General features: G+C 72.4%; 56 protein-coding genes, 2 tRNA genes, 1 other RNA gene and 1 riboswitch (2 of these 60 cut by a window edge). Of the genes, 29 read left to right on the top strand and 30 right to left on the bottom strand.

The annotated features are described in order from the left end of the window. A protein-coding gene (locus CFP66_RS10030) for an ABC transporter ATP-binding protein (RefSeq protein WP_094922505.1) crosses the window boundary here: on the bottom strand, positions 1-927 show its 5' portion. It extends 159 nt beyond the left edge of the window; only the first 927 of its 1,086 coding nucleotides appear in the window; it begins with the start codon at positions 925-927; its stop codon lies off the left edge, out of view. Between the two features lie 252 nt (positions 928-1,179). Between CFP66_RS10030 and CFP66_RS10035 the strand changes: the two genes are divergently transcribed. The 5 genes from CFP66_RS10035 to CFP66_RS47860 all read left to right on the top strand — a co-directional run bounded on the left by CFP66_RS10035 (position 1,180) and on the right by CFP66_RS47860 (position 7,553). Then, entirely contained in the window at positions 1,180-2,586 is a 1,407-nt protein-coding gene (locus tag CFP66_RS10035; RefSeq protein WP_094922506.1) for an ABC transporter substrate-binding protein, read from the top strand. Between the two features lie 4 nt (positions 2,587-2,590). Continuing rightward, complete coding sequence (locus tag CFP66_RS10040) at positions 2,591-3,559, top strand: carbohydrate ABC transporter permease (RefSeq protein WP_198961358.1); 969 nt, start codon at positions 2,591-2,593, stop codon at positions 3,557-3,559. After that, the gene (locus tag CFP66_RS10045; protein ID WP_094922508.1) at positions 3,556-4,473 is read left to right on the top strand and encodes a carbohydrate ABC transporter permease; all 918 of its coding nucleotides are present in this window, start codon (positions 3,556-3,558) and stop codon (positions 4,471-4,473) included. Before CFP66_RS10040 ends, CFP66_RS10045 begins: the two co-directional genes overlap by 4 nt. Before the next feature lie 69 nt (positions 4,474-4,542). Next, positions 4,543-6,132 (top strand): glycoside hydrolase family 38 C-terminal domain-containing protein, encoded by a 1,590-nt coding sequence (locus CFP66_RS10050; protein ID WP_094922509.1) that lies wholly within the window; start codon positions 4,543-4,545, stop codon positions 6,130-6,132. Beyond that, positions 6,129-7,553, top strand: a complete 1,425-nt coding sequence (locus CFP66_RS47860; RefSeq protein WP_094922511.1) for a hypothetical protein — start codon at positions 6,129-6,131, stop codon at positions 7,551-7,553. Before CFP66_RS10050 ends, CFP66_RS47860 begins: the two co-directional genes overlap by 4 nt. A 56-nt stretch (positions 7,554-7,609) precedes the next feature. On the opposite strand, the gene CFP66_RS10060 is transcribed toward CFP66_RS47860, so the two are convergent. Together CFP66_RS10060 and CFP66_RS10065 are read right to left on the bottom strand one after the other, a co-directional pair. After that, positions 7,610-9,106 (bottom strand): catalase, encoded by a 1,497-nt coding sequence (locus CFP66_RS10060; RefSeq protein ID WP_094922512.1) that lies wholly within the window; start codon positions 9,104-9,106, stop codon positions 7,610-7,612. After that, the gene (locus tag CFP66_RS10065; RefSeq protein WP_094923054.1) at positions 9,103-9,549 is read right to left on the bottom strand and encodes a Fur family transcriptional regulator; all 447 of its coding nucleotides are present in this window, start codon (positions 9,547-9,549) and stop codon (positions 9,103-9,105) included. Before CFP66_RS10065 ends, CFP66_RS10060 begins: the two co-directional genes overlap by 4 nt. A gap of 86 nt (positions 9,550-9,635) precedes the next feature. Between CFP66_RS10065 and CFP66_RS10070 the strand changes: the two genes are divergently transcribed. The 4 genes from CFP66_RS10070 (at position 9,636) to CFP66_RS10085 (ending at position 13,394) form a co-directional block, all read left to right on the top strand. Beyond that, on the top strand, positions 9,636-10,829 hold the full coding sequence (locus tag CFP66_RS10070; protein WP_158228058.1) for an MFS transporter: 1,194 nt from the start codon (positions 9,636-9,638) through the stop codon (positions 10,827-10,829). Between the two features lie 79 nt (positions 10,830-10,908). Next, the gene (locus CFP66_RS10075; RefSeq protein WP_094922515.1) at positions 10,909-11,940 is read left to right on the top strand and encodes an endonuclease/exonuclease/phosphatase family protein; all 1,032 of its coding nucleotides are present in this window, start codon (positions 10,909-10,911) and stop codon (positions 11,938-11,940) included. Between the two features lie 82 nt (positions 11,941-12,022). Further along, positions 12,023-12,364, top strand: a complete 342-nt coding sequence (locus CFP66_RS10080) for a helix-turn-helix transcriptional regulator (protein WP_094922517.1) — start codon at positions 12,023-12,025, stop codon at positions 12,362-12,364. Between the two features lie 130 nt (positions 12,365-12,494). Then, on the top strand, positions 12,495-13,394 hold the full coding sequence (locus CFP66_RS10085) for a TIGR03620 family F420-dependent LLM class oxidoreductase (protein ID WP_094923056.1): 900 nt from the start codon (positions 12,495-12,497) through the stop codon (positions 13,392-13,394). 26 nt (positions 13,395-13,420) lie between these two features. On the opposite strand, the gene CFP66_RS10090 is transcribed toward CFP66_RS10085, so the two are convergent. Both CFP66_RS10090 and CFP66_RS10095 read right to left on the bottom strand, forming a co-directional pair. Further along, positions 13,421-14,539, bottom strand: a complete 1,119-nt coding sequence (locus tag CFP66_RS10090; RefSeq protein ID WP_094923058.1) for an aspartate-semialdehyde dehydrogenase — start codon at positions 14,537-14,539, stop codon at positions 13,421-13,423. A 5-nt stretch (positions 14,540-14,544) separates the two neighbouring features. Continuing rightward, complete coding sequence (locus CFP66_RS10095) at positions 14,545-15,810, bottom strand: aspartate kinase (RefSeq protein WP_094922518.1); 1,266 nt, start codon at positions 15,808-15,810, stop codon at positions 14,545-14,547. 313 nt (positions 15,811-16,123) lie between these two features. On the opposite strand from CFP66_RS10095, the gene CFP66_RS10100 reads away from it, so the two are divergent. Then, complete coding sequence (locus CFP66_RS10100; protein ID WP_094922520.1) at positions 16,124-18,328, top strand: helicase-associated domain-containing protein; 2,205 nt, start codon at positions 16,124-16,126, stop codon at positions 18,326-18,328. Between the two features lie 18 nt (positions 18,329-18,346). On the opposite strand, the gene CFP66_RS10105 is transcribed toward CFP66_RS10100, so the two are convergent. Then, on the bottom strand, positions 18,347-18,574 hold the full coding sequence (locus CFP66_RS10105) for a hypothetical protein (protein ID WP_233159290.1): 228 nt from the start codon (positions 18,572-18,574) through the stop codon (positions 18,347-18,349). A 349-nt stretch (positions 18,575-18,923) separates the two neighbouring features. Between CFP66_RS10105 and leuA the strand changes: the two genes are divergently transcribed. After that, positions 18,924-20,720 (top strand): 2-isopropylmalate synthase, encoded by a 1,797-nt coding sequence (gene leuA, locus CFP66_RS10110; protein WP_094922523.1) that lies wholly within the window; start codon positions 18,924-18,926, stop codon positions 20,718-20,720. A 53-nt stretch (positions 20,721-20,773) separates the two neighbouring features. Here leuA and CFP66_RS10115 read toward each other — a convergent pair whose 3' ends face one another. From CFP66_RS10115 to CFP66_RS10145, 7 genes are all read right to left on the bottom strand, one after another. Beyond that, the gene (locus CFP66_RS10115) at positions 20,774-21,931 is read right to left on the bottom strand and encodes an ABC transporter ATP-binding protein (protein ID WP_094922525.1); all 1,158 of its coding nucleotides are present in this window, start codon (positions 21,929-21,931) and stop codon (positions 20,774-20,776) included. Between the two features lie 6 nt (positions 21,932-21,937). Continuing rightward, the gene (locus CFP66_RS10120) at positions 21,938-22,966 is read right to left on the bottom strand and encodes an ABC transporter ATP-binding protein (protein ID WP_094922526.1); all 1,029 of its coding nucleotides are present in this window, start codon (positions 22,964-22,966) and stop codon (positions 21,938-21,940) included. Further along, a complete protein-coding gene (locus CFP66_RS10125) occupies positions 22,963-23,886 on the bottom strand; it encodes an ABC transporter permease (protein ID WP_094922528.1) in 924 nt (307 codons plus the stop codon). Before CFP66_RS10125 ends, CFP66_RS10120 begins: the two co-directional genes overlap by 4 nt. Then, positions 23,883-24,884: an ABC transporter permease gene (locus tag CFP66_RS10130; protein WP_094922529.1), complete on the bottom strand. Its 1,002-nt coding sequence runs from the start codon at positions 24,882-24,884 to the stop codon at positions 23,883-23,885. The genes CFP66_RS10125 and CFP66_RS10130 overlap by 4 nt, the downstream gene beginning before the upstream one ends. A 72-nt stretch (positions 24,885-24,956) precedes the next feature. Beyond that, complete coding sequence (locus tag CFP66_RS10135; RefSeq protein ID WP_094922531.1) at positions 24,957-26,636, bottom strand: ABC transporter substrate-binding protein; 1,680 nt, start codon at positions 26,634-26,636, stop codon at positions 24,957-24,959. Positions 26,637-26,756: 120 nt separating this feature from the next. Then, on the bottom strand, positions 26,757-26,966 hold the full coding sequence (locus CFP66_RS10140; RefSeq protein WP_233159291.1) for a DUF397 domain-containing protein: 210 nt from the start codon (positions 26,964-26,966) through the stop codon (positions 26,757-26,759). Between the two features lie 110 nt (positions 26,967-27,076). Continuing rightward, on the bottom strand, positions 27,077-27,967 hold the full coding sequence (locus CFP66_RS10145; protein WP_094922534.1) for a helix-turn-helix transcriptional regulator: 891 nt from the start codon (positions 27,965-27,967) through the stop codon (positions 27,077-27,079). A gap of 383 nt (positions 27,968-28,350) precedes the next feature. Between CFP66_RS10145 and CFP66_RS10150 the strand changes: the two genes are divergently transcribed. Beyond that, a complete protein-coding gene (locus tag CFP66_RS10150; protein ID WP_143517200.1) occupies positions 28,351-28,548 on the top strand; it encodes a hypothetical protein in 198 nt (65 codons plus the stop codon). Between the two features lie 10 nt (positions 28,549-28,558). On the opposite strand, the gene CFP66_RS10155 is transcribed toward CFP66_RS10150, so the two are convergent. Both CFP66_RS10155 and CFP66_RS47110 read right to left on the bottom strand, forming a co-directional pair. Beyond that, complete coding sequence (locus CFP66_RS10155) at positions 28,559-28,759, bottom strand: DUF397 domain-containing protein (protein ID WP_233159293.1); 201 nt, start codon at positions 28,757-28,759, stop codon at positions 28,559-28,561. Beyond that, the gene (locus CFP66_RS47110; RefSeq protein WP_143517201.1) at positions 28,746-29,639 is read right to left on the bottom strand and encodes a helix-turn-helix transcriptional regulator; all 894 of its coding nucleotides are present in this window, start codon (positions 29,637-29,639) and stop codon (positions 28,746-28,748) included. Before CFP66_RS47110 ends, CFP66_RS10155 begins: the two co-directional genes overlap by 14 nt. A 411-nt stretch (positions 29,640-30,050) precedes the next feature. Between CFP66_RS47110 and CFP66_RS47115 the strand changes: the two genes are divergently transcribed. Further along, complete coding sequence (locus CFP66_RS47115) at positions 30,051-30,245, top strand: hypothetical protein (RefSeq protein ID WP_143517202.1); 195 nt, start codon at positions 30,051-30,053, stop codon at positions 30,243-30,245. Between the two features lie 28 nt (positions 30,246-30,273). Here the strand turns inward: CFP66_RS47115 and recR are convergent, their stop codons facing one another. Continuing rightward, the gene (gene recR / locus CFP66_RS10165; RefSeq protein WP_094922540.1) at positions 30,274-30,891 is read right to left on the bottom strand and encodes a recombination mediator RecR; all 618 of its coding nucleotides are present in this window, start codon (positions 30,889-30,891) and stop codon (positions 30,274-30,276) included. A 15-nt stretch (positions 30,892-30,906) separates the two neighbouring features. Further along, entirely contained in the window at positions 30,907-31,251 is a 345-nt protein-coding gene (locus CFP66_RS10170; protein ID WP_233159295.1) for a YbaB/EbfC family nucleoid-associated protein, read from the bottom strand. 134 nt (positions 31,252-31,385) lie between these two features. Here CFP66_RS10170 and CFP66_RS10175 point away from each other — a divergent pair, with 134 nt between their 5' ends. Next, entirely contained in the window at positions 31,386-32,165 is a 780-nt protein-coding gene (locus CFP66_RS10175) for an N-acetylmuramoyl-L-alanine amidase (RefSeq protein WP_094923059.1), read from the top strand. Positions 32,166-32,728: 563 nt separating this feature from the next. On the opposite strand, the gene CFP66_RS10180 is transcribed toward CFP66_RS10175, so the two are convergent. The 3 genes from CFP66_RS10180 to ffs form a co-directional block, all read right to left on the bottom strand. Continuing rightward, a complete protein-coding gene (locus tag CFP66_RS10180) occupies positions 32,729-35,035 on the bottom strand; it encodes a DNA polymerase III subunit gamma and tau (protein ID WP_094923061.1) in 2,307 nt (768 codons plus the stop codon). Positions 35,036-35,111: 76 nt separating this feature from the next. Then, positions 35,112-35,909, bottom strand: coding sequence for a DUF899 family protein (locus tag CFP66_RS10185; RefSeq protein ID WP_094922543.1), 798 nt, complete (start codon positions 35,907-35,909; stop codon positions 35,112-35,114). Positions 35,910-36,060: 151 nt separating this feature from the next. Next, an RNA gene (gene ffs, locus CFP66_RS10190) (signal recognition particle sRNA small type) lies at positions 36,061-36,155 on the bottom strand. A gap of 54 nt (positions 36,156-36,209) precedes the next feature. Between ffs and CFP66_RS10195 the strand changes: the two genes are divergently transcribed. After that, positions 36,210-36,294: transfer RNA gene (locus CFP66_RS10195), tRNA-Ser, on the top strand. A 416-nt stretch (positions 36,295-36,710) separates the two neighbouring features. Here CFP66_RS10195 and CFP66_RS10205 read toward each other — a convergent pair. The 4 genes from CFP66_RS10205 to CFP66_RS10220 form a co-directional block, all read right to left on the bottom strand. Further along, complete coding sequence (locus CFP66_RS10205) at positions 36,711-37,457, bottom strand: NADPH-dependent F420 reductase (RefSeq protein ID WP_094922545.1); 747 nt, start codon at positions 37,455-37,457, stop codon at positions 36,711-36,713. A 105-nt stretch (positions 37,458-37,562) separates the two neighbouring features. Then, positions 37,563-38,192: a TetR/AcrR family transcriptional regulator gene (locus CFP66_RS10210; RefSeq protein ID WP_094922546.1), complete on the bottom strand. Its 630-nt coding sequence runs from the start codon at positions 38,190-38,192 to the stop codon at positions 37,563-37,565. A 261-nt stretch (positions 38,193-38,453) separates the two neighbouring features. Beyond that, complete coding sequence (locus CFP66_RS10215) at positions 38,454-38,753, bottom strand: putative quinol monooxygenase (protein ID WP_369805004.1); 300 nt, start codon at positions 38,751-38,753, stop codon at positions 38,454-38,456. Positions 38,754-38,832: 79 nt separating this feature from the next. Then, on the bottom strand, positions 38,833-39,492 hold the full coding sequence (locus CFP66_RS10220; protein ID WP_233159297.1) for a MarR family transcriptional regulator: 660 nt from the start codon (positions 39,490-39,492) through the stop codon (positions 38,833-38,835). A 227-nt stretch (positions 39,493-39,719) separates the two neighbouring features. On the opposite strand from CFP66_RS10220, the gene CFP66_RS10225 reads away from it, so the two are divergent. After that, positions 39,720-40,898: a cytochrome P450 gene (locus CFP66_RS10225; RefSeq protein WP_198961360.1), complete on the top strand. Its 1,179-nt coding sequence runs from the start codon at positions 39,720-39,722 to the stop codon at positions 40,896-40,898. A 16-nt stretch (positions 40,899-40,914) separates the two neighbouring features. On the opposite strand, the gene CFP66_RS10230 is transcribed toward CFP66_RS10225, so the two are convergent. Together CFP66_RS10230 and CFP66_RS47865 are read right to left on the bottom strand one after the other, a co-directional pair. Further along, positions 40,915-41,733, bottom strand: coding sequence for an alpha/beta hydrolase (locus tag CFP66_RS10230; RefSeq protein WP_094922551.1), 819 nt, complete (start codon positions 41,731-41,733; stop codon positions 40,915-40,917). Positions 41,734-41,800: 67 nt separating this feature from the next. Beyond that, complete coding sequence (locus CFP66_RS47865; protein ID WP_158228059.1) at positions 41,801-41,950, bottom strand: hypothetical protein; 150 nt, start codon at positions 41,948-41,950, stop codon at positions 41,801-41,803. A gap of 83 nt (positions 41,951-42,033) precedes the next feature. Then, a riboswitch (guanidine-III (ykkC-III) riboswitch) is annotated at positions 42,034-42,098 on the top strand. A 34-nt stretch (positions 42,099-42,132) separates the two neighbouring features. Between CFP66_RS47865 and CFP66_RS10235 the strand changes: the two genes are divergently transcribed. The 4 genes from CFP66_RS10235 to CFP66_RS10250 all read left to right on the top strand — a co-directional run bounded on the left by CFP66_RS10235 (position 42,133) and on the right by CFP66_RS10250 (position 44,493). Then, positions 42,133-42,447 (top strand): multidrug efflux SMR transporter, encoded by a 315-nt coding sequence (locus tag CFP66_RS10235; protein ID WP_094922553.1) that lies wholly within the window; start codon positions 42,133-42,135, stop codon positions 42,445-42,447. Positions 42,448-42,574: 127 nt separating this feature from the next. Further along, a complete protein-coding gene (locus tag CFP66_RS10240) occupies positions 42,575-42,847 on the top strand; it encodes a GlsB/YeaQ/YmgE family stress response membrane protein (RefSeq protein ID WP_094922555.1) in 273 nt (90 codons plus the stop codon). Between the two features lie 120 nt (positions 42,848-42,967). Next, a complete protein-coding gene (locus tag CFP66_RS10245) occupies positions 42,968-43,930 on the top strand; it encodes a threo-3-hydroxy-L-aspartate ammonia-lyase (protein WP_094922557.1) in 963 nt (320 codons plus the stop codon). Positions 43,931-44,049: 119 nt separating this feature from the next. Beyond that, positions 44,050-44,493, top strand: a complete 444-nt coding sequence (locus CFP66_RS10250) for a hypothetical protein (RefSeq protein WP_143517203.1) — start codon at positions 44,050-44,052, stop codon at positions 44,491-44,493. A 4-nt stretch (positions 44,494-44,497) separates the two neighbouring features. On the opposite strand, the gene CFP66_RS10255 is transcribed toward CFP66_RS10250, so the two are convergent. After that, positions 44,498-45,781 carry a cytochrome P450 gene (locus CFP66_RS10255; protein WP_094922560.1) on the bottom strand — a complete coding sequence of 428 codons (1,284 nt, stop codon included), beginning with the start codon at positions 45,779-45,781 and terminating at the stop codon, positions 44,498-44,500. A gap of 173 nt (positions 45,782-45,954) precedes the next feature. On the opposite strand from CFP66_RS10255, the gene CFP66_RS10260 reads away from it, so the two are divergent. Next, positions 45,955-46,602: a class I SAM-dependent methyltransferase gene (locus CFP66_RS10260; protein ID WP_094922561.1), complete on the top strand. Its 648-nt coding sequence runs from the start codon at positions 45,955-45,957 to the stop codon at positions 46,600-46,602. Between the two features lie 31 nt (positions 46,603-46,633). Continuing rightward, positions 46,634-47,308, top strand: coding sequence for a class I SAM-dependent methyltransferase (locus CFP66_RS10265; protein ID WP_233159299.1), 675 nt, complete (start codon positions 46,634-46,636; stop codon positions 47,306-47,308). 72 nt (positions 47,309-47,380) lie between these two features. On the opposite strand, the gene CFP66_RS10270 is transcribed toward CFP66_RS10265, so the two are convergent. Further along, positions 47,381-47,468: transfer RNA gene (locus CFP66_RS10270), tRNA-Ser, on the bottom strand. A 106-nt stretch (positions 47,469-47,574) separates the two neighbouring features. Between CFP66_RS10270 and CFP66_RS10275 the strand changes: the two genes are divergently transcribed. From CFP66_RS10275 to CFP66_RS10290, 4 genes are all read left to right on the top strand, one after another. Further along, positions 47,575-48,432, top strand: a complete 858-nt coding sequence (locus tag CFP66_RS10275; RefSeq protein ID WP_094922563.1) for an ABC transporter substrate-binding protein — start codon at positions 47,575-47,577, stop codon at positions 48,430-48,432. Then, positions 48,429-49,289 (top strand): amino acid ABC transporter permease, encoded by an 861-nt coding sequence (locus tag CFP66_RS10280; protein WP_198961361.1) that lies wholly within the window; start codon positions 48,429-48,431, stop codon positions 49,287-49,289. Before CFP66_RS10275 ends, CFP66_RS10280 begins: the two co-directional genes overlap by 4 nt. After that, positions 49,286-50,038 (top strand): amino acid ABC transporter ATP-binding protein, encoded by a 753-nt coding sequence (locus tag CFP66_RS10285; RefSeq protein WP_094922565.1) that lies wholly within the window; start codon positions 49,286-49,288, stop codon positions 50,036-50,038. The genes CFP66_RS10280 and CFP66_RS10285 overlap by 4 nt, the downstream gene beginning before the upstream one ends. Positions 50,039-50,143: 105 nt before the next feature. Then, entirely contained in the window at positions 50,144-51,595 is a 1,452-nt protein-coding gene (locus tag CFP66_RS10290; protein WP_094923067.1) for a S9 family peptidase, read from the top strand. An 84-nt stretch (positions 51,596-51,679) separates the two neighbouring features. Here the strand turns inward: CFP66_RS10290 and CFP66_RS10295 are convergent, their stop codons facing one another. Then, a complete protein-coding gene (locus tag CFP66_RS10295; RefSeq protein ID WP_094922566.1) occupies positions 51,680-52,156 on the bottom strand; it encodes a nucleoside deaminase in 477 nt (158 codons plus the stop codon). After that, entirely contained in the window at positions 52,153-52,698 is a 546-nt protein-coding gene (locus CFP66_RS10300; RefSeq protein ID WP_094922568.1) for a tRNA adenosine deaminase-associated protein, read from the bottom strand. Before CFP66_RS10300 ends, CFP66_RS10295 begins: the two co-directional genes overlap by 4 nt. A 92-nt stretch (positions 52,699-52,790) precedes the next feature. On the opposite strand from CFP66_RS10300, the gene CFP66_RS10305 reads away from it, so the two are divergent. The 3 genes from CFP66_RS10305 to CFP66_RS10315 form a co-directional block, all read left to right on the top strand. Next, on the top strand, positions 52,791-54,002 hold the full coding sequence (locus tag CFP66_RS10305; protein ID WP_094922569.1) for a M20 family metallopeptidase: 1,212 nt from the start codon (positions 52,791-52,793) through the stop codon (positions 54,000-54,002). A 32-nt stretch (positions 54,003-54,034) separates the two neighbouring features. Continuing rightward, positions 54,035-55,363 (top strand): amidase, encoded by a 1,329-nt coding sequence (locus CFP66_RS10310; RefSeq protein WP_094922571.1) that lies wholly within the window; start codon positions 54,035-54,037, stop codon positions 55,361-55,363. 467 nt (positions 55,364-55,830) lie between these two features. Then, on the top strand, positions 55,831-55,901 hold the beginning of the coding sequence (locus tag CFP66_RS10315; RefSeq protein WP_094922573.1) for a prephenate dehydrogenase. It continues 871 nt past the right edge of the window; the window shows 71 of its 942 coding nt (coding positions 1-71); it begins with the start codon at positions 55,831-55,833; its stop codon lies beyond the right edge, outside the window.

The raw sequence follows: 55,901 nt of genomic DNA on the forward strand, positions 1-55,901 counted from the left end.
GTAGGCGTCCGCGCCGAGCTCCTCGACGACGTCGACCTCCGTGGGCAGCCCGCGGCCGGCGTCGACCAGCTGCATGTCCTCCGGACGAACACCGACGGTGACCGACCGGGTGGCACCGACGGCATCGGCGGCCTGGCGCGGGATGTTCACGTCGGCGCCGCCGAAGTGCAGCGTGTCGCCGTCGACCTCGACCGGGAGCAGGTTCATCGCGGGCGAGCCGATGAACCCGGCGACGAAGACGTTGGCGGGCTTGTCGTACATCGCCCGCGGGGTGTCGACCTGCTGGAGGAGACCGTCCTTGAGCACCGCCACGCGGTCGCCCATCGTCATGGCCTCGACCTGGTCGTGGGTGACGTAGACGGTGGTGATGCCCAGCCGGCGCTGCAGCGAGGCGATCTGCGTGCGGGTGGAGACGCGCAGCTTGGCGTCCAGGTTGGACAGCGGCTCGTCCATGCAGAACACCTGCGGCTGGCGCACGATCGCGCGGCCCATGGCGACGCGCTGGCGCTGGCCACCGGAGAGCGCCTTCGGGCGGCGCTCGAGGTAGTCCTCGAGGTCGAGGATCTTCGCCGCTTCCTGCACCCGCTGCTGGATCTCCGACTTCGGCTTGCCCGCGATCTTGAGTGCGAAGCCCATGTTCTCGGCGACGGTCATGTGCGGGTACAGCGCGTAGTTCTGGAAGACCATCGCGATGTCGCGGTCCTTCGGGGGGACCCGGGTGACGTCACGGCCGCCGATGTAGATGGAGCCTTGGTCGATGTCCTCGAGACCGGCGAGCATCCGCAGCGAGGTGGACTTCCCGCACCCGGAGGGGCCTACCAGGACGAGGAACTCCCCGTCGGCCACCTCGAGGTCGAGCGAGTCGACCGCGGGCTTGGTGGAGCCGGGGTAGATCCGGCTCGCCTTTTCGTAAGTCACAGCAGCCATGCTGTGCTCCTTCCACCGGCAGGAACGTGCCGGACGATCCGAGTGAGAGGGAGTAAAGCGCTTGCAGCCTGCCATGGCGCAGTGCTGTTCGGCCAGACCCACCACGAACAGTGCGTGAGCAACTACCGTAAGTTGGAGTTACGGGATCGTTACAGATCGGAGTTGCCGAGGCCGCTGCGGCAACGCTTCCATGACGCGAGTCTCTGGAGCGGGTGGTCCGCGCGCTCCGGCACGTCGACGCGGAGGGGCGCCATGCCTGCCCGGAAGTCCGGATCGCCCCTGCGGAGGCCGTCACGGGGCACGAGCGCGCTCGGCGCGGCCCTCAGCCTCGGCCTCGTCCTCGCCGGATGCGGAGGCAGCAACGTCGCCGCCGGCACCGACGGCGCGGACGCACCGAGCGAGGACTGCGCCGCCTTCACCCAGTACGGCGACCTCTCCGGAACCCGGGTCACGATCTACACCTCGATCGTGGCCCCCGAGGACCAGCCGCACATCGACTCGTACCGGCAGTTCGAGCAGTGCACCGGCACCCAGATCGTGTACGAGGGGTCGAAGGAGTTCGAGGCCCAGCTGCCGGTACGCGTCCAGGCCGGGGCTCCGCCGGACCTCGCCTACATCCCCCAGCCCGGCCTGCTCACCACGCTGGTCAGCCAGAACCCGGGTGCCGTGCGGCCCGCCCCGCAGGCGGTGGCCGCCAACGTCGACCAGCACTACTCGGAGACCTTCAAGTCCGCGGGCAGCGTCGACGGCACGCTCTACGGAGCCCCGCTCGGCTCGAACGTCAAGTCCTACGTCTGGTACTCGCCCCAGGCGTTCGCGGCGAAGGGCTACGCCGTGCCCACCACCTGGGACGAGATGATCGCGCTGTCCGACCGGATCGTCGCGGAGGACGGAAAGCCGTGGTGTGCCGGCATCGGCTCCGGGGACGCCACCGGCTGGCCGCTCACCGACTGGCTCGAGGACGTGGTGCTGCGCGAGAGCGGCGCCGAGGTCTACGACCAGTGGGTGTCGCACGCCATCCCGTTCAACGACCCGCGGATCGAGGCCGCGCTCGACCGGGTCGGCTCGATCCTGAAGAACCCCGACTTCGTCAACGGCGGTCTCGGCGACGTCTCCTCGATCGCCACCACGACCTTCCAGGACGGCGGCCAGCCGATCCTCGACGAGACCTGCTACATGCACCGCCAGGCCAACTTCTACGCGGCCAACTTCCCCGAGGACACCGACATCTCCGAGAACGGTCAGGTCTTCGCGTTCGAGCTGCCGCCGATCGACCCGGCCGCGCCGCAGACGATCCTCGTCGGCTCGGAGTTCGTGGTCGCGTTCTCCGACCGGCCCGAGGTGCAGGCGTTCCAGGCCTACCTCTCCTCCCCGGAATGGGCCAACGCGAAGGCGCTGGCCGGCGGCGAGCTCGGGCAGAGCGGCTGGATCAGTGCCAACGCCGGCCTCGACCCCGCCAACCTGTCCAACCCGATCGACCGCAAGTCGGCCGAGATCCTGCTGGACGAGAGCAACACGTTCCGGTTCGACGGGTCCGACCTGATGCCGGCGGCCGTGGGCTCCGCGACGTTCTGGCGGGCCATGACGGACTGGATCACCGGTCAGAGCACCCAGGAGTCGCTGGAGTTCATCGAGCAGTCCTGGCCCGCGTCGTCGTAGTGGCGTGACCCCGCTCGACAAGCTCCTCCAACTGCTCGTCGCGGTGGCCGTCTTCGCGGCCGTGATGGGCGTGGTCCTGCTCGTCGCGGGCCGCGCCCGCGGCCGGCGCACCGACCTGGTGTCCGGCCTCGCGTTCACCGCTCCCGCCGTCCTGCTGCTCCTGGTCGGCCTGCTCTACCCGGCGGGACGCACCGCCGTGCAGTCCGTGCTCGACGCGCGCAGCGCGGGCTTCGTCGGCCTCGACAACTACATCCGGATCTTCACCCAGCCCGACCTGGTGGTCGTGCTGCGCAACACCCTGCTCTGGGTGGTGATCACCCCGGTCCTCGCCACGGCGATCGGCCTGGTCTACGCGGTGCTGGTGGACCGCACGCGGTTCGAGTCGCTCGCGAAGGCGCTGATCTTCCTGCCGATGGCGATCTCCTTCGTCGGCGCGGCCATCATCTGGAAGTTCGTCTACGCCTACCGGCCGGACCAGCAGGACATCCAGCAGATCGGCCTGGCGAACCAGGCGCTCGTGTGGCTGGGCCTGGAACCGATCGACTTCATGCTGCAGCGGCCGTGGAACAACCTGCTGCTGATCGTCGTGATGATCTGGGTCCAGGCCGGCTTCGCGATGACGGTGCTGTCTGCCGCGATCAAGGCCATCCCCGGCGACATCATCGAGGCCGCCCGGCTCGACGGCGTCGGCGGCGTGCGGCTGTTCGTCCACATCACGCTGCCGAGCATCCGGCCCGCCGTCGTCGTCGTGGTCACCGCGATCAGCATCGCGGTGCTGAAGGTCTTCGACATCGTCCGCACGATGACCGGCGGCCAGTTCGGCACCAGCGTCGTGGCCAACGAGTTCTACCTGCAGAGCTTCCGGCTCTCGGAGCTGGGAATGGGCTCGGCGCTGGCCATGGTGCTCTTCTTCCTCGTGGTGCCGATCGTGATCTACAACGTGCGGCAGATGCGGAGGGCGGACGCGCGATGACCGTCGTCGACAGCGCACCCGGGCCGCCGACGCCCGGCCTCGCCGGCCCGCCGTCCACCCGCTCGGCCGCGGCGCGGAAGGGCCTCAGCTCACCGTGGGCGTCGATCGCCGCCCTCGTCATCGCCGTGCTCTGGACGCTCCCGACCTTCGGGCTGTTCCTGTCGTCGTTCCGCCCGGAGCGCGACGTGCGGCGCACCGGCTGGTGGACGTTCTTCGCGAACCCGGACCTGACGTTCGACAACTACGCCGACGTGCTGCTGGGCGGCAGCCAGCCACTCGGTGGCTTCTTCGTCAACTCGATCCTGATCACGATCCCGTCGGTGGCGATCCCGATCATCCTGGCCACGATGGCGGCGTACGGCTTCGCGTGGATCCGGTTCCCGCTGCGCGACACGCTGTTCGTGGCGATCTTCGCGCTGCAGATCGTGCCGCTGCAGGTCGCGCTGCTGCCGCTGCTGGAGATCTTCGTCGGCACCGGGCTGAACGGCACCTTCTGGACCGTCTGGATCGCGCACTCGACGTTCGCGCTGCCGCTGGCGATCTTCCTGCTGCACAATTCGATGCGCGAGATCCCGTCGGAGCTCGTGGAGGCCGCGCGGGTGGACGGCGCCGGCCACGTCCGGATCTTCACCACCATCATGCTGCCCCTGATGAAGCCCGCCATCGCGGCGTTCGCGGTGTTCCAGTTCCTGTGGGTGTGGAACGACCTGCTCGTCGCACTGGTCTTCGCCGGGGGGACGCTCGACGTCGCCCCGTTGACCGTCCGCCTCGCCAACCTCGCGGGCAGCCGCGGCTCCGACTGGCACCTGCTCGCGCCCGGCGCATTCGTCGCGATCATCGTCCCGCTGGTCGTCTTCCTCGCCCTGCAGCGCTACTTCGTGCGCGGCCTGCTCGCCGGCAGCGTCAAGGGCTGAGCCGTGCCGTGAGCACGATCGAGGGCCGAGGTCCTGCGACTACCACGGTTACCGTCGACGACAATCTGCGTGAAGAAGGGCTCACCAGAGCCGCCCGGCTCGGGAACCGCGGGACGCCGAGCCACCGCCGAGGCCGAGGCGCAGTACGCGCAGGCGCCGGTCTGGAAGGGCGAGCTCTACCTCGAGCTGCACCGGGGGACGCTCACCAGCCAGGCCGAGGTGAAGCGGGGCAACCGGACCTGCGAGCGGCTGTTCCACGAGGCGGAGGCCTGGGCCGCGGCCGCCGCGGCGCGCGGGCTCGCCGACTACCCCTACGACGAGCTCGACGCGCAGTGGCGCATGCTCCTGCTCCACCAGTTCCACGACCTGCTCCCCGGCACCGGCATCGCCTGGGTGCACCAGGAGACCCGGGAGAAGCACCGGGAGATCGCCGCCGCGCTCGAGACGATCATCACCCGGTCCCTGGCCGCCCTCGCCGGCCGCGGGGACACCGAGCTCGTCGCCAACGCCTCGCCCTTCGCCCGCCGCGACGTGGCGGCCTACGCCCTCGCCCCGGTCGACGCCCCCGGCCGCGCCGAGGAGCCGAGCCGGGTGGAGCGCCGCGACGACGGCGGGTGGGAGCTGTCGAACGCCCACCTGCGGGTGCGACTCGCGCCCGACGGCACGATCGTCTCCGCGGTCGTCGGCGGCCGGGAGTGCATCCCACCCGGCGCTCGCGGCAACCTCCTGCAGTTGCACCCCGACTTCCCCGTGGAGTGGGACGCCTGGGACGTCGACGAGTACTACCGCAACACGGTGCGCGACATCGACGCCGTCGACCGCATCGAGCCGGTCACGCTCGACGACGGCCGGCCCGGCGTCCGCGTCTTCCGGTCCTTCGGGCACGGCTCGTCGGCGGTGCAGCAGGTGTCCCTCGCCGCGGACACGGCGCGGGTCGACCTGGTCACCGAGGTCGACTGGCACGAGCAGGAGCACATCCTCAAGGTCGCCTTCCCCGTCGACGTCCACACCGACACGGCCGCCTACGAGACGCAGTTCGGCCACCTGGTGCGTCCCACGCACGAGAACACCAGCTGGGAGGCCGCCCGCTTCGAGGTCGTGGCCCACCGCTGGGTGCACGTGGGCGAGCCCGACTTCGGCGCCGCGGTGGTCAACGACGCCACCTACGGCCACGACGTCACGCGGCACCCGCACCCCGACGGGGGCACCTTCACGACGGTGCGGCTGTCGCTGCTGCGCGGCCCGGTGTTCCCCGACCCCGAGACCGACCAGGGACGCCACACCACCCGGTACTCCCTCGTGCCCGGCGCCGCCGTCTCCGACGCGGTCCGCGAGGGGTACGCCCTCGGGACCCCCGAACGCCGGGTCACCGGCGCCGGCGCGGTCCGCCCGCTCGCCGCGGTCGAGGGGCCGGTGGTGCTGGAGACGGTGAAGCCGGCCGACGACCGGTCCGGCGACCTCGTCCTGCGCCTCTACGAGCCGCTCGGGGTCCGGGCCCGCGCCGCCGTGCGGCTGGACGTCCCGGTGACCGGTGTCCGGGAGGTGGACCTGCTCGAGGACGACCGGCAGGGCAGCGCCCTGGACACCGTGGACGGTCAGGCGATCTCGCTGCGGCTGCGCCCGTTCGAGATCGTCACGTTGCGGATGAGCGCCCGGTGACCGGCGCCGACGCCCGTGCGGGAGTCCTCCCCCGCCCGTCCTGGTCGCCGCGGGTCTCGGCGAGCGGAGCGGTCGAACTGGCCGACACCTACGACCTCGCGGCGGCGACCCTGGCCGCCAACATCGTGCCCGGCCGGGACGCGACGGACCCGCCGCAGTACGTGCGCGCCGGGGCCGGCTACCCCGACCCGTGGACCCGGGACGCCGCGCTCAACGCCTGGGACGCGGTGTCGCTGCTGGCACCCGACGTCGCGGCCGCCACCCTGCGGATGGTGTGCGAGGACGGCCCCGCCGGCCGGCTCGTCGCCCAGGACGCGCAGTGGTGGGACCAGATCGTGTGGGTCGTGGCGGCCGAGCGCCACGTCCGGGCGACCGGGGACCGGGAGTTCCTGCGGGAGGCCTACGGGATCGGCATCCGCACCCTGGCGGTCCTCGACGCCACCCGCTTCGACGCGACCTCCGAGCTCTACCGCGGGCCGGCCCTGATGCAGGACGGCATCTCCGGCTTCCCCGCACCACCTGCGCGGGTCCCCGAGGGGTCGTCGTTCGTGCTGGACCATCCCGGGACCGACATCATCGCCTGCCTGTCCACCAACGCGGTCTACGTCGGCGCCCTGCGGGCACTGGCCGCGATGGCCGGGGCGCTGGGCGAGCCCGAGGCCCCGCGCTTCGACGAGCGCGCCGGCGCGCTCGCCACCGCGATCGACACCGGGCTCCGGGACGACGCGCGCGGCGCCTACGGCTATCTCCGCCACTCCGACGGCACCCTGGACCACTCCGAGGAGGCCGCCGGTGTGGGCCTGCTCGCGGCGTTCGGAGTGGTTCCGCCCGCTCGTGCCGCCGCGCTGCTCCGCGGGTTGCACCGTGAACCGTGGGGGCACGTCAACGTCTGGCCGTCCTTCCCGCGCTACGACGAGCGGCGGCCGGGCCGGCACAACGTGATGTGCTGGCCGATGGTGATGGGCCTGGTCGGGCTCGGCGCCCTCGAGCCGGCACCCGAGGTCGCCCGCCAGGTGCTGGACGACCTGGCTGCCCTCACCGTCCGCGGGGACCGGCGCTTCTGGGAGATCCACGACGCCCGCACCGGCGCGCCCTCCGGCGGATGGCAGGTGGATCACGAGTGGCCCCCGCTGGTCGACCAGACGTGGTCGGCGACCGCCTACCTCCGGCTCGTCCACCGCGGGGTACTGGGCCTCGACCCCGCGATCGACGGGCTCCGCATCGCCGACACCGTCCTGCCCGGACTCGGTCGCGTGACCGCCGACGGCGTGCCCTGGCGGGGCGCGACGCTCGACGTGGTCGTGGACGGCGAGGGGCCGCTCGCGCAGGTGCGGCTGGACGGCGACGACGTGACCGGGGACCGCCACCACGTCCCGGCGGACCTGTCCGGACACCACGTCCTGACGATCTCGCGCAGCTAGAACGCACGACGGCCCCCGGGGCGAACCCGGGGGCCGTCGTCACGTGCGGGGCGGGGTCAGTCGAAGCGGGCTCCGCCCTTCTCGCTCTCGCCCTCGGCCAGCTTCGCCTTGATCGCGGCCTCGATCTTGTCGCCGATGGCCTTGTCGATGTTCTTCCAGTACTGGTAGACGCGCTCGCGGATGTCCTCGGACTGCACGCCGGACGCGGCGCCGGCGACGTTGTCGACGAGCCGCGCCCGCTGCTCCTCGGTGAACACCTTGTTGACGAGCGTGTTGGCCTGGCCGTAGTCGTCGTCCTCGGCGCGCAGCGTGTAGGCCTGGCGCACCATGTCGCCGTCGACGGCGAAGTGGTTCGAGTAGACGGCCCGTGCCGGGTCGGCCTTCGGGCCGCCCATCGAGTTCGGCGCGTACACCGGGTCGCTCACGTTGTCCATCCGCATCGCGCCGTCCTTGGAGTAGCTGTGGACGGGAACCTGCGGGCGGTTGACCGGGATCTGCTGGTAGTTCGTGCCCAGGCGGGCGCGGTGCGCGTCCGCGTAGGAGAAGCCCCGGGCCAGCAGCATCTTGTCCGGGGACAGGCCGGTGCCGGGCACCAGGTTGTTCGGCTGGAACGCGGCCTGCTCCATCTCCGCGTGGTAGTCGCTGACGTTGCGGTTGAGCGTCAGCCTGCCGACGTCGATGAGCGGGTAGTCGCCGTGCGGCCAGACCTTCGTGAGGTCGAACGGGTTGAACCGGTAGGTCTTGGCGTCCTCGAACGGCATGATCTGCATCTTCAGCGTCCAGCTCGGGAACTCCCCGCGCTCGATCGAGTCGTACAGGTCACGCTGGTGGTGGTCGCCGTCCTCGCCCGCGATCCGGTCGGCGTCGGCCTGGGTGAGGCACTCCACGCCCTGGTCGCTCTTGAAGTGGTACTTCACCCAGAACTGCTCGCCCGCGGCGTTGATCCACGAGTACGTGTGGCTGGAGTACCCGTTCATGTGCCGCCAGGTGCGCGGGATGCCGCGGTCGCCCATCAGCCACGCCACCTGGTGGGCCGACTCCGGCGACAGCGTCCAGAAGTCCCACTGCATGTCGGCGTCGCGCAGGTTGTTGCGCGCCAGCCGCTTCTGCGAGCGGATGAAGTGTTGGAACTTCATCGGGTCGCGCAGGAAGAAGACCGGGGTGTTGTTGCCGACGATGTCGAGGTTGCCCTCGGTCGTGTAGAGCTTCAGGGAGAAGCCGCGCGGGTCGCGCCAGGTGTCGGGGCTGCCGCGCTCGCCCGCCACCGTGGAGAACCGGATGACGACGTCGGTCTCGGCGCCCGGCTGGAACACCGCGGCGCGCGTGTAGGCGCTGACGTCGTTCGTCACCTCGAACTTCCCGAACGCCCCGCCGCCCTTCGCGTGCGGCTGGCGCTCCGGGATGCGCTCCCGGTTGAACTGGGCCATCTGCTCGATCAGGTAGTGGTCCTGGAGCAGGATCGGGCCGTCGGGCCCGATCGTCAGCGAGTGCTCGTCGCTCGCGACGGGCGCCCCGCTGTCCGTCGTCGTCGGACGTGATTCGGCTGCGGTCACGGGGACTCCTTCACTACTCGTGGTGGGATGCGCTGGCAGTCGGGGCAAAGCCCCCAGAAGACGACTTCGGCCTCGTCGACCAGGTACCCCGCTGTGTTCCCGGGAACCAGGCACGGTGGGCTCCCGACGACGCAGTCGACATCGGTGGTGCGGCCACACAGACGGCATACCAGGTGGTGGTGGTTGTCACCGGTGCGTGTCTCATATCGAGCCGCCGACCCCGCGGGTTCGATCCGGCGCAGCATCCCGGCCGTCGTGCACGCGGCGAGGACGTCGTACACGGCCTGGGTCGAGACGCGACCGTGGGTCGCCCGCACCAAGGAGGCCACGGTGTCGGCCGTGGAGTGCGGGTTCTCCGCCAACACGTCGAGCACCGCGAGCCGGGGTGCGGTGACGCGGAGTCCCGCGTCCCGCAGCCGGAGCGCCACATCTTCTGCTGCCATCGGGACCCACTCGACCACCTTCTCTGGAATCAGTCAAGTTTAAGGCGCCGAACCTCCCCCGACCGGGGGTCGTGCACGATGGGAACGTGAAGGCCCGCGTGGACGACGATGCCGCAGCCGTCCGTGGTCTCGCCGGCTACCGCACCGTGCTGTCCCTGCCCGGCGTCGGCGCGCTGACCGCGGTCTCGTTCCTCGCGCGCCTCCCGGCGTCCGCCGCGCCCATCACGCTCACGCTGCACGTCGTCCTCACCCTCGGCCACGGGTACGCGGCCGCGGGGCTCGCAGGCGCCGCGGCGACGGTCGGCATGGCCATCGGGGCACCGTTGCTCGGACGGCTCGTCGACCGGCGCGGCCTGCGCACGATGCTCGTGCTCACGCTGAGCGCCCAGGCCGTGTTCTGGAGCGCGGCCCCGTTCCTCTCCTACCCGGCGCTGCTGGCCGGCGCCCTGCTCGGTGGCCTGCTCGGGGTTCCCGTCTACTCCATCACACGCCAGTCGATCGGGGCGATGGTCCCGCAGGCGCGCCGACGCCCGGCGTTCGCGCTCGACTCCATGTCGGTCGAGATGTCCTACATGGTCGGACCCGCCGTCGGCACCCTGCTCGCCCTCCAGGCATCGACCACGACCGCGATGTGGACGGTCGGGGCCGGATGGCTGGTGGCGGGCGGAGCCCTGATGCTGCTCAACCCACCCACCCGAGCCCCGCAGGACGCGGCCGGCGCACCCCCGCCGCCGGTGCGGCAGTGGCTCGACCGGCGCCTGCTCGCCGCGCTGCTGGCCACCACGGCCGCGGTGATGGTGGTCTTCGGCACCGAGCTCTCGATGATCGCCGGGCTCGAACGCAGCGGGCAGGCCGCCTGGATCCCGCTGGTCAACGCCGTCTGGTGCCTGGCCTCGCTCGTCGGCGGTTTCCTCTACGGGGCGGCACGGCGCTCCCGCCCGTTGCCGATGCTGGTCGCATGCCTCGGCGTCGCCACCCTGCCGGTGGCGCTGGCCGGGCCGTGGTGGTCCTGGGCCCTCCTGCTCGTGCCTGCCGGCCTGCTGATGGCCCCCTCCGTGGCCGCGAGCTCCGAGACCGTCAGCGCGCTCGCACCCGAGCACGTCCGCGGGCTCGTCACCGGGCTGCACGGCTCGGCCATCACGCTCGGCGCCGCGATCGCCACGCCGCTCGCCGGCCTCGTCGTGGATCGCGCCTCGCCGGCCACGGCGGTCGTCGTCCTGGGGACCACGGGGCTGGCCGTCGCGCTGCTCGTGGCCCTGCTCTCCCGGGCCCGAACCTGAGCCGCACGCCCACCGTGCGCGAGCCGTCACACACGTTCCTCAGCCTGCTCTCAATCGACCTGGGGCAGACTTCCCTGCGATGACCGCACCGCCGGATCGCCTCTCCCCCGCCGCCTCGCCGCCCCCGCCGCCGCGGGGTCGCCGGCGTCGCCGTGGGGTCGCCCGCTACCTCGTGGCGGTCGTGTTCTCGCTGGTCGTCGCCGTGCCGGCGGTGCCGGACCTGCTGTTCGGGCTCGACCGGCGCAGCCCTTTCGTGCAGCTCGTGTCCTTCCGGCCGTGGATCCTGTGCGGGGTGGCGGCGCTGCTCGTGCTGCTGCTCGTGGTGATGGTCTTCGAACGGCGGGTGCTGCCGTTCGTGGCGGGCGTGCTCGCCGTGCTGCTGGTCGGCGCGGGGATGCTGCTGCCGCGCGTCCTGCCGGACCCGGTGCCCACGGGCGGCACCCCCCTGAAGGTGATGGCGTTCAACACCTTCGAGGGCGACGCCGACGCCGCCGCGGTGGCGCAGCTGATCGAGGCGGACCGGCCGGACGCGGTGGCGCTCGTCGAGGCAGGTAACGACTTCGCCGACCAGATCGCCCCCCTGGTGGAGCCCCTGGGCTACGAACTGCACTCCACCGACTCCCGCCGCGACGTCCAAGGTGTCACGGCCGTCGTGTCGCAACGCCTCGGCGACGTCGACGTGCGGATCGGCGAGGAGACCTCCTCCTTCCCCTACGTCGAGGTCACCGGGGGTGCGCTCGGCGAGCTGCGCTTCGTCGCCTTCCACTCGGTGGCGCCGGTGCCCGGCTCCGTGCCCGAGTGGAACGCCGATCTGGCGCTGCTGTCCCAGTGGTGCTCCGGGCCCACGCCCGCGGTGGTGGCGGGTGACTTCAACGCCACCCTCGACCACTCGGCGCTGCGGGCGAGCACGTCCGGTTGCGGCGACGCGGCCGACCAACGCGGCGCCGGGCTCGTCCCGACCTGGGGCCCGAGCCCCCGGTTCCGCATCCTGGGCCCGCAGATCGACCACGTGTTCGCCACGGGAGGCATCGCCGCCGAGTCGTTCGACGTGCACGACGTCGCCGGCAGCGACCACCGCGCCGTCGTCACCACGCTGCGGCTGCCCGGCTGAGGTCGTCCTGCAGGCAGAGCGTCGGCTGTAGCATCGGAACTTCCCGATTCACCGGTTCCGCCTCCACGTCCCTCGAGGGCACATGACGACGCACGCCGCGCCCGCGGCCGACGACACCGGCCAGTTGGTCGAGGTCTTCAAGGCCCTCGCCAACCCCGTCCGGCTCCAGGTCCTGCAGTGGCTGCGCGAACCGGAGCTGCACTTCCCGGAGGAGTCGGCCATCACCGACCCGTACCGGATCGGCGTGTGCGTGAGCCACATCCAGGCCAAGGCCGGGCTCGCGCAGTCCACCGTCTCCGCCTACATGGCCGCGCTGCAGCGCGCCGGGCTGGTCCGCTCCACCCGCATCGGGAAGTGGACGCACTACCGGCGCGACGAGGAGCGCATCGCCCAGCTCGTCGTTGCGCTCGGACGCGCGCTCTAGCCACAGCTCGACCGGTGATCCCACAGCGTCTCGACACGTTGACACAGATCGTAATTCTGCGATACTTCGATCTATCGCGGCCGCGAGGGCCGCCGTGGCGCGAGGGGAAGACGTGGGCGCGATCGACGGGATGGATCTGGGGCGCTTCGGGATCTGGACGTTCGACTTCGAGGGCAGGCCTGCGGGGGCGGTGCGCGATTCGGTCCAGGAGCTCGAGGAGCTCGGGTGGAGGGCGATCTGGATCCCGGAGCTGCACGGACGGGAGGCGTTGACGCACGCCGCGTACCTCCTGTCCTGCACGCAACGCATCAGCGTGGTGAACGGCATCGCGCAGATCTGGGCCCGGGAGCCCCGGTGGACCCACGGCGCCGCGGCCCTGCTGGCCGACGCCTACCCGGACCGGCACGTGCTCGGCCTCGGCGTCGGCGGCGCGCGTCCGGGCATCAAGCCGTTGCAGGCGATGCACGAATACCTCGACAGCCTGGACGACGCCCTGGCCACGACGACGAGCGTCGATCCCGCGCCGCAGGCACCGATACGCCGCCTGCTTGCGGCCTACGGCCCGAAGATGCTCGCGATGGCCCGGGACCGGGCGAGCGGCGCGCACACCTACCACGTCACGCATGCCCACACGGCGCAGGCGCGGGAGGTACTGGGCGCGCACCCTTTCCTCGGCGTCGAGCACGCGGTGCTCTTCGAGAGCGACCCGAGCCGGGCCCGTGAGATCGCACGCGAGCACCTGCACCCGTACTTCACCCAGACGTACAACATCGCGAAGTTCCTGCGGCTGGGCTACACGGACGCGGACATCGACGGTGGCCGCGGCAGCGACCGGCTCGTCGACGACCTGGTGTTCTGGGGTGACCTCGACACCATCGTCGGCAAGCTGCACCAGCACCTCGACGCCGGCGCCGACCACGTCGGCATCCAGGTCATCGGAGTCGAACCCGGCGAAACGGCGATGCCCCGGTGGCGCCGGCTGGCTGAGGCGCTGTCCCCGACGACGAACGGCACTCCCGTCGGCACCTAGCCGACGAAAGTGCCGTTCGTCAGGGATCAGCGGTTGTTCGCGACCGTCTCCGCGATCTCGTAGGTGTTCAGGGCCGCGCCCTTGCGCAGGTTGTCGCCGCACACGAACAGCTCGAGGGTGTTCGGGAAGTCCAGCGCCTGCCGGATCCGGCCCACCCAGGTGGGGTCGCCGCCCACTGCGGCGGCGGGGGTGGGCCACTCGCCGGCCGCGGGGTCGTCGCGCAGCACGATCGAGGGCTGCTCCGCGAGCACCTTGCGGGCCGCCTCCACCGACACCTCACGCGAGAACGTGGCGTGCACCGAGAGGGAGTGCGTGGTGACCACCGGGACGCGCACGCAGGTGGCCGAGACCTTCAGGTCCGGGATCCCGAGGATCTTGCGGGCCTCGTTGCGGACCTTGAGCTCCTCCGAGGACCACCCGTCGTCCTTGAGCGACCCCGCCCACGGCACCACGTTCAGCGCGAGCGGCGCCGGGAACGGCGAGGCGGCCGGGTCGAGCCCGGCGGCCTCCAGCGCCTCGGCGACGTCACCGCCGCGCACCCCGACATCCCGGCCCGACACCGCGGCGAGCTCGGCGTAGAGCCGGTCGATGCCGCCCTGCCCCGCCCCCGACGCGGCCTGGTAGGACGCCACGACCAGCGCCTCCAACCCGAACTCGCGGTGCAGGGCGCCCATCGCGGCCATCATCGACAGCGTGGTGCAGTTGGGGTTGGAGACGATCCCCTTCGGGCGCTCGGCGGCCTTCTCGGCGTTCACCTCCGGCACCACCAGCGGCACCTCGGGATCCATCCGGAACGCACCCGAGTTGTCGACGGCGACCGCGCCGCGCTCCACCGCGATCGGCGCCCACTGCGCGCTGACCTCGTCGGGCACGTCGAACAGCGCCACGTCGACACCGTCGAAGACCTCCGGTGCGAGCGCCTGCACGGTGACATCCGCGCCGCGCACCCGCAGCACCTTGCCGGCCGAGCGGGGGGACGCGACGAGCCGGATCTCCGACCACGGCACGTCCGGCCGCCCGTCGATGATCCCGATCATCGTGGAGCCCACGGCACCCGTGGCACCGACGATCGCGAGCACCGGGCCGCGCTCGTGGCGGCCCAGCTCGTGACGGCCGTGCTGCTCATGTGCGAAGTCGTCCGACATCCCGCTCACCGTCCCGTTCCCGCGTGCACCACGGCCTGCTCGTCGCCGCCGAGATCGAACGCGGCGTGCAGCGCGCTCACCGCCGTGTCGAGCTCCTCGGGGCGGCACACCACGGAGATCCGGATCTCCGAGGTGTTCATGGTCTCGATGTTGATCCCGGCGTTGGAGAGCGCCTCGCAGAAGGTGGCGGTGACGCCCGGGTGGGAGCGCATGCCGGCACCGACCAGCGAGACCTTCCCGACCTCCTCGTCGTGCAGCACCTCGCCGAAACCGATCTCCGGCTGCGCCGCCGTGAGGGCGGCGACCGCACGGGGGCCGTCGCTGCGCGGGAGCGTGAAGGTGATGTCCGTGCGGTTCGCGGAGGTGCGACCCACGTTCTGCAGGACCATGTCGATGTTGATCTCGGCGTCCGCGACCGTGCGGAAGATGCGAGCCGCCATCCCGGGGGTGTCCGGCACGTCGGTGATCGTGATCTTGGCCTCGGACCGGTCGTGCGCGACCCCGGTGAGGATGGCCTTTTCCACGGGAATCTCCTCGATCGAGCCGGTGACGAGCGATCCCGGCCTGTCGTTGTACGAGCTGCGCACCCGCAGCGGGACGTTGTAGCGCCGCGCGTACTCGACGGCGCGCAGATGCAGGATCTTGGCGCCGCAGGCGGCCATCTCCAGCATCTCCTCGTAGGTGATCGTCTCGCGGCGCTGCGCGTCCGGCACGATCCGCGGGTCGGCCGTGTAGATGCCGTCCACGTCGGAGTAGATCTCGCAGACGTCGGCCTCCAGCGCGGCGGCCAGCGCCACCGCCGTGGTGTCCGAGCCCCCGCGGCCGAGCGTGGTGACGTCCTTGGAATCCTGGCTCATGCCCTGGAACCCGGCGACGAGCACGATCGAGCCCTCGTCGAGCGCGTCACGCAGCCGCTGCGGGTTGACCTGGACGATCCGCGCGTCGCCGTGCTTGGACGTGGTGATCATCCCGGCCTGCGAGCCGGTGAACGAGCGGGCCTGCGCGCCCAGGGAGTGGATGGCCATCGCCACGAGCGCGTTGGACATGCGCTCACCCGCGGTGAGCAGCATGTCCAACTCACGGGGCGGCGGAGCCGGGGACACCTGGTCGGCGAGCTCGAGCAGCTCGTCGGTGGTGTCACCCATCGCCGAGCACACGACGACGACGTCGTTGCCCTCTTTGTGCGTACGGACGATCCGTTCGGCGACCTTCTTGATCCGGTCAGCGTCCTGGACGGATGATCCGCCGTACTTCTGCACGACGAGGGCCACCGCCGACCTCCTGTCCTGGCCGCGCGGAACGTGCCGCGCAACCTCACGGGCTCATCACTCGGTGGCTCGCACGCCGGCGACGTGCACCACCGGGTGCTGGTCGGAAAACCACCCTACCGGTCGGAGACACCCTCGCCGACCGGAATGGCCCAGGCCACAAGCGGCGTGGCGGGATCCATCCACAGGCCCGACTGCCGCCGTGGTCCCCGGAACCGCCGCGTGAGCTGCACGGATGCCGCTGCCGTTCCGGCGCCTCCCGGTGCGGGCATCGCGAGCGGGCGATTCCGTCACCGGTCCGGCATACGCTGCGCACATGGGCCGATCGGCGGGGCTGGGTGTGTGGCTCGCCACGTTCACCGCCGGGGAGCTGGCGGCGGTGATGCGGGCCCGTCCCGACGTGCTGCGCCATCCCCTACCCGCGGACCTCGGGTCGCTCGCCGAACGGCTCTGCACCCAACAGTCGATCAACCAGGCACAGCTGCTGCTGGACCGGCCCGCGCTGCAGGTCGCCGAGGCGCTGCTCGCGCTCGGTGGATGCGCCTCGCGAGAGGAGCTGCTGCACCTGCTGGGCGTCGGCCACGAGGCCGCCGTGGCGCGCGCCGAGGCGGCGCTGGAGGAGCTGCGCGCCCTGGCGCTCGTGTGGCCTGCGCACGACCGGCTGCGGCTGGTGGGTGGCTGGAGCGCGGTCAGCCGCGATCCGCTCGGCCTCGGCCGGCCCGCCCGGGAGCTCCTCGCACTGCTCACGCCGGAGCAGCTCGCCCGCATCGGCGCCGGCCTCGGGCTCGATGGCCAGGAGCACGGTGGCCAGGCGCACGGTGGTCGGGAACGTGGCGGTCGGGAACGGAGGGGCCCGTCGCTCGAGGCCGTCGCCGCAGCGGTCACCGACCCGGCCACGGTGCAGGCCCGGCTGGCGCGCGCCGACACGCGGGTCGCGGAGGCCGTGCACCGGATCGCCTGGCACGGGCCCCGCACGTCGGGCAGCGAGTTCCCCGCCCCCGGCGAGCCGGTGGGCGAGCAGGTCGGCCGCCTGCTGGCGGTGCAGGGCTGGGTCGTGCCCACGGAATGGGGCATCGCCGAGATGCCGCGGGAGGTCGCGCTCGCCGTGCGCGGGCCGGAGTACCGCGCGCCGTTCGACCTGCACCTGCCCCGGGTCGCCACCGCCCCCGTCGACCCCGAACAGGTACGGGGCGCGGGCGAGCGGGCCGCGCTCGCCGCGCTGGAGTCGGTCCGGAGGCTCGTCTCGCTGCTCGACCACACGCCGCTCACCACCGTGCAAGGAGGCGGTGTCGGCGTCCGCGAGCTGCGGCGGGCGGCGAAACAGCTGGCCACCGACATCACCGGGGCGCGGCTCTGGCTGGAGACCGCCGCGGCCGCCGGCCTGGTGGCGCTCGCGCGCGAGTCGCGGTCCCCCGAGCCGGCGGCGGGGCTGCGGCGGGGATTCAGCACGCCGGTCGGCAAGGCGCTGGCCACCGCCACCGCCGACGAGTGGCTCGAGGCCGATCCTGCTGACGCCTTCGCCCAGCTCCTGCTCGCCTGGTGGAGCCTGCCCCTCGTCCCGAGCCTGCGGGTCGACGAGTCCGGCAGGCCCGCGGCGGCGCTCGTGCGCGCGTTCGGCCACCCGGAGCATCCCCGGATGCGCGACCGCACGCTGCGCGCCCTCGACGCCCTCGACCACCAGCACGGCGCCCACCAGCACGGCATCATCGCGCCCGAGGCGTTGCTCGAGTGGCTGGCCCACTCGGCGCCGATCGAGCACGGCAGCCAGGACGACGCCGCACGGTTGCGCGCCACGATGGCCGAGGCCGAGCTGCTCGGCCTCGTCGCCACGGGCGCGCTCACCCCACTCGGACGCCACCTGCTCGCGGCCGTGCGCACCGACGAACCGCGCGCCGCCCTGCGCGCCGCGCTTTCCGGCACGCTCCCGCCGCCCCACCGCACGGCCACCTTCCTGCCCGACCTCACCGCGCTGGTCGCCGGAACGGCCGAGCCCTCGCTGGTCCGGCTGCTCGACGCCGCCGCCGACGCCGAGAGCCGCGACACGGCCTCGGTCTGGCGGTTCACCGCTCAGAGCGTGCGCAGGGCCCTCGACCACGGGCACAGCGCCGACGCACTGCTCGCCGAGCTCACCGAGGCCGCCGAGAACCCGCTCCCGCAACCGCTCGAGTACCTCGTGCGCGACGTCGCCCGCCGACACGGACGCGTCCAGGTCCACACCATCACCACGTGCATCCTGGTGGCCGACGCCGGGCTGGGCGCGGAGCTGGCCGCCGAGCGCGCGCTCGCGCCGCTGCGGCTACGCCGCTTGGCCGACACCGTGCTCGCCTGCGCGCTGCCCGCCGAGGAGGTCGTGGCCGCGCTCCGGTCCGCCGGTCACGCACCCGTGGAGCACGACGTCGACGGCGCGCTGGTCGTGCCGCGGCGCGCCGCACGCCGCGCGGCCGCCCCGGCACCGTCCGCAGGCGAGCGCGGACCGGGGATCGATATCACCGCGCTCGCCGAGCGGTTGAGCGGCGGCTGAGGCGCCCCGGGCACGTGCTCAGGGGACGCGGCGCACCAGGCGGACCACCACTGTGGTGATCGCGAACCAGATCAGGGCCGCCGTGCCGTAGTTCAGCACGACCCCGAGGCGCGGATCCTCGGGCAGGAACAGATCGCTCAGACCCAGGTTGAACGTGTCAGCCGCATCGCGGATCAGCTGCGTCAGACCGTTCTCAGGGTTCGCGCCGAGCAGCGTGAGCACGATGTGCACCACGAGCACGGTCACGATGAGCATGCCGACGATCCGCAGGACGTTGCCGAGGGCGTCGATCCCTCGTCGCGCCGTGCTCCCCACCGCCACTGGAGACCTCCCGGAGCTCGTTGGCCGCCATGCTCCCACGGGAGGTCCCACCCCGCGCTACTGGCCGGTACCACCCGATCGGGTGACACCTGGAACGGGGGCCGGTCACTGATCGGTCAGGGTGGGGTTGCGGGCTGCCCCCGTCCCGGGGTTAGTCTCAGGGACGTGGCACAGCTGCTCCTTGGTCGCCGCGGCGGGGTCTGACCGACCGGCCCCTCGTCGCGGGTCGAGGCGTGCGCCGGTCTTCCCACCGATCGGCATAGGAGCACACCTGATGACCACTTCTCCCGACGCGTACACCTCGTCCTCGGCCAGCGTGCTGCGCACTCCGGACCTGCCGGCGCCCGCCGGGCAGGCGCCGTGGAACCCCCAGCGCGGTTCGCATCTGCCCGTACACCGCTACCGGCCGTTCCACGAGATGGTGGAGCCGGTATCCCTGCCCGACCGGACGTGGCCGGACACGAGGATCACGAAGGCCCCGCTGTGGTGCGCGGTCGACCTGCGCGACGGCAACCAGGCGCTGATCGACCCGATGAGCCCGGCACGCAAGCACCGCATGTTCGAGCTGCTGGTCCGGATGGGCTACAAGGAGATCGAGGTCGGCTTCCCTGCCGCCAGCCAGACCGACTTCGACTTCGTCCGCGAGATCATCGAGCAGGACCTCATCCCGGACGACGTCACGATCCAGGTGCTGACGCAGGCCCGCCCCGAGCTCATCGAGCGCACGTACGAGGCGTGCGAGGGCGCGGCCCGCGCGATCGTCCACCTCTACAACTCCACCTCGGTGCTGCAGCGCCGGGTCGTCTTCCGGTCCGACCGCACGGGGATCTCGAAGATCGCCACCGACGGCGCGGAGGAGGTGCTGCGGTGGGCCGAGAAGTACCCGTCGACCGACTGGCGCTTCGAGTACTCCCCCGAGTCCTACACGGGCACGGAGCTGCAGTACGCGGTGGACGTGTGCAACGCCGTGAGCGCGATCTGGCAGCCCACGCCCGAGTCCCCGATGATCGTCAACCTGCCGGCGACCGTCGAGATGGCCACGCCGAACGTGTACGCCGACTCCATCGAGTGGATGCACCGCCACCTGGACCGCCGCGACGGCGTGGTGCTCTCCCTGCACCCGCACAACGACCGCGGCACCGGCGTGGCCGCCGCCGAGCTGGGCTACCAGGCCGGTGCCGACCGGATCGAGGGCTGCCTGTTCGGCAACGGCGAGCGCACGGGCAACGTCGACCTGGTGACCCTGGGGATGAACCTGTTCACCCAGGGCATCGACCCCCAGATCGACTTCTCCGACATCGACGAGATCCGGCGCACCGTCGAGTACTGCAACCAGCTGCCGGTGCACGAACGGCACCCGTGGGGCGGCGACCTGGTCTACACCGCGTTCTCCGGCAGCCACCAGGACGCGATCAACAAGGGCTTCCAGTCGATGCAGTCCGATGCCGCCGAGGCGGGTGTCGAGGTCGACGACTTCCGCTGGGAGGTGCCCTACCTGCCGGTGGACCCGAAGGACATCGGGCGCAGCTACGAGGCCGTGATCCGGGTGAACTCGCAGTCCGGCAAGGGCGGCGTGGCATACGTGATGAAGGCCGAGCACCAGCTGGACCTGCCGCGGCGGCTGCAGATGGAGTTCTCGCGGGTGGTCCAGGAGTTCACCGACTCCGAAGGTGGCGAGGTGTCGCCGAAGGCGATGCGCGACGCCTTCGAGTCCGAGTACCTCGACCGGGTCACGCCGCTCAAGCTGATCCGCCACCGCGTGACCAGCGACGGTGAGGGCACCGACGAGATCGTCGCCACCGTCCGCGTCGAGAACGACCTGCACGAGATCAGCGGCAGCGGCAACGGGCCGATCGCGGCGTTCGTGGACGCGCTCGCCGGCATCGGCTTCGACGTACGGGTGCTCGACTACCACGAGCACGCGATGTCGGCCGGTGACGACGCCCGCGCCGCCGCCTACGTGGAGTGCGCGGTGGAGGACAACGTCCTGTGGGGCGTCGGCGTCGACAGCTCGATCGTGAGCGCCTCGCTGAAGGCCGTCGTGTCGGCCGTCAACCGCGCGCTGCGCTGACGCGCCCGTGAGTGGATACGAGTGAGCACTCGTATCCACTCACGGCGGGGTGGTCAGCGGCCGAGGATCTCGGTGACGGAGCCGGGGTGTTCGGGGGCGATCCCGCCGGCCAGCACGTCGTCGGCCGCCGCAGGCTCCACGCGGTGCGGCTGCAGCTCGCCACTGCGGATCTGCTCGGCCCAATGGCACGCCACCCGGTGTCCGCGCGGCGCACCCCTGATCACCCGCAGCTCGGGGCGCTCCGTGTCGCAGCGGGACGGCTGGCGCCAGGGGCAGCGGGTATGGAAGCGGCACCCCGCAGGCGGCGCCGCCGGCGACGGGAGGTCACCGGTGAGCAGGATGCGCTCGCGGCGGTCCTCCAGCTCCGGGTCCGGCATCGGGATCGCCGACAGCAACGCCTTCGTGTACGGGTGTTGCGGATCGTCGTAGAGCGCCTGCGACGGCGCCTCCTCGACGATGCCGCCGAGGTACATCACGCCGATCCGATCGCTGACGTGCCGGACGACGGCCAGGTCGTGGGCGATCACGAGGTAGGTCAGCCCGAGGTCGCGCTGCAGCCTGCCGAGCAGGTTGAGCACCTGGGCCTGCACCGACACGTCCAGTGCCGACACCGGCTCGTCGGCCACGATCAGGTCCGGCTCCACGGACAGGGCGCGGGCGATGCCGATGCGCTGGCGCTGGCCGCCGGAGAACTCGTGCGGGTAGCGGCGCAGCGACGCGGCCGGCAGCCCGACGGAGTCGACCAGCTCGCGCAGGCGCGTGCCGTCCGCCTCCGCGCCGTGGGAGAGCCCGTGCGCGCGCATCCCCTCACGCAACAACGACTCCACGGACTGGCGCGGGTCGAGGCTCGACATCGGGTCCTGGAACACCATCTGGAAGCGGCGGCGCATGGTCCGCAACCGCTCACCGGTCAGCTGCGCGACGTCGACCCCGTCGAACGAGACCTGGCCGGCGGTCGGGTCGACGAGACGCAGGATCGCCCGGCCGAGGGTGGTCTTGCCGCAGCCGGACTCGCCGACCAACCCGTAGGTCTCCCCTCGCTCGATCTGCAGGGACACCCCGTCCACCGCGTAGACGTGTCCCACCGTGCGGTCCAGGATCATTCCGCGCTTGATCGGGAAGTGCACCGCGAGGTCGCGCACGTCCAGCAGGGGCGCGTTCACCGACCCGGTCGCCGGCCCGGTCGCCGACCCGGGAATCGAATCAGACATCTGCCGTCACTCCGCACTCGCCGGAACCGGGTTGTGGCACCGCAGCAGCCGCCCGCCGGTCGTCTCGCCCAGCGGCGTGACCTCCGCGCAGGTGTCGAGCGCGCGCGGGCACCGGGGCGCGAACGCGCAGGCGTGCTCCCACGGCAGGTTGTCGACCACGGAACCGCGGATCGCCTCGAGCTCCTCGCCCTGCGGGGCGTCCAGGCGCGGGATGGAGCGCAGGAGCCCGTGGGTGTACGGGTGGCGCGGGGTGCTGAACAGTCGGTGCCGCTGCGCGCGCTCCACGATGCGGCCCGCGTAGAGCACGTTGACCGTCTCGCACAGCCCGGCGACCACGCCGAGGTCGTGCGTGATCATGATCAGTGCCGCGCCGGTCTCGCGCACCAGCTCGCGCAGCAGCTCGAGGATCTGCGCCTGGATCGTGACGTCCAGCGCGGTGGTCGGCTCGTCCGCGATGAGCAGCCGCGGGCTGCACGCCAGCGCGATCGCGATCAGCGCGCGCTGCCGCATGCCGCCGGAGAGCTGGTGCGGGTAGGAGTCGAGCCGCCGGCGCGGATCCGGGATGCCCACCCGGTCCAGCAACTCGACGGCCGCCTTCCGCGCCGCCTCCTTGTTCATCCCGCGGTGGCGCCGGAGCACCTCGGTGACCTGCAGGCCGATCGGGATCACCGGGTTGAGCGAGGTCAGCGGGTCCTGGAACACCATCGACATGTCCCGCCCGCGACGCTCCCGCATCTGCGAGGAGGGCAACGTGAGCAGGTCGGTGCCGTCCATCATGACGCTGCCGCTGACCCGCACACCCCGCTCCGGGAGCAGCCGCATGATGGCCATCGACGTCACCGACTTGCCGCAGCCGGACTCGCCGACCAGGCCCACGACCTGGCCGGGCGCGACGTCGAAGCTCACACCGTCGACGGCCACGGTCTCCGGCTCACCCTTGCGTGGGAACGAGACCCGCAGGTCCCGCACCGAGAGCAGCGGCTCGGCGCCGACGCGGGCGCCGTCGGTGCGCGTCTCTCCTGCCGCGGTCGTCATCGGCGCCCCTTCGGGTCGATGGCCTCACGCAGCGACTCGCCGAGCAGCGTGAAGCCGAGAGCGACCAGGATGATCGCGATCGCCGGGTAGAACGCGAGCGCCGGGCGCACGTCGAGGTAGGTCTGGGCCTGCGCCAGCATGAGCCCCCATTCCGCGCGGCCGGGGTCGGCGTCGCCGAGCCCGAGGAACGACAGCGCCGCCGCGTCCAGGATCGCGGTGGCCAGGGTCAGCGTGGCCTGCACGATCACCGGTCCGATCGCGTTCGGCAACATGTGCCGCAGCACCACGGCGGGCCGCTTGACGCCCAGCGCCGTGGCCGCCACCACGTGGTCGCTGTGGCGCTGCGACAGCATCGAGCCGCGCAGCAGGCGCGCGAAGATCGGCACGCTCACGATCGAGACCGCGATGATCACACTGGTCTGCGACGGGCTCGCGGCGAGCGCCGCCACGGAGATCGCCAGCAGCAGGCTCGGGATCGCCAGCAGCACATCGGTGACGCGCATCAGCACCGTGTCGACCCACCCACCGAGCGCGCCCGCGATCGTGCCGATGACGAGGCCGACGGCGAGCCCGATGAGCGTGGCCAGCACGCCGACGAGCAGGGTCTGCTGCGATGCGAGGAGCATCCGGGAGAAGAAGTCGCGCCCGAGCTGGTCGCTGCCCAGCGGGAAACCCTCCTGCGGGCCCGGGATCTGCCCCGGGCGCAGGTTCTCCTGCAACTGCGGGAAGGCCTCGGTGGCGCTGTGCGGGGCGATCAGCGGCGCGAGCGCGGCGACCACGACGAACAGACCGATGATGATGCCGCCCGCGATCGCGGCGGGCTCACGGCGCAGGCGCCGCAACGCCTCGGCACCCAGGCTCCGACCGCCTGCGATGTCGTCGATACGCGAGCGGCGTCGCTCCAGCCATGTGGTCGTCACAGGCGCACCCGGGGATCGATGATCGCGTAGGAAAGATCTACGAGCAGGTTCACCAGCACGTAGATCAGCGCTCCGAGCATCAGCACGGCCTGCAGCCGGGGGTAGTCCCGCAGGGTGATCGCGTCGGCGAGCAGCGTGCCGACGCCACCCCACACGAACACCCGCTCGGTGAGCACCGCACCTGCGAGCAGCAGCCCGGTCTGGAGGCCGATGGTGGTGGACACCGGCAGCAGCGCGTTGCGCAGGACGTGCCGGCCGCGGACGGTGCCCGGCGCGAGCCCCTTCGAGTTCGCCGTGCGGACGAAGTCGGAGCCGAGCACGTCGAGCACCGACGCGCGGGTGATCCGGACGATCACCGCGAGCGGGATCGTGGCCAGCGTGATCGCGGGCAGGACGAGGTGGCGCAGTGCGTCGAGGCTCGCGTCGAACTCGCGGGTGAGGAGCCCGTCGAGCACCGCGAACCCGGTGACGCTGGTGGCGTCGACCGCCACCGACTGCCGACCCGACGGCGGGAACAGGCCGAGGTCGACCGCGAACACGTCCTTCAGCACGTAGCCGAGGAAGAACACCGGCACGGCGACGCCGACGAGCGTGCCGATCACCGTGATGATATCGAGCGGCCGGCCGCGGTAGTTCGCGGCGAGGTAGCCGAGCGGGATGCCCAGCACCACCGCGATCAGCAGAGCGACCACGGACAGCTCGATCGTGGCCGGCAGGGCCCTGGCGATCTCGGTGAGCACCGGCTGGCCGGTGATCGTCGAGGTGCCGAAATCACCCGTGGCCGCACGGCCCAGGAACAAGCCGTACTGCACCCAGACCGGCTGGTCGAGGCCCAGCACCCGGTTCAGCTCCGCGATCCCCTCGGGCGTGGCGCGGTCACCGAGGAACGCCGACGCGGGCCCGCCCGGCAGGCTGCGCAACCAGGCGAAGACGAGCACCGACAGCAGCAGGAGCGTCGGGATCACCTGGAGCAGGCGCCGCAGCACGAAGCGCAGCATCGTCCCCCCTCCGATAAGTACGAACGCCGAGAGTGGCACCGCCCCGTGGGGCGGTGCCACTCGGAGTCCCCCTCAGTCGACGCTGACCGTGAGGAACCGCTCATCGGTGAGGGGCGACGGGATCAGCCCTTCGACGCCGTCCCTCACCACGATCGCGGGCGGGGAGTGGGAGAGCGGCACACCGGGCAGCTGCTCCATGATCACGCGGTTCACCTGCTCGTAGGCGGCGGCGTGGGCCGCCGGGTCCACGGTGGCGTCGGCATCCACGATGCCCTGGATGATCGACGCGTCCTCGGGGAGCGTGAGCCCGAACTCGGGGCCGGGGGTGCCGAAGAAGCTCTCCAGGAAGTTGCCGGCGTCGTTGTAGTCACCGGTCCACCCGAGCAGGTGCAGGTCGTGGACACCACTGACCTGCACGGAGTCGAGGTAACCACCGTTCCACGGCTGCGCGACCGGGTTGACCGTGATCCCCACCTGCCGCAGGTTCTCGGCGACTGCGGTGAAGATGTTGGTCGGGTTGGGCATGTAGGGCCGCGTGACCTCGGTCGGGTAGTAGAAGTTGACCGTCAGGTTCGACGCGCCCGCCTCGGCGAGCAGCGCCCGCGCCCGCTCCGGGTCGTACGGGATCGGCTGCAGCTCGGCGTTGTACCCGTCCACTGTGTCGGGCATGAACTGCGAGGCGACGCTCGCGCCCTCCGGCATCTGGTTGCGCACCAGCGACTCCCGGTCGACGGCGTGCGCGATGGCCTGCCGCACCCGCACGTCGGCGAGCGCCGGGTTGTTGGCCTGGTTGATGCCGAGGTAGAGGATGTTGAACGGCGGCCGGACGAGAACGTTGAAGCCGGCGTCCTCCAGCGACTGCCAGTCGGCGGGCGAGGGGTAGTCGTAGCCGTCGATCGTGCCCGCCTGCAGCTCCTGGCGCCGCGCGTTCTCGTCGGCGATGACGCGGAAGATGAGCCGCTCGAGCTTGGCGGGCTCGCCCCAGTACTCGTCGTTGCGCACCAGCGTGATCGTGCCGTTCGCGCGGTCGTAGCTCTCGAAGCGGAACGGGCCGGTGCCGGTGGGGTGCTCGGTGGCGTACGGGCTGTAGGTGAACGCCTCGCCGCTCTGCTCGATCTGATCGGCGTTGTACTGCTGCAGCGCGGTGGGGCTGGAGATCGACAGCGACGTGAGGCCGAAGGCAGCGGGGAACGCGCCCTTCGCCCGGTTCAGCCGGACGACGGCCGTGGTCGGGCTCGGGGCCTCACAGGAGTTGTAGACGGGGTCCTGGCCGCCCGCGAGGTTGTTGGCGTAGCCGCCGAACGTCTCGGTGTAGTAGATGGCCTGGCTCTGCGCTGCCGCGTTGGGCAGGTTGTACCAGCGGTTGAAGTTGAAGCAGACCGCCTCGGCGTTGAACGGGGTGCCGTCGTGGAACGTCACGCCCTCGCGGAGGGTGAACGTCCACTCCGTGCCCTCGGGGTTGGACGCCCACTCGGTGGCCAGGCCGGGCTCGAGGTCCGAGGTGCCCTGCTTGTAGGTGATCAGCGTGTCGTACATCTGGCGCGCCGGCCGGAAGGTCTCACCGTCCTGCGCGAACAGCGGGTCGAAGTTGTCCGGCGCACCCGGGGCCCCGAACACCATCGTGCCGCCGGCGGCGGCCTCGCCTCCCCCGTCTGCTCCCGGGTCGCGCTCGGACTCTGCGCACGCTGCAAGGGTGACGGCGAGCACTCCGGCCGCGCAGACGGCCGAGAGCCGTCGGACAGCTGATCTCATGCGGGTAACACCTCTTCGTAGGAGACCCGCAGAACCTAGTGCGGGCGCGGCGTACACCGGAAGTTCATGAAGTCACGGTTCCGCTACGGCAGCTAACGATCAGGTGACGCCAGGCGTCGATCAGGCAGGATCGAACTCACCGTTCTTCACCCCGGCCACGAACGCCACCCACTCCTCCCCGGTGAACACCAGGCTCCCCGCGGTGGCCGACCGGCTGTGGCGCACCACGACCGAGCTGTCCTCGAGCCGGGCCACCTCGACGCAGTTCTCACCGCCGGAGAACGAACTGATCCGGAAACGCGGCCCGGCTCCCCGTGCTGACTCCTCCACGCTCTCCCCCTCCGGAGCACCTGGGGCACGGAGTGTAGACGGTTGAGCGCGCAGCATCACCCGAACGAGCGGCCCGCGGCACCGTCGGAACCGGCCCGGACCCCGTGGCGTCAGGTCGGGAGCAGCTCCGCGGCACGCTCCACGATCGCGACGGACCCGGCTCGGTCCGGGCAGGCCTCGATGAGCGCGGCGAACGTCTCCGCGTACCGCCGCACCTGCTCCTCCGCCTCCAGGTAGGTGGCGCCGTCGCGACCTTCGAGGTAGACCACGTCCTGGTCCTGCTCCTCGGCGAACCGCAGCACCGCGAACGGCCCGCCGAGGACCCCGGCGTGCACGAGGTCCAGCGGCGCGACCCGGAAATCCACCTCGGACAGCCCGTCGCGCAGCTGGCCGACGAGGTGCTCGAGCTGCTTGCGCATCACGGCCGGGCCACCAATGGGCCGCCGCAGGGCCTGCTCGGCGATCACCACGGCGAACCGCAGCCGGCCCTTTCCGGGGCGCCGCAGCACCTCCTGGCGCTGCATGCGCAGGTCGACCAGCCGGCGGCGCTCCTCGCGCGAGCGCTCCGGGTAGAAGAACCCGACCACCGCCTCGGCGAACTCGGCGGTCTGCAGGAGGCCGGGCACGAGGAACGGCTCGAACGCCGAGATGGCCGTGGCGTCCTGCTCCAGCGCCAGGTACCGGCTGACCTCGTTCGACACCACCGCGCCTTCGAACACGTCGCGGAAATCGGTGACGAGCCCCTCGCCTGCGCTCAGGCTGTCGATGACGAGGCGCATCAGCTCGTCCTCGCGCTCGCGCGCCGAGGCGCCGAAGAGCTCGATCAGGTCGCGGACATCCCGGTGCCGTGGCACGCCCTTGCCGTTCTCGAGCCGGGAGACCTTGGACATCGAGCAGTCGAGGGTGCGGGCGGCGTCCTCGAGCCTGAGGCCCGCGGTGGTGCGCAGCTCCCGGAGGGCGGCGCCGAGCCGTCGCCGCGCGACAACGGGGCTGCGAGACACCTGGAGGTCCTCCTCGTCGTCGACACCGGGCCGACCTGTCCACTCTTTGCACGTGCCTGCGGCAAGTTAGCCGATCGACGCCGAGGGGCCGACGACCACCCCGCCGCCGCGCGGCGATGGACCTCCGCGACAGCAGGCGCGCCCACCCCTCATTCCCGCCGGACAGCGTCTCACCTGCGACGACGGGAACACATCGACATCGGACAACGGTGGGCCGGAGGCCGGTGCGGGTAACCGACGATCGTAGCGGGAGCACCCGGTGCTGGGAAGCGCGCGGCGCTGACACCGAACCCGGGTTGCCTCCTGCAATTGCAGCGAGCACTGCCACCACGTACTCTCATCGCTGCACGGCAGTCCCGTCCTAGCGGGAGCAGGTGGTCGTGATGGTGTGGTCGATGTTCATCGGCGGCGGGTTCGGTCTCCTCATCGGGCTCGCCGTGCTCGTCGGGCAGATGCAGGCCCAGGAGAGCGCGTGGCGTGCGATCGCACGCGAACGCCGCGAGCTCGGCGAGCAGCGGCGCGAGCTGGCGAAGGCGGAGTTCGACCGGTGCTCCGACTGCCACCGGCGGCGCGGGCGCTGACCCGCAGCGCTCAGGCGAAGTCGAACTCGCCGGCGCGCACCCCCGCGACGAAGTCGCGCCACTCCTCGGTCGTGAACAGCAGCGGGAGCGTCTCCGGGGACTTGCCGTCGCGGACGGCGATCCCGCCGTCGGGCGCGACGCCGACCTCGACGCAGTTGCCGAGCGAGCAGAAGCTGCTCACCTTGTAGTCGATCACTTCAGGGCCTCTCACGGGGAGCGATTCTGCTGGCGTAACGAGCGATGAGCGCACGCGACGCGTCCCGATCGAGGGAACGCGCGGCAGCGTCGGCGAACACATCCTTGTACAGGTCCACATCGGACTGCGATTCGAGGTAGTGATCACCGGCGGGGCCCTCCGCGTAGGCCACGTCGGAGGCGACCGCGTCGTCGAACTCGAGGATCACGAAGCGGCCGAAGTGGGCGCGGTGCACCCCCACGGAGAACGGGAGGACGTGGATCGAGACCCCGGGCAGCTCGCTGACGTCGAGGAGCGCGCTCAGCTGCTCCGCCATCACCTCGGTACCGCCCGTGAGCCGGGAGAGCACCGCCTCGTCCAGCACCGCGCTGTAGCGCAACGGCGCCGAGGCCCGGCGGAGCGCCTGCTGGCGCGCGAGGCGCAGCCTCACCAGCTGCTCGATCTCGTCCCGGCTGTGGTGCGGCAGGAGCGCGCGCATCACCGCCCGCGCGTAGTCCGCCGTCTGCAGCAGACCGTGCAGCACCGAGAGGTCGAAGGTCCGGACCGCGACGGCTTCCGACTCGAGCGCCGGGTAGCGCCCCGACAGGTCGAGGACGAACCGCTCGGGGGCGACCCCTTCCGTGTACGGCTCCCACCAGCCCTGCTCCCGGCTGTCGCGGACGAGCCGCATCAGCATGTCGCGCTCGGTGTCGGACTCGACGCGGTAGATCTCCATGAGCCGCCGCACGTCCGCGGGCTTCGGAACACCCTTGCCCGTCTCCAGGCGCGACACCTTCGAGGTGGAGCAGGGCACCTGGCGCGCGACCTGCTCCAGGTGCAGTCCGGCCCGACTGCGGAGGCGGCGCAGCTCGGCGCCGAGCCGCCGCCGCGGACCGGCGGGTCCGGGCGCCGTCACGGGCGCGCTCCGCAGAATCTCCACACAATCGTCATGCAATCCCACCGCCTCTGCAATTGCACTGACGCTCCTGGTCCGGCATCCTAGAGCCGAGCCCGCAGCGTGATCGAGGCGACACACAGCGGGTCGGCGTCCCGGGAGAGGAGGCCACGGTGAGGACACGACGACACCGGGATCCCCTCCGCAGTCCGAAGACTGACCAGCGTGACTCCGCAATCTGGAGCCGCTGCATCCCGTCCCGGCAGGTGCCGGGGTCCGAGCCGGTCCGACCGATCGTCGCCCGGCACAGCGCACGGGAAAGGGGTCGACCGTGAACACCAAGAGGACGAACACCAAGAGGACGAACACGAAGAAGACGAACGGCAGGACGCGCACCGCACGCACCACGATCCGACCGGGGCGGTGGTCGCCGTGAACGCCGTGATCGTCGTGATCGTCGCCGGCATCGTGCTCCTCGCACTCATCGCGATCATCGTCGGCGTCGTCGACTCGGCGCAGGCGCCGAGGCGCCGGATGCTGGCAGCCGAGAGGCGGGCCCGGTGGGAGGCCACCCGGACCTACGAGTTCGAACCGGCTCTGCTCGATGACCCGTGGGACGACGACTGAGTAGACGCGTCCGGTCGCAACGCCCGATCTAGAGGGCGCGGCGGCCGGACAGCGCTCGGCCCAGCGTGAGCTCGTCGGCGAACTCGAGGTCGCCGCCCATGGGCAAGCCGGAGGCGAGCCGCGTGACCGAGAGCCCCGGGAAGTCCCGCAGCAACCGGACGAGGTAGGTGGCCGTGGCCTCGCCCTCGGTGTTGGGGTCGGTCGCGATGATCACTTCTGCGATGTCGGTCTCGTCGGTGGCCGGGCCGGTGCCACCGAGGCGAGCGAGCAGCTCCCGGATCCGCAACGTGTCCGGGCCGACGCCGGCGAGCGGGTCGAGCGCACCCCCCAGCACGTGGTAGCGCCCCTTGAACTCTCGGGTGCGCTCCACCGCCAGGACGTCCTTGGGCTCCTCCACGACGCAGACCAGCGTGGGGTCGCGGCGGGCATCGGAGCAGTACCGGCAGCGCTCCCGCTCGGAGACGTTGCCGCACACGTCGCAGAACCGGACTCCCTGCTTGACCTTCTGCAGGACGTCCTGGAGCCGCGAGACGTCAGCCGGGTCGGCGGCGAGCAGGTGGAACGCGATGCGCTGCGCGCTCTTCGGGCCGACGCCGGGAAGCCGGCCCAGCTCGTCGATCAGGTCCTGGACCGGTCCTTCGAACACGGCAGGAGATCAGCCCTAGCTCAGGCCGGGCAGGCCGAGGCCGCCCGCGGCATCGCCGAGACCACCCGCGAGGGGGCCCATCTTCTCGGCCTGCAGCTCCTGCGCGGCGCGAGCGGCGTCCTGCATCGCGCCGACGAGGAGGTCCTGCAGCGTGTCGACGTCCTCGGGGTCGACCACCTGCGGGTCGATCCGCACCGCACGCACCTCGCCCGCGGCCGTGGTGGTGACCTGCACCAGCCCGTTGCCGGCCTGGCCCGTCACCTCGGTGGACGCCAGCTCGGCCTGTGCGGCCACGAGCTGCTCCTGCATCTTCTGCGCCTGCTGCAGGATCATCTGCATGTCGGGCTGACCCGGTTGCACCAGCGGTCTCCTCGCACCTCGTGCCTGCGCCGGCGCGGCCGGCTCCACTGCCAGGCTAGGCCATCCCGCAACGGTCTCGGCGGCCGGACGATCCGGGGGCGGTGCGCCGTTCGCGCCCTGCCACGCTGGGCGCCGTGCGCACCCTCCGATGGGCCCTCCTGCTCGTCGCGGCCCTGGCCTCCACCGGCTGCACCGGCGCGGCCGCCGCCCCCGCCACTGCCCCTGTCCCAGCCCCGGCTCCTGTCCCGGTTTCTGCCCCGGCCCCGCCGGTGGTGGTGCTCGACCCCGGGCACAACGGCCGCAACGGCGCCGAGCCGGGCGCGATCCGCCGGCAGGTGTCCGACGGGCGCGGCGGGATGAAGGCCTGCAACACCACCGGCACCGCCACCGACGCCGGATATCCGGAGCACGCGTTCAACTTCGACGTGGCCACGCGGGTGCAGCAGCGGCTCACCGCGGCCGGTGTGCAGGTCGTGCTGACCCGGCCGGACGACGACGGGGTCGGCCCCTGCGTGGACGAACGCGGCCGGGCCGGGGAGGAGGCGGACGCCGCGGCGGTGGTCTCGATCCACGCCGACGGGGCCGCCCCCGGTGCGGCGGGCTTCCACGTGGCCTACTCCGCTCCCCCGCTGAACCCCGCACAGGCCGGACCGGCGCAGGAGCTCGCCCGCGTGCTCCGCGACGCCCTGCGCGACGGCGGCTTCCCGGACTCGGACTACATCGGCGACGACGCCCTCTCGCCCCGCGCGGACCTCGCCGGTCTGAACCACGCGACGCGCCCCACGGTGCTGGTGGAGTGCGCCAACATGCGCAACGCCGACGAGGCCGCGCTCGTCTCCTCCCCCGAGGGCCGCGACCGCTACGCCGCCGCGATCACCGACGGCGTGCTGGGCTTCCTCGGCCGAAAGGGCTGACCCGGGTCGCGGCACGCCCATGATCACCAGATCGGCGCAGAAGCGGCAACATGCGGCCGCCCTTGCACCCATCCGGCGATCATGACCCGGATGGTTCGCTCCGTTCGGGAACGGCACCACAGCCAGTCGCGCGGGCAGCCGGCCGCGACGGGCTCGTCGTGGACTGGCCTGGGCCCGCGCCGGGGACGGCCGCCCGGACGACCACGATATTCGTGGTTGTGTCCAACCCGGCCGCTCTCGGCGCGAAGGGTGAGCTCGGCGCCGGACCGACTGCGAGCGAGACCCAGCTATGGGGTGGGGCAGGAGGTCCCGAGCCGGGGACGGCGCGCCCACCGCAACCCGGGCTACGAGGCAGGGCCACGGGGAGCAGCGACGGCGGGACGCGCGGTGCCGGGTCGAGAGCGTGCGCACGCACCCCGTCTCTGCTCACGCTCCCGGATTCGGCCCTCGCGACCCGTCCGGGTGGCGCAGGGTGCGTCGGCGCAGTCGCGCCGCGGCGGCGGGCCTACCGGTGGTCGCGGACCGGCCGCCGCACGGCCCGGTGAACGTTCGTGGCCGCCCTGCTAGCGCTGGTCGATCGCCCGGGCGCCCAGCTGCGTGGTCAGGAGCTCGATCGCGGCTTCCTCGGGGTCGCGGCGCACGGCATCGGCATCGCTCACGGGGACCGCGGCCTCCGCGAGCATCGCCTCCTCGTCGTCGTCGGGCGGGGCGTCGTCGTCGGGCGGCTCCGGCGGGAGCGGCACGCCGTCCTCCGGTGCGCCGCCCGTCGACCGGCGCACCGGCGGCGGCCGGTTCGCGCGCGCCGACGGCGGGGCGGCCTGCTGTCGCTGCGGGGCGTCGCTCGGCGCCGGGCGCCGGGGTGGGGCGCTGCGGGCCCCACCGGACGGGGCCGGGGCGGCGGCCGGGGCCTCGCCGTGCTCGCACCGCACCTGCCACCGCACACCGAGCACGGTGTGCAAGGCGGCCGAGACGATGTCGGCGTTGCGCGGCTCGGACAGGCGCCGGGCGAGCGACGGGGCACCGATCCCGAGCACGAGGGTGTCGCCCTGCACCGCTCGCACCGTGGCGTTGACCAGCATCGCCTCGATGCTGCGGCTCTGTGCCCGCGCAGCGGACAGCACCTCCGACCAGACCCGCCGCACTGCAGCGGCGTCGAGGCTCGTGACCTCGCCTGCTCCGGCCGGTGGCGGCGGTGGGGCGGACGACGGCGCGGCGGGCTCCTGCGTCGCCGCCGGCTGCGCGGCCGGCCGCTGCGGCGCCGACCCGGCCCCGGGCGCCTGCTGTTGCCCGGCCGGTTGCCGACCAGCCGGTTGCGACCGGACCGGCTGTTGCGCGGACGGTGCGCCCGGGGCCGGGTCCTGTGACGCGGCCGGCTGCGGCGCCGAGGGCCGCTGCGGCGCGGACCGGGGCGGCTCCGCCACGGGCGCCGAGGGCTGGGACGGCGGCGAGTCGGGCTCCGGGGGCTGGGGCGGTGCGGCAGCCGTCTCCGGACGTTCGGGGCGCCCCCGGCCCTGCACGGCCACGGGCTGGTCGGAGCCGGTTCCCTCGCCCGTCTCGGGTGCCGGAGCGGCCTCACCGGGAGCCGCGGAAGCGGCCGCGGGGACCGAACGGTCCCCCGCCCCCGCCGACGGCGCGACGCTCGGCCTGCGGAAGGTGCGCCGCGCCTCGCCCGCCGCGTCGGCATCCTCGTGGCCACCCGGTGCCGCAGCGATCGCGTTGCGCCGCTCGAGGCGTTCGAGCCGCTCCAGCAGGCCGGGCTCGGCCGTGGTGGCGGCGGGCAGCAGCATGCGGGCACACAGCAGCTCCAGCAGCAGCCGCGGCGCGGTGGCGCCGCGCATCTCGGTGAGCCCGGTGTGCACGATCTCGCCGTACCGCGCGAGGGTGGCCGCGCCGATCTTGCCGGCCTGCTCGCTCATGCGCGTGATCTCGTCGGCGGCGGCTTCGACCAGACCACGCTCCGCGGCCTCCGGAACCGCCTGCAGGAGCACGAGGTCGCGGAGCCGCTGCAGGAGGTCGGCGGCGAACCGGCGCGGGTCGTGCCCGGCCTCGACGAGCCTGTCGACGGCCTCGAACACCGCGGCGCGATCGCCCGCGGCGAGCGCATCGACCACGTCGTCGATCAGGGCGACGTCGGTGACGCCGAGGAGCGCCACCGCGCGCTCGTAGGTGACCCCCTCCGGGCCTGCGCCGGCGAGCAGCTGGTCGAGCACCGAGAGGGTGTCGCGCGCCGACCCGCCCCCGGCGCGCAGCACCAGCGGGTAGACCGGCGGCGCCACGATGGCGCCCTCGTCGGCGCAGATGCGCTCAAGCAGCTTCCGCAGCGTTCCGGGCGGGATGAGCCGGAACGGGTAGTGGTGGGTGCGGGAGCGGATGGTGGGCAGCACCTTGTCCGGTTCGGTGGTGGCGAACACGAACACCAGGTGCTCCGGCGGCTCCTCCACGATCTTGAGCAGGGCGTTGAAGCCCTGCGTGGTGATCATGTGGGCCTCGTCGACGATGAACACCCGGTAGCGCGACTCGGCGGGCGCGAAGAACGCGCGATCGCGCAGCTCGCGGGTGTCGTCGACGCCGCCGTGCGAGGCGGCGTCCAGCTCCGTGACGTCGATGTTGCCCGGACCGCCGGGCGCGAGCGAGACGCAGGACGCGCAGACGCCGCACGGATCCGGGGTGGGCCCCTGCTCGCAGTTGAGCGAGCGGGCCAGGATCCGGGCCGAGGACGTCTTCCCGCAGCCACGCGGGCCCGAGAACAGGTAGGCGTGGTTGATGCGCCCCGACCCCAGAGCTGTGCTCAGGGGCTCGGTGACGTGTTCCTGCCCGACCACCTCGGCGAACTTCGCCGGGCGGTACTTGCGGTACAGAGCCAGCGCCACGACCGCGAGGCTACCCACCGCCACCGACGCTCCGGAACGGCGTGCCACCCCGCGGCCGTAGCGGGCGAAGCGGCGGTCAGCAGTGGCGGTGTGACCCGGAGGTCACTGCTCCCCCGCCGGGACGGGACCACTGGACGGCGGGCCGTCCGCCGTCCCAGTCGTTCCCCACGCCGTCCTCGTTGGTGCGCCAGAACCAGCCCGGGATCCTGCCCTCGGGCCAGCCCTCGGGTGTGTCCTGCCACGCCTCCATGCGGCCGCGGGCGGTCATGTCGAGCAGGGCGAGCGCGGGCATCGTCGCCTCGGCGCCCCTGCCGGTGACGCTGTTGGTGAGGAACACCCGGTCGCCGTGGCGCAGGAAGCACACCCAGGTGCCGAAGTCCTCGCCGCTCACGATCTCGTCCTCGACGTCGGCCACGGAGTACCAGTGGCGGGGGTAGCCCATGAACTCGACGAACGGCGCGAGCTCCTCGTAGGGGGCCTTGGCGAACACGGCGAACGAGACGCCCCGCGCGTGGAGGTAGACCGGGTCCTGCACCGCGAAGTAGGTGAGGGTGCAGCCCGCGCACTGGTTCTCGAACGGCTCCCCCAGGTGCCACATGTGCTTGTAGACGACGAGCTCCTCGCGGCCTTCGAACAGGTCGAGGAGGGTGCTCGGCCCGCCCGGCCCGATGACGGTGGTGCTCGCGTCGACCTCCGTCATCGGCAGCCTGCGGCGGGCCGCGGCGATCGCGTCCCCCTCCCGGGTGTGCGTCTTCTCCCGCACCAGCAGCTCGTCGCGGGAGGCCCGCCAGGCCTCCCGGTCGACGATCGGCGGGACGGCGACCGCGGGCGACGTCTCGTTGCTGGTGATGTGGTCCTCGCGCGTGCTGGTCATGCACTGCTCCCTCGATCGGACGGGCTTCGCTGGTACAGACCGGCGCGCCCGCCGGAACTCATCGATCGGCAGACCCACCGATGACGGACGAGGGGACTGGACCGAGGGGCGGTGTGACGCTGGGGCCGGGGAGCCGCGGCTCGACCCGGACGAAAGGGGACCCCGCGCACCCGCCAGAGCCCGTTGACCCTTGCTGCCTTCCGGCCCTGGGGGAGTTCACAGGATGGACGCCGCGCGGGGTCCGGGGACGAGTGTAGACGGGTCGCGAGCCGCGCGAGCGACCCGTCTATGCTTCACGGCGGAGGATTCGCCTAGTGGCCTATGGCGCACGCTTGGAAAGCGTGTTGGGTTCACGCCCTCGCGGGTTCGAATCCCGCATCCTCCGCAGGTGAGACCGGGTGCGCAGCACGATCGCGCACCCGGTCTCGTCGTTGTGGTGGCAGTTGTGGTGGCGTTCGAGCCTCAGGAGGATCGTCAGCCGGCCTTCCGGCGACCATCCGTCGGGGGCTTCCACGACAGCCCGCCCAGCTGGTCGGCCACGAGGCGCCGCATCGCAGCGCCGACGTGCTGGTACCTGGCCGCCATGGCGGTGCTCGACCAGCCCATCACCGCAGGCCGGCGTCGTCGGCGTGGCCGTGACCTGGTCGTGGATCAACGACTTGCCGGTCGGCAGCGGCACGGCGGGGGTGTCGAGGATCCGCTCGGCCGGCACGGCGACGCCCGCGCGCGCTTCCCCCAGAGACGCAAGAGCGTCGGTGGCCGCGGCAACGACGGCCTGGGCCACAGGGCGTGGAGGTGCGATCACATGTACAAGGCTCGGCTCAGGCGGACTCCGTACTCCGCGTCCGGGTTGGTGGTGCCGTCCCCGACTCTTTCCTGGATCGCGGCGACTGCCAGGTCACGCCTTCTCGGCAGGCGCTCCGCCTCCGCCGCCGCCAGCGCGCCCGGCATCTCCGCCCGCGTGAGGTCCGTGCAGTAGCAGGGTGCGCCGGGCTGCTGCCGCCACGAGTCCGCCAGCGTCCCGGCGTCGAACGCGTCGAGCCCAGTGTCCTCGACGAGCGCCATGGCTAGACGGCGATCCCGCTCACTGTCGGCGGCGACGGGGATGGCGATGCGATCCGGGCTGCCGGCGGGCTTGTCCTTGGTCGCGAGCGAGTGCGACCCGATCGCGTTCCATGCCTTGGCGACCGGTCGGCCCAGCTGCTCGGTGACCCACGAGCTCTCGACCTGACCGGCGTCGACGGCCTCGATCCGGTCGTCGCGTGCCGGGTAGTAGTTCGAGGTGTCGATGACGACCGTGTCGGCCGGCACATCGGCGATCAGCGACGCGACCTGGGGAATGCGGTTCAGGGGGATCGAGAGGATCACAGCGTCCACGTCCTCCACCACTTCCGCCGTGGTGACCGCGCGTCCGCCCGAGGACAGCACGTCGGCGTCGATCGTCTGCGGGCCGCGTGAGTTGGCCACCTTCACGTCGTGTCCCGCCGCGCTCAGCCGCTGCGTCACGGTCTTGCCGATGTGCCCGACGCCGAGAATGCCGATCTTCATGGGTGGTTCTCCTTGTGTCGATTGATGCCTTGATCCAGAGCTGGACGGCGTGCGTTAGCGCGCCGAGCAGGTCCCGCGGAGGGCGGCGCGAGCGCCCGTCGCGGCCTACGTTTCCGTTCCCGGGACCCCAGGGCCCTCGCGCCTCGGTCTATCCGCCGCCATCTCCCAGCCGGACCGCATGAGAGTGCTGAGCGCCTCGGGAGAGGACTCGTCGGCCAGGGCGGCGCTGTGGGCCCAGGCCGTTGCCAGCGTGCTGAGGAACAGGTCGCGTCCCCGCACCCAGGGCTTGGCGGCGCCCTCGCGCTGAGCCGCGCGGAGGAACTCCTCGGTGGTCGTGATGAAGCCCTGACAGGTGATCGCCAGGGGCGATTTTCCTCCGGTCAGCGCGGCTCGGAGAGGCTCCGGTAGGCCGTCGAAAGCGGTCACCCACTCGCCCAGCGCGTCCAGCCACTGGGTGAGCGCCACGCTGGAGTCGCTCTCCTCTCGCTGGATGGAGGCGCGACGAACCTCCAGCTCTTCGTCACGGGCCTGGAGCAGAGCGGCGAGCAGCGCCTCCCGGCTGGGAAAGTGCCGGTAGAGGGTGCCCGGGCCGACGCCGGCCCGCTTGGCGATGGCGTCCATGGAGCCGGAAATGCCGTGCTCGGCGAAGAACTGCTCCGCGACCTCGAGGATGTGCACGCGGTTGCGCTGCTTGTCCGCCCGCGGTGGACGCCCGTCGTTCCCTGCCTCGCCCATGCACTCACACCTCTCACTGACAGAGCGGAGACAGTCTCCGTATGCCGGTCAAACGGAGACTATCTCCTCATCCGCTTCTCTGCCGAACAGGTCCGCCGTTGGAACCTCGGTCGGCGACCTCTCCGCCGGCCTCTGAGCGATCGCTGCGGCCAACAGTCGCTTCCGGTGGTGATAGACCGTGTTCGGGGCACCGCACGCCGCCCGTCCGCGACCGGCCCCTGTCCAGCCGACGCGGGCCGGGCCGATCCGGGGGCGCTGTGCTCACGGCTCCTCGACAGCAGCGATGACGTAGCGCTTCACGTCCGCTCCCAGGATCCGTGCTGCGGTGTCCGAGTCCGGTCCGGAACCGCGGAACGCCAGGAGCTCGTCCTCGGACTCCCATCGCTCGAAGATGTTGATGCGCGCCGGGTCGACGGTGTCGGCCGTGATGGAGAAGTCCAGGCAGCCCTGCGCGCTGCGCGCCATGGAGACAGCCTTCGCTCCTTCCGCCACGAAGGCGTCCCGGTCCGTCGGTTCAGTGATCAGGTATCCAGCGACGATCAGCATGTGGGTGCCGACCACCCCGGAGTCCTGAAGTCATCGGTAAGGCACGTCTCGTTCGACGAGTGGGCCACACACCACGGCGTTCGTCTGAGATCCATCACTCCAGCAGGCCGCGCCAGCGGTCGGCCGACTCGGCGATGTCGAGGCTGACGCGCTCGAGGAACGCCCCCGTCCGGGACAGCCGCTGCCCCACGGGCCCGTCGAGCCCAAGCGCCTCCGCCGCGGCCGTCGCGGCCCGCGCCGAGTCGAGTAACTGCCGCGAGCTGAGCACGACCGAGCGGTACCAGGCGCCGTCGTCGACCACGTAGATGTCGCGACGTCGCTGCGGGTCCCGCTCTCGCCGGACGTACCCGTTCTCGACCAGATAGTTCACGGCCACCGAGACGGAGGCCGCGCTGACGTCCAGCCTGCGGGTCAGCTCGGCCGCGGTGCGCCGGCCGTCCTCGGACAGCAACAGGTCGAGGTGCACGCGCGCTGTCATCCTCGGCAGCCCCGCCCTGACGGCCAGCTCGATGATCCCCTCTCCCACCGCACCGACCGGCGGCCCGGCCTCGCGGGAGGCCGACGGCGTGCCGCGTCGCGCCCGCTGGACCGCGGCTCGGTGCGCCTGGCGGGGCCGGTAGCCGCCGGGACCGCCGTTGCGTGCGACCTCCCGGCTGATCGTCGAGGTCGGCCGGTCGACCCTCCTGGCGATCTCGGCGTAGGAGAGCCTGTCGGCGAGACCGGCCGCGATGCGCCGGCGGTCCTGCTCGGTCAACCGTCCTCCTGGCATGAGCGGCAGTATTACCTTCACCAGCATTCATTGCAACGCGGAGTTGCGTTCGCCCTCAGACCTTTGCATCAGTTTGTGCAAGTTGAGCTGGACATACACATTCTAGTCGATTGATCAGTTTCCGAATGCAACGTAGCCTTCGCAGTGTGCCGAACACCTTTGAGCGCGAATCGAGGGATGGCACGGATGCATCCCTCCACACCGTCACCACGATGCCGACGGCGCGTCGGCCCGGCTGTCCCTTCGACCCGCCCGCCGAGCTGATCGACGCCCGCAGGCACGGCCCGATCAGCCGCTATCCGTTCCCCGACGGGCACCAGGGTTGGCTGATCACCGGGTACGACCTGGTCCGGTCGGTGCTGGCCGACCCGCGGTTCAGCTCGCGCAAGGAGCTCATGCTCCACCACCCGTTGATCGACTACACCGGCGTGGAGGTTCCCCCGGCGCCGCCCGGGGAGTTCCTCCTCATGGACGAGCCACAGCACAGTCGCTACCGGAAGCCGCTGGTGGGCAAGTTCACCGTGCGGCGGATGCGGCAGCTCACCGAGCGCGTCGAGCAGATCACCGCCGACCACCTGGACGCCATGGAGGACGCCGGGCCTCCCACCGACCTGGTGACCGCGTTCGCCACACCCATCCCCGCCATCATGATCTGCGAGCTGCTGGGGGTGCCGTACCAGGACCGGGGTTCCTTCCAGGAACAGGTCATGTCGTTCATGAGCGGGGAGACGAGCGACGAGGACCTGATCGCGGCCTACACCGCGGTCCAGACCTACCTCGCGGAGCTGGTGGCCGCCAAGCGCGCGAACCCCACCGACGACGTGCTCAGCGACCTCACCGACAGCGACCTCACCGACGAGGAGCTGCGGGGAATGAGCCTGATCCTCCTCGCAGCCGGGCTCGACACCACCGCGAACATGCTGGCGTTGGGCACCTTCGCGTTGCTGCGCAACCCGGCGCAGCTGGCCGCGCTGCGCGCCGACCCCGCGCTCGCCGATCGGGCCGTGGAGGAGCTGCTGCGATACCTGAGCGTCGCCAAGACGTTCATGAGGACGGCACTCGAGGACGTCGAGGTGGGCGGCCGGACCATCACGGCCGGCACCACGGTGATCCTGTCCTACCACACCGCCAACCGCGACCCCGAGCGCTTCGCCGACCCCCACGTGCTCGACCTGGGCAGGCCCACCGCCGGGCACCTGGCCTTCGGCCACGGCATCCACCAGTGCCTGGGGCAGCAGCTGGCGCGCGTCGAGATGCGGGTCGCCCTCCCCGCGCTGGTCAACCGTTTCCCCACGCTGCGCCTGGCCGTACCCGCCGACGAGGTCGGCCTGCGCCCGGAGACCGCGGACATCTACGGGGTGAAGAGCCTGCCGATCACCTGGGACGTGTGAGGTCGCGGACGGCGGATCACCGTTCTCCGCTGCCCGGTGAGCCGGCCCCGGTGAGATGGCGCCGGAACCACGCGGTCAGGCCGGCGTCCACCTCGCGAGCCAGTGGCAGCTGCGGCGCGGGCTCGATGCCGGGCTCGTCGGCGAGGGGGTGTGCCAACCCGGGGATCGACAGCAGTTCGGCCCGGCTTCCTGAGGCCTCGACCAGGTCGAACGCGTCGGCCCGCAGGCCCGGGTGGTCCCGCTCGCCGCTGACGACCAGGAGCGGCGCGCGACCGGCGATGACGTCCGCCTTGGTGACGAAGTCCATGTCGTCGACGGCCTTCTCGGACTCGGCGTCATAGGGGTAGTCGCCCGGGAACAGGCCGACGACCGACCGCATCCGGATGGCGGCGTTCACGACGGCGGCCGCGAAGACCGGGATCCGGGTGTCGGCGAGGACCCGCAGCGCCACCGCCCCGCCCAGCGAACCGCCGAGCACGCCGACCGGGCCGTCGTCGACCGGGAGCTGCGCGCGGATCGACTCCAACGCGGCCGGGAACTCCCCGCTCGCCTGCAGGACGAACGGGTGCAGGACGGACATCAGGACGTCCTCGCGCATCAACTCCAGGCCGGCGTCCATGCTGCCGTCGACCATGCGCGCCCCGCACATCGGCATGCCGAGGTGCACCCGCCACGCGGGCAGGCCGTCCATCGGCAACGCGGCGGCGAACGCGGCATCGGACCTCGGGGCATCCAGCATGTGCCATGTGACGATCAGCGGCGCGGGGCCCACGACGGCGGGCCGCAGCGCGGTGAACGGCACTCCGGCGGCCACGCCCGTGATCGGTGGGAGCATGCGGCGACGGTAGGGCCACAGCTACGTGCCACGGAACCGGTTACGCCACCGGCGGAATCACCGCCCCTCACGCGCGCCGCAGCGCCCACGCCAGCCAGGCGCCTCCGCCGAGGACCAGGACGACCCCTGGCAGCAGCGACGCGACCGCGACCAGCATGACCCCGAGCGCGAGCGCGCAGGCGGCCCCGCAGAGGTGCAGGACGACGGCCGGGGACACCTCGCCAGCATGCCCCACGATCGGGCGTGGTCAGACCCGTCACCGACACCGGACGGCGCGGCCGCGGCACCGTATTCTGCGAATGGGCCCGCACCTGCGGCACCCCCGGACGAGGGACGTCGTACCCGGCACGACAAGACGACGCTCAGCATTCTGTCCCCTGGGGCAGTCGGAGGTGCGTCATGGCGTGGATGGTGTTGGTCGTCTCGGGTGTCCTGGAGACGGTGTGGGCGGCGGCGTTGAGCCGCTCCGAAGGTTTCAGCAAGCTCGGCCCATCGCTCGTCTTCGGCGTCGCGCTCGCGTTCAGCATGGCGGGGCTGGCCTACGCGCTGCGTGAGATCCCGGTCGGCACCGGTTACGCCGTCTGGGTGGGGATCGGCGCGGTCGGAACCGCCCTGTACGGGATGGTGGCGCTCGGGGAACCGACCACCGCGCTGCGGCTGTTGTGCCTGGTGGCGATCGTGGGCGGGGTCGTCGGCCTCAAGTTCGTGCACTAGGGCCCGGGGTGGGCCGATCAGGCGACGATCACGGATTGTCGCGCCTGTCACGCATTGGTGCGATCACGACCGGGCACTCCTCGACCAGCGGGTCGTCAGAGCGGCCCAGGGGCACTCAGGAGGAACCGTGACCGTCACCGGAATCATCAGCGCGCTCGTTGTCGGCATCATCGTCGGAGCACTCGGCCGTCTGGTCGTGCCCGGCAAGCAGAACATCCCGATCTGGCTGACCATCGTCATCGGCATCGTCGCCGCGTTCATCGGAACCTTCATCGCCGGAGCGATCGGACTCTCCACCGCGGGGTTCTCGATCTGGGAGCTGCTCGTCCAGGTCGTGGTCGCCGCGCTCGGGGTGTTCCTCGTCGCCGGCGCGTACAGCCGCCGCGGCGTACGACACTGACGCCAGGCCACACGACGCCGGGTCCACTTGCGCAGTGGGCCCGGCGTCGTCGTGCGTGGGGCGTGACCGGCCGGCGGGCGAGGCATGATCGGTCGAAAGCCGACCTGCGACAGGAGATCCATGCCGATCCCGCCCACCTTCGACGACGTCCGGGCCGCCGCGGAGCGGATCCGCGGCCACGCGCACCGCACGCCGGTGCTGACCTCGCGCCGCGTGGACGCCGAGGTCGGCGCCCGCCTGTTCTTCAAGTGCGAGAACTTCCAGCGGATGGGGGCGTTCAAGTTCCGCGGCGCCTTCAACGCGCTCTCCCGGCTGGACGCCGAGCAGGGCCGCGCCGGGGTGGTCGCCTACTCCTCGGGCAACCACGCCCAGGCCGTCGCGCTGTCGGCGCGCATCCTCGGTATCCCGGCCACGATCGTCATGCCGCACGACGCACCGGAGGGCAAGGTGGCGGCGACGCTCGGGTACGGCGCGTCGGTCGTGCGGTACGACCGCTACACCGAGGACCGCGAGGAGATCGGCCGCGCGCTGGCCGCGGACGGCGGGCTCGCGCTCGTCCCGCCGTACGACCACGCGGACGTGATGGCGGGGCAGGGCACCGCCACCCTCGAGCTGCTCGAGGACGTCGGCGAGCTGGACGCGCTGTTCGTCTGCCTGGGCGGTGGTGGCCTGCTCTCCGGTGCGGCGCTCGCCGCACGGGCGCTCTCACCCGCGTGCCGGATCGTCGGCGTGGAACCGGAGGCGGGCGACGACGGTCTCCGATCGCTGCGCAGCGGCTCCATCGTCCACATCGACACACCGGTCACCATCGCCGACGGCGCCCAGACCCAGCACCTCGGCGTCCTCCCGTTCGAGATCATCCGCCGGGACGTGGACGACATCGTCACCGCGAGCGACGCGGAGCTCGTGTCCGCGATGCGGGTGTTCGCGTCGACGATGAAGATCGTCGTGGAGCCGACGGGCTGCCTCGCCTTCGCGGCCGTGCGCCGGCTGCGCGCCGAGCTCGCCGGGCAACGCGTCGGGGTGGTCGTGAGCGGCGGGAACATCGACCTCGACCGCTTCGCGGCACTGGTCACGGGCTGACCGGCGGCCCGGGCCGCAGCGCCCCCTAGGATCCGCGATCATCCGACGACGGGATCGCGATGCCATCGTTGCGCGCACTGGCCGCCACCGCGGCCCTGTTGCTCTGCGGGGGATGCTCGATGGCCGGCGGACCTGCCGCGCCTCCCGTCGCCGACCCGACCCCCGCGCACTGCGCGGAGACGTCCGCCACCCCGACCACGGACCGGCCACCCGCCCTGGCCTCCACCACCAGTGCCTGGTTCGGGCAGGGAGACCTGTGGGTCGGCCTGCCCGACTACCCGCCCACCGCTCAGGGCGACGCCCTCGTGCTGCGGTTCCCCGTGGTGACGCTCGCGCGGGGTGAACCGACGAGCACGCGGGGCGCACCCGTCGTCACGGCCGCGCGCGTGGATGCGGCGGGCGAGGCGCCGGGTCAGATCGGTGCGTTCTCACGGGCGTACGGCACCGACGAGCTCTCCTTCTGGCCCGCCTCGGTCGCCTTCCCCGATCCCGGCTGCTGGGCCGTCACCGGGCTGCTGGGCAGCGCCTCCCTGCGGTTCACGGTGGCGGTGGCGCAGCCGTGACGGGTCAGGGCGCGAGCTCGACGGGCAGCGCGTCGACCCCGAACACGAAGGACAGCTTCCGGAACGACAGCTCCGAGGTCTCGGCTCCGAGCCGGATCCCGGGGAACCGCCGCACGAGCGCCGGGTAGGCGGCGCGCAGCTCCATCCGGGCCAGTTCGGCGCCGATGCAGCGGTGCAACCCGTGCCCGAAGGCGAGGTGGGGGCGGCCGGGACGCGCCGGGTCGAACCGTTCCAGCTCCCCGTCGACGCCGTCGCGGTTGGCGCCGCTGAGGGAGCAGAGCACGATGTCGCCCTCCTCGATCGTCTGGTCACCGATGCGCACGCGTTCACGGGCGAACCGGGGGAACGCCACCTGCACGACGGAGAGGTAGCGCAGCAGCTCGTCGACGAACGGCTCGACCGCGTCGTCGCGGTCGCGGATCGCGTCGCGGCTCTCCGGGTGCTGCAGCAGCACGATCGTGCCGAGCGCGAGCATGCTCGCGGTGGTCTCGAGCCCACCGGTGAGCAACCCGTCGGCCAGGCCCGCCAGCTCGTGGTCGGAGATGTCGTCACCGTGCTCGCGCACGAGCCTGCCCAGCAGCCCGTCACCGGGCTCCACGCGCTGCTTCTGCACGATCTCCAGCAGGTACTCCATCGACTCCGAGATCGCACCGAGCGACCCGTTGACCCCGCCCAGCAGGTCGAACCGGGTGGTGCTCAGCCGCTGGAACTCCGCGCGGTCGGAGTAGGGCACGCCGAGCAGCTCGCAGATCGTGAGCGACGGGATCGGCAACGCGAAGCTCTGCACCAGGTCGACCGGTCGGCCTGCCGCGACGGCCGCGGCCATCTCGTCCAGCTGACCATCCACGATCGCCTCGATGCGCGGGGCGAGCCTGCGCAGCCGGTGCCCGGTGAACTCGGGTGTGAGCAGCCTGCGCAGCCGGGTGTGGTCGGGCGGATCGGTGAAGCCCAGGCCCCCCGGGTTCTGCTCGGCGGTGATCCCGACGGTGCCGATCAGGTGGGTGAAGTCGTTGCTGAAGGAGCTTCCGGCCGCGAGCACCGTCCTGGTCTCCTCGTAGCCGGTGACCAGCCAGGCCCGCAGCCCGAACGGCAGCTTCATCCGGCTGACCGGCTCCGACGCACGCCGGTGGCCGAGCTCGGCCACCGGGTCGAGCCCTTCGCGCTGCAACGGCACGAGCGCCGAGTCGGGGAGCATCGACAGCAACGCGTCGGTGTCCCCCGAGCTCTTCTTGCGCCCCAGACGCAGGCGCGCGAGCGTTCGGATGATGCGTGCCCGGGCCCCCCGCATGGAAGCGACTCTATGCAGGATCCGGGCACCGGTGTCGAGGGCCACCCGCACCGCCGTCGGTGAGGAACACCGCCGACGCGGCAGCCAGCTCATCGGGAACCCTTCCACCCTGAGATGACGGCTCCCCTCGTGCCAGCATCGCGGGTACCGACTTCGAGCTGACAGGGGCCCCGATGTCCACCCAGGACCGGCCACGGCGGATGTTCAGCCGCTACTACGCCCGGCTCAGCGAGCGCCTCGACGCCGAGGGCCTCGCCGCGCTGCGATCCGAGCTGCTGGCCGGCCTGACCGGGCAGGTCGTCGAGATCGGCTGCGGCAACGGCCGCAACTTCGCCCACTACCCACCGGCGGTGACGGGCGTGGTCGCGATCGAACCCGAGCCGTTCCTGCGCGATCTCGCCACGCGCGCCGCGGCGGGCGCCGCCGTGCCCGTCAGCGTCCGCCCGGGCACCGCGGAACATCTGCCGCTGCCCGACGCCTGCGCCGACGCCGCGGTGCTGTGCCTCGTCATGTGCTCGCTGCCGGCCCGTCGGGAGGCGTTGGCCGAGATCCGGCGCGTGCTGCGCCCCGGCGGCACGCTGCGGTTCCTCGAGCACACCCTCGCCGGCACCCGCGGGCTGCGGATCGTGCAGCGCGTCGCCGACGCCACGCTCTGGCCGCTGCTCACGGGTGGTTGCCACACGGCCACCGAGCCCGTCACCGACATCGAACGGGCCGGGTTCGAGATCACGCGGCTGCGACGGCTGCGCTTCCCCGACATCCGCCTCACCCAGCCCTCGACACCCCACGTCCTGGGCCGGGCCCGCGCACCCCGCACGTGAGGCGGTCGCCGGCTTCGTAGCATCCCGGCCCGTGACCGACACCGCGCACCTGACCGACACCGCGCACCTGGCCGCGACGAGGGCCGGCTACGACGCCATGGCCGAGCAGTACGCCGAGGTGTTCGGCGCCGCGCTGGACGAAGCCCCGCTCGACCGGGGGTTGCTGGGCGGCTTCGCCGAGCTGGTCCGGCGCGACCACCCCGACCCGCAGCTGCTCGAGGTCGGTTGCGGGCCGGGCACCGTCGCGGGCCACCTCCACCAGCTCGGGATGCCCGTACGCGGGATCGACCTGTCGCCCGCCATGGTCGGGCTCGCGCGCCGTGCCCACCCGGACATCAGCTTCGAGGTGGGCGAGATGGGCGCACTCGACGCCGCGGACGCGAGCGTGGCCGGTCTGATCGCCTGGTACTGCGTCATCCACGTCCCGGCCGCCCAGCGTCCGGGGGTGATCGGCGAGTTCCACCGGGTGCTCCGGCCCGGCGGGTACGCGCTGCTGGCCTTCCAGGTGGGCGACGACACCCTGCGCCTCGACGAGGCCTTCGGCCACGAGGTCTCGCTGGATTTCCACCGCCTGCAACCCGACGCGGTCATCTCCCTGCTCGAGGACGCGGGCTTCGCGCTCACCGCCTGCCTCGTCCGGGCGCCCGACTCGGCCACCCCGGCCGCGAAGGTCCCGCAGGGCTTCGTCATCGCCAGGAAGCCCTGAGCGGGCGACCTCGACCACGACGAACGCCGGGTCTCCCTGGTCGGGAGGCCCGGCGTTGCGCCAGCTCAGGCTTGGCGGTAGCGGTGGGATTTGAACCCACGGACGCTTGCACGTCACGCGCTTTCGAGGCGCGCTCCTTCGGCCGCTCGGACACGCTACCGCCGACGAGCTTACAAGGTCCGTCCCGCCCGGCCCGCCGGTGGGGGCAGCGCCTCGTCGACCGCGCTGGTTGCCGCCCCGGCGAGGCGGTCCGGCAGAATCCACCGGTGATCTCCTCGTCCGCAGGCCGGCGCGTGCTCGCGACCGCCGTCCTCGTCCTCTCCGTGGCCGCGTGCGCGCCGGAGCCGGCTGCTCCCCCCGCGGCGGGCGGGTCCTGCGAGCCGGGGGCCCTGCCCACCCTCGCCGCCGGCACGCTCACGGTCGGCACCGACCAGCCCGTCTACCCGCCCTGGTACCGCGATGACGACCCGAGCTCGGGCCGGGGCTTCGAGAGCGCCGTGGCGTACGCGATCGCCGACGAGCTCGGCTACCCGCGGGAACAGGTGACCTGGGCCCGCGTGCCGTTCAACGCGGCCGTCCAGCCGGGCCCGAAGACCTACGACCTGAACCTCACCGAGTTCTCGATCACGCCGGAGCGGGCGCAGGCCGTCGACTTCTCCGCGCCCTACTACGACGTGAAGCAGGCGGTGGTCGCCCTGTCGTCGAGCCCGCTCGCCGGCGCCACCTCGCTCGCCGAGCTGAAGGACGTGCGGCTGGGCGCGCAGGTCGGCACCACCAGCTACGACGCGATCATCGACCAGATCGCGCCGTCGGCGCAGCCCGCGGTGTTCAACACCAACGACGACGCGAAGCTGGCGCTGACCAACGGCCAGGTGGACGCGATCGTGGTCGACCTGCCCACGGCCTTCTACATCACCTCCGCGGAGCTGGAGGGCTCCACGATCGTCGGCCAGCTGCCGCTCGGTGAGGGCACGCCCGAGCAGTTCGGCGCCGTGCTGGACAAGGACAGCGCCCTGACCACCTGCGTCACCCAGGCAGTGGAGCGGCTGCGCGAGGACGGCACGCTCGCCGCGCTCGAGGACGAGTGGCTGGACTCGGCGGGATCGGCACCGGAGCTGCGGTGACGACGACAGCCGGGACGACGACGGCCGGGCTCAGCCCGCTCGCGCAGGAACGCCACGCGTACCGGCGGTCCCGGGCCCGCCGCTCCACGCTGGTGGCGCTCGTCTCCACGCTGGTGTTCGCCGCGGCCGTCGTCCTCGGCGTCACGAGCTCGCCGGGCTGGCCGCGCGTGCAGGACACGTTCCTCGACCTGGAGGTCGGCTGGTCGGCGCTGCCCGACGTGCTGGCCGGGCTGTGGCTCAACGTCCGCGTGCTCGTGGTCGCCGAGCTCGGCATCCTCGTGCTGGGCCTGGTGATCGCGGTGCTCCGGACGCTGCGCGGACCCGTGTTCTTCCCGCTGCGCGCGCTGGCCACCGGCTACGTCGACCTGTTCCGCGGGGTGCCGCTGCTCATCGCGCTGTACCTGATCGGATTCGGGTTGCCCGCGCTGCGCCTGCAGGGGGTGCCCACCGACGTGGCCGTGCTCGGCACGATCACGCTGATCCTCGTGTACTCCGCCTACGTCGCCGAGGTGTTCCGGGCGGGTATCGAGTCCGTGCACCCCTCCCAGCGGGCCGCGGCGCGCTCGCTCGGCCTCACCCACCGGCAGTCGATGCGACTGGTGATCCTCCCGCAGGCGGTGCGGCGGGTGCTGCCGCCGCTGCTCAACGACTTCGTCGCGCTGCAGAAGGACGTCGGGCTGATCTCCGTGCTCGGGGCCGTCGACGCCATCCGCGCGGCGCAGATCGCCTCCGCGCGCACCTTCGACTTCACGCCGTACGTGCTGGCGGCCCTGCTGTTCGTGCTGCTCGCGATCCCGACCGGTCGGATCGCCGACGCCGTGGCCGCCCGCGCGGCCCGCCGGGAGGGACTGCGATGACCACGCCCGTGCTCGAGGTGCGCGACCTCGTCAAGCGCTACGGACCGACCACCGTGCTCGACGGGGTCGGCCTGTCCGTCGCCGAGCACCAGGTCGTCACGTTGATCGGCGCCTCCGGTTCGGGGAAGTCGACGCTGCTGCGCTGCGTGGACCTGCTCGAGGAGATCGACGACGGGCAGTTGCTGCTCGATGGGGTGGACATCTCCGACCCCCGGGAGGACGCCGCTGCCGCGCAGCGCCGGATGGCGATCGTCTTCCAGGCGTTCAACCTGTTCCCGCACATGACGGCGGCGCAGAACATCGCGCTCGCGCCGCGCGTGGTGCACGGGCTGTCCGCCCGCGAGGCCGAGGAGCGGGCGCGCGAGCTCCTGACCCGGGTCGGGCTCGCCGATCTCGCCGGTGCCCACCCGGACCGTCTCTCCGGCGGGCAGCAGCAGCGGGTGGCGATCGCCCGCGCGCTCGCCGTGCGTCCGCGGTTGCTGCTGCTCGACGAGATCACCTCCGCGCTCGACCCCGAGCTGGTGGGCGAGGTGCTCTCGATCGTCCGCGAGCTCGCCGTCGGCGGCGTCACGATCCTCATGGCGACGCACGAGATGGGCTTCGCCCGGCAGGTGTCCGACCAGGTCTGCTTCCTCGACGGCGGGCGGGTGCTCGAGTCCGGACCGCCGGACCAGGTGCTGGGCGAGCCCGAGCACGAACGGACCCGGCAGTTCCTCACCCGGGTGATCGCGGCGGGCCGGCTCGGCTGACGGGGGCACCGGCCCCGACGTTGGCCATCGGCGGATCTCCGCCCTCGGTCACCGCTCGGTCTCGCGGTGGCCACTGCGGCCCTCCGGCGCTCTACGGTGATCGTCATGCGCCGGTTGCTCGCCGCTCTGCCCGTCCTGCTCCTGCTGCTCGCGGGCTGCGCCTCGACGCCGCCTCCCCCACCGCCACCGCCTCCGGCTCCTCCGGCCCCGACCACGCCGCCCGCGCCGGTGACCCCGACCGTCGAGACCACCGCGGGCGAGTGGGCCGGCCGGATCGGTGTTCCGGGGTCCCCGTTGGACGTCGGCATCCGGTTCTCCGTCGAGGGCGGCGGGCTGCGCGGGGAGATGAACATCCCCGCCCAGGAGATCGAGGCGATGCCGCTCGCCGAGGTGGTGCTCGAAGGGCGGGACCTGAGCTTCCGGCTCCCCGAGGTGGCGGGCGACGCGCGGTTCCGCGGCACCTTCGAGGCCGACGGCAAGAGCGTCCCCGGTGCGTTCACGCAGTTCGACCGCCCGTTCCCCCTCATCCTGCGCCCCGGCCCCGCCTCGGGTCGGCCGCAGGAGCCACGGCCCCCGTTCCCCTACCGCGCTGAGGACGTCACCTACGCCGGCCAGGGCGTCGACGTCGCGGGCACCCTCACCGTTCCCGAGGGCCCGGGCCCGCACGCCGCGGTCCTGCTCGTCACCGGCAGCGGCGCGCAGGACCGCAACGAGCAGCTGTACGGGCACAAGCCGTTCATGCTGCTCGCGGACACGCTGACGCGGGCCGGCTACGCGGTCCTGCGGGTGGACGACCGCGGGATCGGCGGCACCGGCGGTGAGCTCGCGACGTCCACGTTCGACGAGCTCACCGGGGACGTCGTCGCGGGCGTCGAGTACCTCCGCGGTCGTCCGGAGGTCGACGGCGCGCGCATCGGGCTGCTCGGCCACAGCGAAGGCGGCTACGTCGTGCCGCTCGCCGCGCAGCGCACCGACATCGCGTTCGCCGTGCTGATGGCCGGCCCCGCCGCCCGCGGCGAGGAGGTGCTGGTCGAGCAGAACCGCCGGCTCCTGGAGTCGGCCGGAGCACCCGCGGACGCGGTCGAGCAGCAGGTCGTCTTCGCCCGCGAGCTTGTCCGGCTGCTGCGCGCCGAGGACTACGACGGTGCGCGCAGGCTCATGAGGGCGCAGCTCGAGGCGCAGGCGGCCGGGCTGCCGCCGGAGCAGCAACCGGCACCGGAGCAGATCGAGGCGCAGATCGCGGCCACGGCCTCGCCGTACTACCGGTCGTTCGTGGTGCACGACCCGGCACCGTCGCTGCAGGCGCTGGACGTCCCCGTGCTCGCCTTCTTCGGCAGCAACGACATGCAGGTCCCGGCCACGCAGAACGAACCGGAGATGCGCCGGCTGCTGGCCGGCAAGCCGGACGTGACGGTGCAGACGCTGCACGGTCTCAACCACCTCATGCAGCCCGCGGAGACCGGGGGGATCGAGGAGTACGCCACGATCGGGACGACCCTCGACCCCGCGGTGCTCGACCTCGTGAAGGGCTGGTTCGTCCAGCGGTTCCCGACCTGACCGTGCTCCGCCCGGACGCGGACGCCATGCTGTCCCACGACCACCGGCAGCCTGCCGCAGCCGACGCCGTGGGGCTGCGAACCCTCAGCGTGTGAGCCGGTGGCCGGCGAAGAACTCCTCCATCAGCGCCGCGCACTCGGGCGCGAGCACGCCGGCCACCACCTCGGGCCGGTGGTTGAGCCGCCGGTCGCGCAACACGTCCCACAGCGAGCCGACCGCCCCCGTCTTGGGCTCCCAGGCCCCGAAGACCACGCGCTCCACGCGGGCCAGCCCGATCGCACCGGCGCACATCGTGCAGGGCTCGACCGTGACGGCGAGGGTCACGCCCTCCAGCCGCCACTCCCCCCGCGTCACCGCGGCGGCCCGCAGCGCGAGCAGTTCGGCGTGCGCGGTCGGGTCGCCGAGGGCCTCGCGGGCGTTGCACGCGGCGGCGAGCTCACGACCCGCGGCGTCGACGACGACGGCCCCGATCGGCACGTCACCGGTGCGTGGCGCAGCGGCGGCGACCTCCAGCGCGCGCCGGACCAGCGCCTCGTCCGAGGCGCGGTGGGGTGCGGTCACCGGGCGCCCGCGACCTCGCTGACCCCGCCTGCGACGACCTCGGCGAGCGCGTCGGCGAACCCGCAGCGGCGCCCGATGGCCGCCAGCTGCTCGTCCGGGTAGAGCTCGACCTCCGCGGCGAGCACCTCGAGCTCGTCGGCGGGCAGCCCGAGATCGGCGACGATGGCGAGGTCGCCCTCGGGCCACGGCGGTGCGTCGAGGGCCTCCTCCTCGGCCGGGAGGTCCACGCGCAGCAGGTCGAGCACGTCGGCGGCGACGTCGTAGTCCAGGGCGGCCACCGCGTCGGACAGCATCACCGCGATGCCGCCCGGGGTGGGCCGCAGCAGCACGAAGAACTCGTCGTCGACGTCGAGGAGGCCGATCACCGCCCCCGTGGAGCGCAGTTGGCGCAGCTCGGTGATCGCCGTGTCGAGGTCGACCAGCGACTCGGCGGCCATTCTCCGGCAGCGCCAGGACCCGTCCTCGCGGATCGCCGCGACGGCGAACCCGGGCACGGCCTGCTCCCGCACGCTCGCGGGACGCTCGACGCTCTGCACGGCCATGGCCCTACGGTAAGCCCGGCAGGGACTGTGCTCCAAGCCACAGTGCGAAGTTGGCCCTCCTGTCACCTCCGCGAGGTGCCAGGATCGTGCGCATGTCGCACCCGGCCGCCACGATCGAAGGACTGCACGCCCAGGCCCGCAGCGTTCAACCACGGACGGTAGCGCTGCGCCGCGCGCTGCACCGCCGTCCCGAGCTCGGGCTCGAGCTGCCCATCACGCGTGATGCGGTGGTGGCGGCGCTCACCGACCTACCGGTGCAGGTGCACCTCGGGCGCTCCGTCAGCTCGGTGGTGGCCGTGCTCGAGGGCGATCGGCCCGGCCCGACCATCCTGCTGCGCGGGGACATGGACGCGCTGCCCATGCCGGAGGACACCGGTCTGCCGTTCGCGTCCGAGGTGGCCGGCACCATGCACGCCTGCGGGCACGACACGCACGTGGCGATGCTCGCGTCGGCGGCGCACGTGCTCGCCGCGCGGCGCCACGAGCTCGCCGGCCGCGTCGTGTTCATGTTCCAGCCCGGCGAAGAGGGCTTCCACGGCGCTCGGTACATGATCGAGGAAGGGCTGCTGGACCACGCCGGGCCCGCGGGCCGCCCGGATGCCGCGTACGCCCTGCACATCAGCGCCACGCTGCCCGCCGGTGAGGTGCACGTGCGGCCCGGGCCCCTGATGGCCGCGGCCGACACGATCCGCGTCACGGTGAACGGCCGGGGCGGGCACGCGTCGGCGCCGCACGACGCGCTGGACCCGGTGCCCGCCACCGCCGCGATGGTCGGCGCGCTCCAGACCGCCGTCACCCGGCGCATCGACACCCACCAGCCCGTCGTGCTGACGATCGCCCACATCACCGCAGGCACCACCGTCAACGTCATCCCGGAGACCGCGCAGCTGGAGGGAACGCTGCGCAGCCTGTCGGAGACGACGCGCGCGGCGATGCACGAGGAGATCCGCCGGGTCTGCCGGCACACCGCGATGGCCCACGGGTGCACGGCCGAGGTCGAGATCGAGCGGGGCTACCCGGTCACCGTCAACGACCCGGATGCCGCGAGCCGCGTCGACGCGCTCGCCGGCACCGTCCTGGGCCGCAAGCGGGTGGCGACGATGCCCACGCCGATCATGGGCGCCGAGGACTTCTCCTACGTGCTCGCCGAGGTGCCGGGCGCGCTCGCGTTCCTCGGTGGTTGCCCGCGCGGCGTCGACCCCTCGGCCGCGGCGCCCAACCACTCCAACCGCGTCGTCTTCGACGAGGAGGCGATGGCCGCGGGCGTCGCCGTCTACGCGGGGCTGGCCCTGGCCGGGCTGTGACCCCCGCGGCGACCCCGCGGCAGGATGGCGATGTGCTGCCTCCCCTCCGCGAGCTCGGGATGGCCCTGCGATCCCGCGGGCTCTCCGCCACCGACCACGTCCGCGACGTCCTGGACCGGCTCGGCGCCGACACCACCAACAGCGTCGTCACCCTCGACGCCGAACGCGCGCTCGCCGCGGCCGCCGCGCTCGACGACGAGCTCGCGCGCGGGTCGTGGCGCGGCCCGCTGCACGGCGTCGCGGTCGGGGTGAAGGACCTCATCGACGTGGCCGGGCTGCCCACCCGTGCCGGGTCGCACGTGCTCGCCGACGCCCCGCCCGCCGAGGCGGACGCCCCCGTGGTGGCGCGGTTGCGCGAAGCGGGCGCGGTCGTCGTCGCGAAGCTGCACACGCACGAGTTCGCCTACGGGCCCACCGGCGACGTCGCGGCCACGGGGCCCGCCCGCAACCCCCACGACCCCACGCGCATCACCGGCGGCTCGTCGTCGGGCTCCGCGGCCGCGGTCGCCTCCGGGCACGTCCCGCTGGCGCTGGGCACCGACACCGGCGCGAGCGTGCGCACCCCGGCGGCGCTGTGCGGCGTGGTCGGGCTGAAGCCGGCGTACGGCGCGCTGTCGGCGCAGGGCTGCTTCCCGCTCTCGGAGACCCTCGACCACGTCGGCGTCCTCGCCCCCGACGTGCACGCGGCGTCCGTCGCGTGGGACGTGCTGAGCCGCCCGGACGGCACCGGGGGCGGCATCCAGGCGCCCGGCGTCGACGGCGTGCGCGTCGGCGTGCTCGTCGACGAGTACTGGCGCGCGCTCGACCCGGCGCTCACGGCGGCCGTCGACGCGGCCGCGGCGCGGCTGGAGAAGGGCGGGGCGCAGGTGCAGGACGTGCGCACCCCCATGATCGACGAGCTCGCCGCGACCTACCCGGTGATCGTGGGCGCCGAGGCGTACGCCACGCACGCGCGCTGGCTGCAGGAACGGCCGCAGGACTACCAGGAGATCACCCGCGAGCGGCTGCTGCCCTTCGCCGACCTGCGGGCACGCGCCTACGTCGATGCGCTGCGCACCCGCAAGCGGCTCACCGCGGCCCTGCGCGCCGCCGTGGACGCCGTCGACGTCCTGCTGCTGCCGACCACCCGCCTGCGCGCCACCCCGATCGACGCGGAGGAGGTCGAGGTCGCGGGCTTCCCCGTCCCCGTGCGTCCGCAGCTGCTGGCGCTCACCCTGCCGTTCAACCTGACGGGCTGGCCCGCGGTCTCGGTACCCGGCGAGGTCACCGACGGCGGGCTGCCCGCGGGCGTCCAGGTGGTCGGTGTGCGGCTGGAGGAGCGCGGGATCCTGCGGGTGGCCGCGGCCCTCGAGCAGGCCTGATCCTTCCGAGGCGCACACCACGGCCCCGGTGCCGGAGCCACCGCCCGGGGGCGAGCCCACCCGTTGATCGTTCCGACCCGCGCTCCAAGGCGGTCTTCGCCTCCCCTGCGCGCGGCTCGGACGATCAGGGTGGCGTGATCACTCCGAGCCGCACACCACCGCTGCCCGACCACCGCAGAGGGCGACTCGCAACGATCAACGGTGATCGTTGTGAGCCGTGCGCGACGGCTGCCGCCGCGACGATGTGGTGCGGCTCGGATCGATCTGGCGTGGTGATCGCTGCGAGGAGTACAGCAGCGCTGCGACGACCACCCTGGTGTGCGGCTGGGAACGATCTGCCTGGCCCCGCGATCGATCCGGGACGCACGGCAGGGCGGTGGCGGCCGCGGTGGTGTGCGGGTCGTGACGATCAGCCTGTCCGGAGGGTGCCGCAGCCGGAGCGGACCGGGCGCGTAGCGTCTCGCAGCGTGACGGAGCGGGCGGTGTGTGTGATCGGCGCCGGGCTCATCGGGGGATCGCTGATGCGCGCCGCCGGGAA

The organism is Pseudonocardia sp. MH-G8 (assembly GCF_002262885.1).
GTDB lineage: Bacteria > Actinomycetota > Actinomycetes > Mycobacteriales > Pseudonocardiaceae > Pseudonocardia.

What these genes read in the sequence shown, in the direction of transcription:
- CFP66_RS10035 (WP_094922506.1), top strand. Translation starts at nt 1,180, where the DNA reads ATGCCTGCCCGGAAGTCCGGATCGCCCCTGCGGAGGCCGTCACGGGGC.
- CFP66_RS10045 (WP_094922508.1), top strand. Translation starts at nt 3,556, where the DNA reads ATGACCGTCGTCGACAGCGCACCCGGGCCGCCGACGCCCGGCCTCGCC.
- CFP66_RS10065 (WP_094923054.1), bottom strand. Translation starts at nt 9,549, where the DNA reads ATGGCAGCAGAAGATGTGGCGCTCCGGCTGCGGGACGCGGGACTCCGC.
- CFP66_RS10075 (WP_094922515.1), top strand. Translation starts at nt 10,909, where the DNA reads ATGACCGCACCGCCGGATCGCCTCTCCCCCGCCGCCTCGCCGCCCCCG.
- CFP66_RS10080 (WP_094922517.1), top strand. Translation starts at nt 12,023, where the DNA reads ATGACGACGCACGCCGCGCCCGCGGCCGACGACACCGGCCAGTTGGTC.
- CFP66_RS10085 (WP_094923056.1), top strand. Translation starts at nt 12,495, where the DNA reads ATGGATCTGGGGCGCTTCGGGATCTGGACGTTCGACTTCGAGGGCAGG.
- CFP66_RS10090 (WP_094923058.1), bottom strand. Translation starts at nt 14,539, where the DNA reads ATGTCGGACGACTTCGCACATGAGCAGCACGGCCGTCACGAGCTGGGC.
- CFP66_RS10100 (WP_094922520.1), top strand. Translation starts at nt 16,124, where the DNA reads ATGGGCCGATCGGCGGGGCTGGGTGTGTGGCTCGCCACGTTCACCGCC.
- leuA (WP_094922523.1), top strand. Translation starts at nt 18,924, where the DNA reads ATGACCACTTCTCCCGACGCGTACACCTCGTCCTCGGCCAGCGTGCTG.
- CFP66_RS10115 (WP_094922525.1), bottom strand. Translation starts at nt 21,931, where the DNA reads ATGTCTGATTCGATTCCCGGGTCGGCGACCGGGCCGGCGACCGGGTCG.
- CFP66_RS10120 (WP_094922526.1), bottom strand. Translation starts at nt 22,966, where the DNA reads ATGACGACCGCGGCAGGAGAGACGCGCACCGACGGCGCCCGCGTCGGC.
- CFP66_RS10130 (WP_094922529.1), bottom strand. Translation starts at nt 24,884, where the DNA reads ATGCTGCGCTTCGTGCTGCGGCGCCTGCTCCAGGTGATCCCGACGCTC.
- CFP66_RS10135 (WP_094922531.1), bottom strand. Translation starts at nt 26,636, where the DNA reads ATGAGATCAGCTGTCCGACGGCTCTCGGCCGTCTGCGCGGCCGGAGTG.
- CFP66_RS10150 (WP_143517200.1), top strand. Translation starts at nt 28,351, where the DNA reads ATGGTGTGGTCGATGTTCATCGGCGGCGGGTTCGGTCTCCTCATCGGG.
- CFP66_RS10185 (WP_094922543.1), bottom strand. Translation starts at nt 35,909, where the DNA reads ATGACCAGCACGCGCGAGGACCACATCACCAGCAACGAGACGTCGCCC.
- CFP66_RS10205 (WP_094922545.1), bottom strand. Translation starts at nt 37,457, where the DNA reads ATGAAGATCGGCATTCTCGGCGTCGGGCACATCGGCAAGACCGTGACG.
- CFP66_RS10210 (WP_094922546.1), bottom strand. Translation starts at nt 38,192, where the DNA reads ATGGGCGAGGCAGGGAACGACGGGCGTCCACCGCGGGCGGACAAGCAG.
- CFP66_RS10225 (WP_198961360.1), top strand. Translation starts at nt 39,720, where the DNA reads ATGCCGACGGCGCGTCGGCCCGGCTGTCCCTTCGACCCGCCCGCCGAG.
- CFP66_RS10230 (WP_094922551.1), bottom strand. Translation starts at nt 41,733, where the DNA reads ATGCTCCCACCGATCACGGGCGTGGCCGCCGGAGTGCCGTTCACCGCG.
- CFP66_RS10235 (WP_094922553.1), top strand. Translation starts at nt 42,133, where the DNA reads ATGGCGTGGATGGTGTTGGTCGTCTCGGGTGTCCTGGAGACGGTGTGG.
- CFP66_RS10245 (WP_094922557.1), top strand. Translation starts at nt 42,968, where the DNA reads ATGCCGATCCCGCCCACCTTCGACGACGTCCGGGCCGCCGCGGAGCGG.
- CFP66_RS10250 (WP_143517203.1), top strand. Translation starts at nt 44,050, where the DNA reads ATGGCCGGCGGACCTGCCGCGCCTCCCGTCGCCGACCCGACCCCCGCG.
- CFP66_RS10255 (WP_094922560.1), bottom strand. Translation starts at nt 45,781, where the DNA reads ATGCGGGGGGCCCGGGCACGCATCATCCGAACGCTCGCGCGCCTGCGT.
- CFP66_RS10260 (WP_094922561.1), top strand. Translation starts at nt 45,955, where the DNA reads ATGTCCACCCAGGACCGGCCACGGCGGATGTTCAGCCGCTACTACGCC.
- CFP66_RS10285 (WP_094922565.1), top strand. Translation starts at nt 49,286, where the DNA reads ATGACCACGCCCGTGCTCGAGGTGCGCGACCTCGTCAAGCGCTACGGA.
- CFP66_RS10290 (WP_094923067.1), top strand. Translation starts at nt 50,144, where the DNA reads ATGCGCCGGTTGCTCGCCGCTCTGCCCGTCCTGCTCCTGCTGCTCGCG.
- CFP66_RS10300 (WP_094922568.1), bottom strand. Translation starts at nt 52,698, where the DNA reads ATGGCCGTGCAGAGCGTCGAGCGTCCCGCGAGCGTGCGGGAGCAGGCC.
- CFP66_RS10305 (WP_094922569.1), top strand. Translation starts at nt 52,791, where the DNA reads ATGTCGCACCCGGCCGCCACGATCGAAGGACTGCACGCCCAGGCCCGC.